The organism is Vibrio splendidus (assembly GCF_024347615.1).
GTDB classification, from domain to species: Bacteria; Pseudomonadota; Gammaproteobacteria; order Enterobacterales; family Vibrionaceae; genus Vibrio; species Vibrio splendidus.
Genome location: NZ_AP025508.1, coordinates 749,730 through 807,400 on the forward strand (window position 1 = coordinate 749,730; position 57,671 = coordinate 807,400).

Here is a 57,671-nt window from a genome sequence, read left to right on the forward strand (position 1 = left end):
ATTTCGAGATAGATAAATAGTGCATGTCTTAGTACCAAAATGTAGTACAAACAGCCTAATATCGAAGTTATAAATATAAAAAGGGCGGTAAATCAGTGACTTACCGCCCTTTCCAAACGTTTGGTGGAGCTGGCGGGAGTTGAACCCGCGTCCAAAAATCATTCATCATTGGTACTACATGCTTAGTCGATCTTTAATTTCACCAGCAACCTGCGAACCGACACGCTAGTTAAAGGCTAACCTGAATTGTTATTCGCGCTTTTCCTCTCAGGTGGGAGAATCCGCGCTAGCTAGTTTGGGTTTGATCTCTTATTGGTCCCCGTCTTACGAGCGGAAGCTAGGGTAAGAGAGCTCTGAGCAGGTTATTAAGCTGCTAGTGCGTAGTTTTCGTCGTTTGCGACTATTTTTTTGCGGCTTTTAACGTGGCCAACCGCCCCACGGCATGCACCTCAGACTTCAAAATTCCTGTCGAATCCTAAATCAGCCCCAAGTGTTATTTGCATAGTACCAGAAAAGCATTGCCTGTCTAGCACTGTGCGTTTAAGTGCTTAAAATTAACGCAAATTACTCTTCATAATTCGTGCTTTATCTCTCGCCCAATCTTTTTCTTTCATATCAGTACGTTTATCGTGCAGCTTTTTACCTTTCGCTACGCCAACTTTAATCTTCGCCCAAGAGCGAGACCAGTAAAGTGCGGTTGCGACAAGTGTCATGCCTTCACGGTTAATACGACCGATAAGGTTGTCGAGCTCTTTTCTCGACATAAGTAGTTTACGGATACGTGTTGGGTTCGCCACGATATGAGTACTCGCCTGAGTGAGCGGAGTGATCGTCATACCACTGATGAATGCTTCGCCGTCTCGGATGTAGACGTAGCTTTCTGCGATATTGGTTTTGCCTTCACGTAGGGATTTTACTTCCCAGCCTTGTAGCTCAAGCCCCGCTTCTATCTCATCATCGATGAAATATTCGTGGCGAGCTTTCTTATTAAGCGCAATGGTATTACTACCGGCTTTTGATTTTGATTTATTCTTTGCCATAATGGCCTCATTATACGGATTGCACCCTAGTTGGGGAATCCTTTTTATTTGCGCTCTGGCCCAATACAATTAAAATTGCAGTTTGTGTTAATGTAACGCTGTCTTTAACAGGAGTCTATATGCCAAAGGTTACTCGTTCAGCATTAGTGTCGTTTAGTGCCGACCAGATGTTCAGCTTGGTCAATGATGTTGCTCGTTATCACGAGTTTTTGCCAGGGTGTTCTGGTTCACGTGTGATCGAATCTTCAGATTCAACTATGGTGGCTTCGGTTGATGTCTCTAAAGCTGGTATCAGTAAAACATTTACCACATCGAACCGCTTAGCGGATGGCGCTGAGATCTTGATGGAGCTGGTGGATGGCCCGTTCAAAAAACTGCAGGGTGGTTGGTATTTTACTCCGCTCGATGAGCAAGCGTGTAAGGTTGAGCTTAAGTTGGAGTTTGAATTTTCTAGCCGAATGATTGAAATGGCATTTGGTAAGGTTTTCAATGAGCTGACGAGCAATATGGTCAGTGCTTTTACTCAACGCGCGAAACAGGTTTATTAAGCCATGACTATTGAATCGGATATGATCCACGTAGAGGTTGTGTTTGCGCTTCCGCACGAGCAGCGTGTGTTTACCTTGGTAGTGAACAAGAACGCGACCGTTGAAGAGATCATCGCACAGTCTGGTGTTTTGGAACTGTATCCAGAAATCGACTTAGCGAAAAACAAGGTTGGCGTATTCAGCCGTAACGTTAAGCTAGATGCGACGGTTCGTGATAAGGATCGTATCGAAATCTACCGTGCACTGTTAGCCGATCCAAAAGAGATTCGCCGTAAGCGTGCTGAGCAAGCAAAAGCGGCCGCTGCTAAATCGTAATGCCAAACAAATTTAACTTAGAAGAGAGCTCGCTGTATTGGCGAGCTTTTTTGTGCCTGTTGGTTAGACAACGCACTTAATTTGTTAGCGGATATTAAAAAGCCTGCTCGTGAGCAGGCTTTTGCGATTCATACTTTGTCGACTGATAGTTTTGTCGACTGATAGCTTTGTCGACTGATAGCTTTATCGGCTAAGAGCTTTGTTGACTGGAAAGCTTTGTTGGTTGAAAGCTAGCGAAGGCTTTCGAAGAACTCATCACTGGCTTCAAAATCACCGTTGATCGTTACTAGAGTCCCTGTGGCATCAAAGTTAACGACTAGGTTTTTCTGAATAGGGTCTTCATGGCCTTTTTGGTGGTGGTAAATGTAATACCACGTATCTGGGTAGCCGTTTTCGATAAGCATCGGTGAGCCCATAACGTAACGAACTTGTGTTTTTGTCATGCCAAACTTGAGCTGATCGACAGCTTCTTGTTCAACATAGTTACCCTGATTGATGTCAATTCGATAAACCAACTTCTCTAGTAGAGAGCAACCGGTCAACATTGTTAGTGCAAGTGGAACTGCAACTAACCACTTTTTAATTCGCATAGTTTGAGATCTTTCTTCGCTAAAATACTGCCTGATAATAAACAAGCTCCAGCAAGAAGTAAAAAGCTCCTTGCGCTTTGAGCTTGTTATGACTGGCAATTTTGAATTAAGTTGCAAAATTGCCAAGATTTTTCGGTAAATTATCAGAAAGTTGCTGAATATGTAACCTAAGCTGCGATTAATAACTCTTTTGCGTTGGCAAGCGTCGATTCGGTAATCTGGCTACCACCAAGCAGTCGAGCAAGCTCTGAAACGCGTTGTTGTTCATCAAGCGTGTGCATTTGGGTCTCTGTTTTTCCCGATTTCGTGTTCTTCGCAACAAATAGCTGTTGGTGACCGCAACCGGCAACTTGAGGTAAGTGAGTCACACACATCACCTGCGTAGATTCGCCCAGCTTACGTAGCATTTTTCCGACAACCGCAGCCGTTGGTCCACTGATACCCACATCGACTTCATCGAAAATAAGGCTTGGTGTATCCACTTTTTGAGCTGTTATCACCTGAATCGCTAGTGAGATTCGTGATAACTCACCACCAGAAGCTACTTTGGCAATTGGCTGCATTGGTTGGCCAGGGTTGGTCGAAACAATGAAGGTCACGTTATCCATACCCAATGGGGAAGGGTGCGTGTTGGTGTTGTTCACTTCAATGGCAAATTGCGCTTTTTCCATGCTCAGTTCGTGCATGCTTTGCGTGATTAGCTTGTTGAGCTCTTTTGCATAACGAGTTCGAGATTTATGAAGCTTCTCTGATTTAGCAACGAACGATTGGTATTGGTTTTCTACCTCATTTGCTAATTCTTCCAACTTTTCATCAGAGCAATCCAGCGCTTCAACTTGTTGTAATAAGTCTTGATGGTGCTTATAAAGCTCTTCTGGTAATACGTGGTGCTTACGAGACATCGACATCACTTTAGAGAAACGCTCTTCAACGTAAGCCATACGACCCGGATCGACATCAATGCTGTCTAGGTAGGTTCTTAATTCGTTATTGGTCTCTTCAATCTGAATAATGGCTTCAGACAGTAAGCTCGGCAATTCAGCCAATCTTTCATCAAGCTCAGCTAACTGAATCAGGGAGTTATTGGCCGATTGCAGAATACCAAGCGCATTAACTTCTTCGCCTTCATAAATAAGCTCGATAGCTTGCTGACAGGTTGTGGCCAATTCTCCGCTATTGGAGAGGCGCTTATGCTCTTGTTCGAGGTCTTCATATTCTTCCTCCCCAATAGACAGCTCATTTAACTCTTTGATTTGGTATTCAAGAAGTTGTTTTTGAGCTTGATTTTGCTGGCTATTTTCACGTAACTCTTTCAAGTGGTTATCGGCTTGTCGCCAGGCTTGATAAGCATTACGTGTCGATTTCAACAGGTTCAAGTGGCCTGCGTATTGATCAAGCATGGCCATTTGGTAATCGCTTTTCATCAACTGATGGTGCGCATGTTGACCGTGAATGTTGATCAACAGCTGCCCAAGCGATTTCAATTGTGAAAGAGGGACAGGACTGCCGTTAATGAATGCGCGAGAACGACCTTCTTTAGAGATGGTTCTACGTAATATGCATTCACCGCCATCAAGCAGCTCGTTGTCTTCTAACCAGCGGGTAGCGTGTAGATTGTTCTCAAGTAAAAAAGCAGCACTGACTTCGGTTTTTTCTTCACCTTGTCGAACCATTCCTGCATCGGATCTTCCCCCAAGACATAAGCCTAAAGCATCGATAGCGATAGATTTACCCGCACCCGTTTCACCGGTGATTGTTGTCATGCCTTTAGAGAGTTCTAGCTGTAAAGACTTAACAATAGCGAAATTATTAACACTTAGATGAGCCAGCATTTTTATTTACCTGTATAACTGAACAATACTGTATATAAGCTCAGTATATACTGTTTCTTTATACAGTAAAGTCGGTGGGTGAAATTTTTTTGCGATAGCTCTCAGAAAATGAGTGCGTCCGTAGATCACTGAAACCGCAATAGATTCCTAACTCAGTCGTTCCTCCCTGTCGGGAGTGGAGGTATAAGGAATTGAAGAGAAGCGAGAGCCGAAGGGTTTTTTACTGGCAATAAAAAAGGCTGACGAATGTCGTCAGCCTTTCAAATTTTCGGTTACCACTGGAGCGTTTATTCTCTTAGAACAGCTTACTCGACCAGCCTAGTTTGTTACGTAGAACATGGTAGTAGTTGTAGTCTTTAGGGTGGATCAGCTTGAGCACATTCGGGCTTTGGTAAATGTGGATCTCATCGCCAGGAGAAACCGGTAGCGAGATTTGGCCATCGCAGCTGACTTCCTGTGTACCGCGGTTATCAGGCGATACGATCAGCTTGATACGACGCTTTCCATCCACCACAAGTGGGCGGCTTGAAAGGGTGTGCGGGAACATTGGCACTAGTGAGATAGCATTTAGGCTTGATGACAGGATAGGGCCGCCGCCAGAAAGCGAGTAGGCGGTAGAACCTGTCGGTGTTGAGACGATCAAGCCATCAGAGCGCTGTGAGAAGGCGAAGCTGTCATCGATATACACTTCGAACTCGATCATGTGCGCGACTTGGCCGGGGTGCAGTACAGCCTCATTAAGGGCTGCATTGTGGCTTTTTATCTGGCCATGACGATGAATTTCAGTTTCAAGTAAGAAGCGCTCTTCTTCCATGAACTCCCCCTTAAGCACATCAGTCAGCGCGCTCTGGAAGTTTTCAGGGTTGAGATCGGTTAGGAAACCAAGATTACCTCGGTTAACACCTATCACTGAAATGTCGAAACGTGACAAGATTCTAGCGGCACCGAGCATATTTCCATCACCACCCACAACAATTGCGAGATCGGCACGTTTACCCAATTCAATCAGGCTAGAAAAATGTTCTTGTGGGATATCGTCCAAAATGCTGGAGAGCCTATCATCAACAAACACTTGATAACCCTCAGTACTTAACCACTGATAGAGCTCTCTATGAGTCTGAATTGCTTGCTGATCTCGAGGTTTACCAATAATTGCGATGACTTCAAATGGCTTTTTCATAACGTTTCCAAACGAATTAGGCTTGAATCAAAATTCTTCATCCCCATAATAAAGGCAAGTTGAACGTCTATGCGAGTGTTTTATATCAATTTGAGGCGCAAACACGCCTGTCACTGGCATTGAAAACGAATTCTGGAGATATCATGAGCAACGAAGAAAACAAAGTAACCGAAGAAGAGCTAGATCAGATCATTGCTGAAGCTGAGAAAGTTGAAGAAGCTGAACTGAATGAAGACGCGGCTGATGAGCAGGAATCAAAAATTGCTCAACTAGAAGCCGCACTGCTTTCTAGTGAGTCTAAAGTGAAAGAGCAGCAAGATTCTGTTCTTCGCGCAAAGGCTGAAGTTGAGAATATGCGTCGTCGTACTGAGCAAGAAGTGGATAAAGCACGTAAATACGCGCTAAACAAATTCGCTGAAGGCCTACTACCTGTTATCGATAACCTAGAGCGTGCAGTACAAGCTGCAGATGCTGAGAACGAAGCGGTTAAGCCGATTCTTGAAGGTGTTGAGCTAACTCACAAAACGTTCGTAGATACAGTGGCTAAATTTGGTCTTACAGAGATCAACCCTGAAGGTGAAGCATTCAACCCTGAATTCCACCAAGCCATGTCTATTCAAGAAAGCCCAGACCACGAGTCAAACACTGTGATGTTTGTTATGCAGAAAGGCTACGAGCTTAACGGCCGTGTTATTCGCCCTGCAATGGTAATGGTTGCTAAGTAATTGAGTAGCCGCTTGCTAAGCAGTTGATTATTGCAGTTGTGAAGTAAGACAATAGCGGCGACAAAACAATTCACTGGTTAACGTGAAATGAAAAGAGAGGCATATGCCTCTCTTTTTTTATGCCTGTAACTTGAGAGTCCACGTGAATAGTCACCAAAATCGCATTAAGAATGTCGTTCTTTTTATTTCATCTAGAACAGTGATTTAGAGTTTTATATTATGAAACTGGTTGTTAATGAAGAAATGTTTTGACGTCACACTTGTAATGTTTTTGTAAATAAATGCTTTTAATTGTTACCTTTGTATGTAAAATCCACTGCAATATAGCGATTTGGGTCGCATATATAACTATAAAAGTACAATTTTTAAACACAACAAACTGGAGAAGAACGATGGACAAATCGCTCTCAAGTAAGATTTTTGTAGGCTTGTTTGCCGGCCTTATTATTGGTACTGCTATTCAGTACCTATTCAGCGGCATTGCTATTTTTGATACGTACCTACTCGGCGCTGCTGAAGGTGCTGGTGGTATGTTCGTATCACTTATCAAGTTGCTTGTAGTACCTCTTGTATACGTATCTATTGTTTGCGGTATCGTTGAGCTAAAAGATATTCGTTCATTCGGTCGTCTTGGTGGTAAAACCTTTGGTCTTTACATTATTAACACCATCATCGCGATTTCAGCTGCTCTAACGATTGGTCTTATTTTCCAACCGGGTGCTGGTGCGAATCTAGCGGGTACAGTTTCTGAGACAATTGCGCTTACAACAACTGAAACGCCAGATATCTTCTCTCTTGTTGTAAACATCGTTCCTAGCAACCCTGTAGAAGCATTTGCAAGTGGCGACATGCTGCAAATCATCTTCATGGCTATTCTGACTGGTCTTGCTATCCAAGCTCTTGATTCTCGTGGTGGCCCAGCTATCAAGACATTCAAGATGGCTAACGAAATCATGATGAAGCTTATCGGCCTAGTAATGAGCCTTGCGCCATACGGTGTATTTGCTCTGATGATTCAATTAGGTGCAACACTTGATGCAAACACGCTAATGTCAGTTGCTGGCTATGTCGCGCTTGTTGTAGCAATGCTTGTGTTCTGGATCTTCTTCTTCTACCCAATGATGGTTGGTTCATTCACTGGTATTTCTCCAAAGCAGTTCCTACGTGCAACTCGTGAGCAAATCCTTTTCTCACTATCGACTGCAAGTTCGAACGCGACGATTCCAGTAACAATGCGTACTCTGACGGACAAACTGAACGTATCTAAGTCAGTGGCAGGTTTCGGTGTACCACTAGGTGCAACAATGAACATGTCTGGTGTATCTATCTACATCGCACTAGCAACTATGTTCGTAGCAAACGCATTCGGTCAGCCAATCAACACTGCTGACATCTTCACTCTAGGTCTAACTATCTTGCTACTGTCTATCGGTGCTGGTGGTGTTCCGGGCGGTGGTGTTGTAATGGTCGGTGTTCTATTGCACCAACTAGGTTTGCCACCAGAAGGTCTAGCGATTGTTGCTGCTGTTGACCGTATCTGTGACATGTTCTGTACTTCTTCTAACGTTGTTGGTGATACTGCGGTTAACACTATCGTAGCGAAATCTGAAAACGAAATCGGCGTTGAAGCTAACGAAGAAGCTGAGCTAAAGAAAGCAGAAGCATAATCAGAGACTTTTCATCTATAGATGAAATCTAAGTGGAAAGCCTGAATAGATAAACGGAGCCTAAGTGGCTCCGTTTTTTATTGGGTGATCAACCCAGTTATGGGGCTCACATTAAGGTAATGAGATGTATTCGTGTCTAATCATTCCTTTTATTAAAATAAATGTGAAAAAATCCAGTATCCCCCTTGAAAAGGCTTCGTGAGCCCTTATCTATGGTGCATACGAAAGCAAAATACATTTGCATTTAAATTTTGTGTATTAGGGTTGAATCCCTGATTACTACCCCCCACATAGTGGGTATAGCAAAAAACTAAATAGAATTTATTCGGAGAAAGCCTGATGGGTCGAATCATTGGTATTGATTTAGGTACTACTAACTCTTGTGTTGCTGTTCTTGACGGTGACAAACCACGCGTATTAGAAAATGCTGAAGGCGAACGCACAACAGCATCGGTAATCGCATACACTGAAGGCGAGACGCTAGTTGGTCAACCTGCGAAACGTCAAGCAGTTACTAACCCTCAAAACACGCTATACGCGATTAAGCGTCTAATCGGTCGTCGTTTTGAAGATGAAGAAGTTCAACGCGATATCGAAATCATGCCTTTTAACATTGTTAAAGCTGATAACGGTGATGCATGGGTTGAAGCGCAAGGCCAAAAAATGGCTGCTCCTCAAGTATCTGCTGAAGTTCTTAAGAAAATGAAGAAAACAGCTGAAGACTTCCTAGGCGAAGAAGTAACTGGCGCAGTAGTAACTGTTCCTGCTTACTTCAACGATGCTCAACGTCAAGCAACGAAAGATGCTGGCCGTATCGCTGGTCTAGATGTTAAACGTATCATCAACGAACCTACTGCTGCTGCTCTGGCTTACGGCCTAGACAAGCAAGGTGGTGATCGCACTATCGCTGTATACGACCTTGGTGGTGGTACATTCGATATCTCTATCATCGAAATCGATGAAGTAGAAGGCGAGAAGACTTTCGAAGTTCTTTCAACTAACGGTGACACTCACCTTGGTGGTGAAGATTTCGATAACCGCATGATCAACTACCTAGTAGATGAGTTCAAGAAAGAGCAAGGTATCGACCTTAAAGCTGATCCACTAGCAATGCAGCGTGTTAAAGAAGCAGCAGAAAAAGCGAAAATCGAGCTTTCTTCTACTACTCAAACTGACGTAAACCTACCTTACGTTACTGCTGATGCGACTGGTCCTAAGCACATGAACATCAAAGTGACTCGTGCGAAGCTTGAGTCTCTAGTTGAAGACCTAGTTCAACGTTCTCTTGAGCCACTAAAAGTTGCTCTAGCAGATGCTGACCTATCTGTAGGCGAAATCACTGACGTTATCCTAGTGGGTGGTCAGACTCGTATGCCTATGGTTCAAGCTAAAGTAACTGAATTCTTCGGTAAAGAGCCACGTAAAGACGTGAACCCTGACGAAGCTGTTGCAATGGGTGCTGCTGTTCAAGGTGGTGTACTAGCTGGTGAAGTTAAAGACGTTCTTCTTCTAGACGTTACTCCTCTATCTTTCGGTATCGAAACGATGGGCGGCGTAATGACTAAGCTTATCGAGAAAAACACAACTATCCCTACTAAAGCGGATCAAGTGTTCTCTACAGCTGAAGACAACCAAAGCGCAGTAACTATCCACGTTCTTCAAGGTGAGCGTAAGCAAGCGACTTACAACAAGTCTCTTGGTCAGTTCAACCTAGAAGGTATCCAACCAGCACCACGTGGCATGCCACAAGTTGAAGTGACATTCGACCTAGATGCTGATGGTATCCTGAACGTATCTGCTAAAGATAAAGCGACGGGTAAAGAGCAGAAGATCACTATCCAAGCATCAGGCGGTTTGTCTGAGGAAGAGATCGAAGCAATGGTTCAAGAAGCAGAAGCGAACAAAGAAGCTGACAAGAAGTTCGAAGAGCTAGTAACTTCACGTAACCAAGCTGACCAAATGATTCACGGCACTAAGAAGCAAGTAGAAGAAGCTGGTGAAGCTCTACCTGCAGACGAGAAAGCTAAAATCGAAGCAGCTATCGAAGCTCTAGAATCAGTTAAGTCTGGTGACGACAAAGAAGCTATCGACGCTAAAGTTCAAGAACTTATGCAAGCAGCTCAAAAGCTAATGGAAATTGCTCAACAGAAAGCTCAAGCTGAACAAGCTGGTGCTGACGCTGGTGAACAACCTAAGCAAGACGACGATGTTGTAGACGCAGAGTTTGAAGAAGTTAAAGAAGACAAAAAATAATTTCGTCGCAGAGTAGCCTGATTTCGTTGTCGGAAGTGCTCACCTACTAACGTAGGCTCCGCGCTTCCTTCTAGAACTCAAGCTACTTGCTTAGAAATTCATTGTCTCAAAGACTTATTATTGCGGGCGTCAGAGGTAACTCTCACGCCCGTAAATTTGTATTTAGACTTGTCGATCTAGATAATAGCTTTATTCGGCGTTTCAGCCGGCAGAACTTTTATCTAGATTGATACATAGACTACTGAAGTGATCATTCGGTAGTAGCAATTATTTGGTGACCTAGAACATGTCAAAACGTGATTTTTACGAAGTATTAGGCGTAAGCCGCGATGCATCAGAGCGCGATATTAAAAAAGCGTACAAACGCTTAGCGATGAAATTCCACCCGGACCGTAATCAGGGTGATGACAGCGCAGCAGACAAATTTAAAGAAGTAAAAGTAGCGTACGAGATCTTAACCGATTCTCAAAAGAAAGCAGCTTACGACCAATACGGCCACGCAGCTTTTGAACAAGGTGGCATGGGTGGCGGCGGCGGTTACGGCGGCGGTGGCCAAGGTGACTTCGGCGATATCTTCGGTGATGTGTTTGGCGATATCTTTGGCGGCGGTCGTCGCGGTGGTGGTCAAGCGCGCGCACAACGTGGTTCTGATTTGCGTTACAACATGGAGCTTTCTCTAGAAGAAGCCGTTCGTGGTGTATCTAAAGAAATCGAAGTACCAACTCTTGTAGAGTGTGATATTTGTGACGGTAGCGGCGCGAAAGCGGGTTCTTCTGCACAAACGTGTGGTACTTGTCATGGCCACGGCCAGGTACAAATGCGCCAAGGTTTCTTTGCGGTTCAACAGACTTGTCCTACTTGTAACGGTAAAGGCAAGATCATCAAAGACCCATGTAACTCATGTCATGGCCAAGGTCGCAAACAGAAAACGAAAACGCTTAACGTTAAGATCCCAGCAGGTGTTGATACTGGTGATCGCATTCGTCTATCTGGCGAAGGCGAAGCAGGGGAGCATGGCGCTCCAGCTGGCGACTTGTACGTACAAGTACACGTAAAAGAGCACAACATCTTTGAGCGTGACGGCAACAACCTTTACTGTGAAGTGCCAGTAAGCTTCTCTATGGCTGCTTTAGGCGGTGAAGTTGAAGTTCCAACACTAGATGGTCGTGTAAACCTTAAAGTGCCAGAAGAAACACAAACGGGCCGTATGTTCCGTATGCGTGGCAAAGGCGTGAAAGGCGTTCGTGGCGGCGGTGTGGGTGACCTAATCGTTAAACTAGTGGTTGAAACACCGGTTAAGCTAAGCTCTCGTCAAAAAGAACTACTGCGTGAATTCGAAGAAACATGTTGTGGTGAAGCGGCAAGCAAGCACAAGCCAAAGTCTGAAGGTTTCTTCAGCGGCGTGAAAAACTTCTTCGATGACCTAACTAAGTAATTGATAGTGATTTGAAACTTTTAAAGCCTGCCAGTGTGCAGGCTTTTTTGTATCTGTAGATCAAAGAAAGAAGATCAGAGAAGAAAGAGTCTAGATTTCTCAGATAGATTATCGAGCCCTTTGGTGGTTGCTCTTGTTACTTCCAACACGCTTCTGGCTCTGAAACACCCGAGTGGTGTAATTCCAATATATCGGTAATTGAATCTAAACATCCATCATTCACTTGCTGTGAAAGTGGTTCTGCTTGAATGGCATAGGTTGTACTACTCGCCGAAATCGCTAACGTGTATCGGCTGGTGTCGGTATCGCAAAACAAACATGTCCCTCCGGAAATAATATTCTCCGCTGCGGATGCATAGTTCCCCGTGTACAGCGTCTCCATTTCCAATTGTATCTTTGTCATATCAGCTATCGCTGTGACTCGATGCGCTTTGATTACATGGTTTGTATAACTTGGATAGGCAATGGCGCCAAGTATCCCCACGATGGCGACTGCGATCAATAATTCGATCAATGTCATCCCTCTAATGCTTAAGTTGTTGTTGTTGCATATATTTCTTCGAATCATCGCGAGTAGTTTCCTTTAATATCTCAGCCTATTTTTCTCCGGTGGTAGCATCGGCGCAAGGTTAAATACGGTTACGAGCGGTATTACATAGGAAATTGGGAAATGACTCGCGGGTTTACTTTATTAGAGCTTTTAATCACGGTGTCGGTGTTATCGATACTGATAGCGACGGCTGCCCCGAGTTTTAGTTCAGTAACGCAAACTGTGAAGATGCAGCGATTGGCTAGCGAGTTGAATGGTTTCCTTATTCAGGCCAAGTCAGAGTCAGTAAAAAGGAATCAAGATCTTTGGGTTCATTTCTCTATGGATAAAAATGAAGAGCAATCTACAGGGGAGTGGAGTCTGTTGTTGAAGCCGACCGAAGATCTCTCCGGCGAAACGCTGGTGATGCTATCGGGTCAACCGTTTCGAGATGTCTCATTTTCTCATAACTACACAGGCGCAAGAATTAGCTTTGAGAGTGTGAGAGGAAGGCCAGCAAGAGGGACGATTTACCTTTCTCCTAATACAGCTTCAACCGATCGGATGTTGATCAAATTATCCAGTCCACCGGGGCGAATTAAGGTGTGCGGTGAATCGAGTGCACAGTATGGCTATGATGCCTGTTAAATCGACAGCGGTAGCTCCTAGCAAGCAGCAAGGCACATCATTAATTGAGTTAATGGTGGCGTCTGTGATTGGTGTGTTCGCGATTTCGATTATCGGTAGTGTCTTTATAACAGGGCAGAGAATTGCTAAAGATAAAGGCATTGAGTTATTACTGCTGCAAAATCTAACCAGTACGATGCAGGTGATGAAGGAGGATATCCAACGGGCGGGCTACGATGGCTCTAATGGTTACTCAATCAAGCTGTCTGGAGCGAGTAACACCATCCAAGTGAGTGGCGGTGTTGCCGTTGGGTTTGTCTATTTCAGAGAGGGCTCGAACGGAAACAAAGATAATCGAAATATCGTTTATCGGAAAGATGGAACCAAGCTGCAAATATGTGAGAAGGGCACCACTGTATCTGAGGCGATTCCTACTTTTAATCAGGTTACTGGATGTTACTCACTTTTCGATGACAGCCTGATCGAGGTAGACGCATTCAGCGTTGATGCTCAGTTATTAGAGCAGAACTCTATTAAAACCACGCTTACCGATATCAGCATTACGGCTTCAATTCCAACCGCAGGTGTTACCAAATCGGTTTCGGTTTCCGTTAAACAAAGGAACTGGCAATGATGGTGTTTAGAAAGCAACGCGGCGTGGTGACCTTGTTGATCACATCGGTGCTTTTAGTTGGTGCTTTAGTGGTGACGTTAGGAACGTATCGCAGTGTGTTTCATCAAATTAAAGTGGCTCAAAATGAGGTGCAAGGAAGGCAAAATCACTGGCGTTCAGAAGGTGGTTTAGAGTGTACTTATTCCTATCTACGTGAGCTCGATAAAACCGTTTTAGATATCAAAGATGCCAGTGCACGCCATGCCGACTTTTCTGATTGGTGTTCTCCATATGACAACGCCCCCCAAATTGAGGTTTCGGATAGTGCGAGTTCCATTGCTTATATTGTTGCATCTACAACCGATACACAGCTGCTATCTAAAACCATTCGTGAGAGCTCTCAGTTAGGAAGTGGGGCGATTCAATCAACAGGGCCGATTGAGATCATCGGTACATTGAGCCTGAAGCCTACAGTTAAAGAAGAACCGATCAATGGTAATGAATATGAATGCGTGAGTGTTACTTTTGCCGACCTTTTTACTTACCAATACGATTCAACACATGGTGATTCAGGACAAACGTTAGGCTTAGAAGTGCTCGACCCAAGTGCGGATGGTCCGTTTTCTGGTTTTGATGGCGTGTGTGATAGCGACTATAAGACGGAGATCCCTAAAGGCAGTTCGGGAAGTAGTTATTCAATCTATGCGCCTGATTCCTATCAAGGAACGAATCCGCTTCCCTTCAAAAAAGATTTTAATCCTGATCCTAATATGAACCCGTTTTATACCTTTTTTGGTATCGCTAAAACGGATCAAAATATTGTCGACTTATCTCAAGACACTGACCTTTTTAAGCACGTACAGATACTGAATGCGACAGAGTGTGGCACCGAAATCATGGACCATTTTACTCCTGGGCAAACCAAGGGATTGTGGGTTGAGGGAAATTGCCATATCAATTCAGCGGTTGCCGCCGCCAACAATCAATCTCAACTTCTAGTGATTCAAAATGGTGTGCTCGCGTTAAATGGTGCCATGACTTACAACGGTGTGATTTATCATTTGGTCGATTATCAAAAGAGTCATGTTAAAACTCGTATAGATGACTTCTGGGAAGCGCTTGTTACTCCTAATGTATTTGCACCTTTTATCAAAGACATCGATGACGCTACCGTCCTGAAAAAAAGTGTCGGGATTCAATTTGCTTCTGGTTTACCTTCAGGTGGCCTTATCTTCGATTCGCCACTTGGGGTGACAACGATTGTGGGTGATATGGATTTGGATTTTCGTTCAGAATCTAATCCGAGTGATCCGCCTTCTATTTATCAATGGAAGCGAGGATCATGGAATGACTTCTAAACAACGTGGTTTCAGTTTGATAGAGGTGCTTATCTCTTTTTTGCTCATCGGTGTTGCTTCGTTAGGGTTGGTTAAGCTGCAAGTTTATGCGGAGCAAAAGTCGGACTTTGCGCTTCACAGTGTAGAGGCACTTCACTTTGCTGAAAGGCAAATGGAATATTATCGAACGCGAGTCTCGGATGTGAGTGGGGCAGTAGGGCTTATTCCTTTTTCGCAACTCAATCAAGCGAACTATTGTCTCAACACGACAAGCTCAGATCCTTTATCCGGTTTGTCGGACTCTGGGTATGCGATGACTTGTGAGGTGGAGAATGCTGCTGGCGCTTTGTCGGGAGCGTTAAAAAGCATTACTGTTTCCGTTGCATGGCAAGATCGTATGAACCGTTCGCAAAGCATTTACCTCGAGACTATGCTCTCCAAATACAGTGAGTTTGATTGATCTATTAAGCAAACGTTTACTGCATGCCAAGGCCTACGCATCCCCTTTACTGATAGTTTTCACTCCTCGGACATTGTTTACGTGCCAGTTAAAACTCTGTATATGGAATGGTGTTTTTTGTGTTTTTATATTGTTGCTGTTGTACAGTATTTTTGCAAAATATGTCTCCATTTATGGAAAATGATGTGGAACCTTGTGCTTTTTAACAGCGACTTTAATAGAATATGTGCTGTACCAATAGGCCATGGTCAAAACTTTTATTAGGCCTAAACAAACAACATCACATATGGAGTTACAATGAGTAACCAAGCTGTAAAAAAAGCACCATCGACTGAGAAGATCAGTGGGATGGACCGCTTTCTAAACTTCATTGAACGCGCCGGCAACAAAATTCCAGACCCTGCAATTCTGTTCTTCTGGGCTCTAGTTATCGTATGGGTAGCATCTGCACTTTTATCGAATCTTTCATTCGACCTAATCAACCCTCAAACGGGTGCTGCTCTAGAAGTAAACAACCTATTAACTGGTGAAGCGCTTGCTAGCTTCCTAGCGAATATGGTTACCACGTTCACAGGCTTCGCACCGCTAGGCATCGTACTTGTTGCTATGTTAGGTGTTGGCGTTGCTGACTCTTCAGGCTTCATTACGACTGGCCTTAAGAAGATGTTGAACTTCACGCCAGCTAAGCTATTAACGCCAATGCTAATCCTTGTTGCTATCGTGTCTCACACAGCAGCAGATGCAGGTTACGTTCTAGTAATCCCTCTTGGCGGTATCATCTTCCACGCAGCGGGTCGTCACCCTCTAGCGGGTATTGCAGCAGCGTTTGCTGGTGTATCAGGTGGTTTCTCAGCGAACTTCATTCCTTCAGGTATTGACCCGCTACTAGCAGGCTTCACTCAAACAGCGGCAAACGTTCTTGACCCTGCATACGTGGTTAACCCTCTAGCGAACATTTTCTTTACTGGTTTGTCTTCAGTTCTCATTGTTGGTATCGGTTGGTACGTGACAGAGAAGATCATTGAACCTCGTCTTGCAAAAACTCCAGTAGATGAAGATGCTGAACAAGCACCTGATCTAGGTACGTTCACAGCGATTGAATCTAAAGCATTCAAATTCGCTGGTTGGGCAATGGTTGCAGGTATTGGTCTGCTTATCGCAGCTTTGGTTCCTGAAAACTCAGCACTTCGTTCGCCTGAAGGTGAACTAACGGCGTTCTCAGCACCAGTAATGAAGTCTATCGTTCCTCTGATCTTCATTCTGTTTATTATTCCGGGTATCGTCTACGGCCGTGTAGCGGGTACATTCAAGAATAGTAACGATGTTATCAAAGCGATGTCTGAGACAATGGCAACGATGGGCGCATACATTGTAATGTCGTTCTTCTGTGCTCAGTTCTTATCTGCATTTGCTCAATCAAACATCGGTACTATGCTGGCGCTTTACGGTGCTGAAGGCCTGAAAGCGATGGATCTTCCTGGTGAAGCAACGGTTGTTGGTATGATTCTACTAACGGCTGCAGTTAACCTTCTTGTAGGTTCTGCTTCAGCTAAGTGGGCACTGATTGGTCCTATCCTAGTTCCTATGCTAATGGTTGTGGGTATCTCTCCAGAGCTATCTCAAGCGGCTTACCGTGTAGGTGACTCAGTGTCTAACATCATCTCTCCACTGATGGTGTTCTTCCCACTGGTTGTTGTTTACTGTCAACGCTACGTTAAGTCGACAGGTATTGGTACTCTAGCTTCTCTAATGATGCCATTCTCGATTGCTATGCTAATCGGTTGGTCTATCTTCTTGCTAGGTTACTGGGCTCTTGGTATCCCACTAGGTATCCAAGCTCCTTACACTTACACAATGTAAGCTAAGTAAGAAAAGCAAAACAAACCAACATAAAAATCATCGAAGCCCGCACCGAAATGTGCGGGCTTTTTTTCGCCATCTGTTTCCGTTTTTTTATCCAAGATGTTTATAGCCAAGATTTTTTATATCCCAAACTTTCTATATCCAAAACTTTTTTATATTCAAAATAAAGGCACTCAGCTTATACTCCGGATCACGGCTAATTGTTGGCCGGTAAAATTAGGAAATCCAAGCCACATGAAGATTCTGCTTTTAGTAGGGTTAATTGTTTTAAATGGTCTGTTTGCCATGTCAGAGATTGCACTGGTAGCAGCAAAGAATAGTCGGCTGAAACGCTTAGCCGAAAAACATCGCTCCGCTCAGATTGCTCTAGAGCTCAAAGAAAACCCAACCCGCTTCCTTTCAACCATTCAAATCGGTATTACGGTAATCGGCCTACTCAGCGGTATTGTGGGCGAGGCGACGCTCTCTGCGCCACTGGCCGTTCAACTTGAGCTGTGGGGATTCGACCCAACACAAGCGAATATCTTGTCTACTGCGGTCGTCGTTGTCGGTATTACTTACTTCGCGATTGTTGTGGGTGAGCTAGTGCCAAAGCGTTTTGCTCAATCCCAAGCTGAAAACATTGCTGTGTTAGTCGCGCTGCCAATCTTCTGGTTATCTAAAATCGCGACGCCGTTTGTATTTGCGTTGTCGGCTTCAACCGAAGGTATTCTCAAGTTAATGGGACGTGGCGGTGAAGAAGACAGTGTCACTGAAGACGATATCCATGCACTGGTGAAAGAGGGCTCAGAATCTGGAGTGATTGAGCGCGGCGAGCAAGAGATGATTCGTAATATCTTGCAGCTTGATGATCGCCTTGTAAGCTCGTTGATGACGCCACGTCGAGACGTCGACTTTCTAGATATTGAGCAACCTGTAGAGCAGATATTTAAGAAACTACGCTCTTCAAAGCACAGTGTATTTCCACTATGCCAAGACCATCTCAATAAAGTGGTCGGTACGGTGTCGTCCAAAGCCTTGCTGAATCAGGCGGGCAATTTAAGTATTCAAGTGATCATGGGACTGTCTAAGTCGCCGATCTATGTTCCAGAATCGATGAAGGCACTGCGGCTACTTGGCTATTTTAAAGAGTCGGGTACCGAGATGGCATTCATTGTTGACGAGTATGGCGATGTGCAAGGCCTTGTGACTCATTACGATATTCTCGAAGCGATTGCAGGTGAGTTATCCAATAACCCTAATGACCTTTGGACAGAGCAAGTGGAAGACGGATTGCTGGTGGATGGTTTGATCCCTATCAGTGAGCTCAAGAATCGCCTAGAGCTGTCAGAGTTAGAAGGGGAAAGCGAAGGCTTCCAAACATTGAATGGCCTTGTGACTTGGCTAATCGGGCGTTTACCCGATACGGGAGAAGTCGTTCAGTGCCAGCAATGGCAGTTTGAAATTATCTCGGTCGAGAACAACCGTATTGTGAGTGTGAAAGCGACAAAAATAGTCAATGAGCTAGGCGATGCTATTAGTTAGATAAGTCGCTAGATATTTAACGAACAAGCCCGCGCTTGTTGTTCGTTATCTCTTTATTGTTCATAATCACTAAGATTAGGTATGCTTCTACGCATACCTTTTTTTGTTCTTATCCTTTGTTTTCTGGAGTTCCCTTTGTCAGACCATCAATTCACCCCTCAAGATGAAATCTTCATGCGACGCGCCATTGAGGTTGCTAAGCAAGCTGAGAAAGAGGGAGAGGTTCCCGTTGGTGCCGTGTTGGTAAAAGAGGGTGAGATTATTTCTGAAGGTTGGAACCGTTCTATTGGAAGCCACGATGCCACGGCACACGCAGAAATCGAAACTTTGCGTAAAGCTGGACAAGCTTTAGAAAACTATCGCTTACTCGATACCACGTTATACGTCACGCTTGAGCCTTGCCCAATGTGTGCAGGTGCCTTGTTACACAGCCGAGTAAAGCGCATTGTGTTTGGGGCTCCTGACTTAAAAGCGGGTGCAGCAGGTACGGTGTTAAATCTCTTTGAAAGCCAAGCCTCATACCACTATGCAGACGTGGAAAATGGTTTGTTAGAACAAGAGTGCCGTGAGCAACTGCAGGCGTTTTTTAAACGTCGTAGAAAAGAAATAAAAGAAAAGCGAAAGCTTGAGCGTCTGTTGGAAGAGCAGTGTTTAGAATCTGACAAGGCAAGTAATAAGAATAAGGTCAGCAACAAGAACAAGGTCTGTAACAAAAACAAGGTCTGTAACAAAAAATAACAGCAAGCTTTCGGCACTCTCGATAGCAAGAGTGCCGCAGAAAGCTTACTCGGTATATTTACTCAGAAAGTATCTGCATGAAAGTACGGTTGCGCCAAATGATTTTCTTCTTATTATTTGAAAGCATACGCTTACGACGGTTTGCAGCAACGGTCTTATCAAGGCGCTTCGATTTCAGTTTACTCTTCATCATTTCAACGATTTCCTATTTGTCGTCTGGCTTTGTAATTATGACTTCAGTTTTAATTATAGTGGTTATTTGTTTATGAGCTCTGTCGCGAACTTAGCGTTAGCTTTCTGAACCACTCTTGCAATGGTTAGTATCTGAATCCAACCGAGCATGATGTCGCTTATGGTGTGACGTTATAAAGTTCGATTGTTACTGCAATATGACACCTCAAATTTAACGGTCACTTTGCTGGTTTAGTTTCTCAATACGAACCAGTGGCTCATGTATAAAAAAAAGAGCAACGCTATATAGCATTGCTCTTTTTTTATTTGGAAGACTCAGCTTCATCGACAGCGGATTCAGCCGCACTGATTGTCGATTCAGCGCCCGAGATATCTAAAGGTGGGATAACAACTAAATCTTCAAGGCTCGCTTCTTCCTCTTTATTACGCTTATTCACATGGCCGATAATGCTTTGGTAATAACGGCGAATGTTCTCAACGTAATTCCTTGCTTCATCACCACGCGCATAACCGTAACGAGTTTTGCTGTAGTACTTCTTCTGTCTTAGTAGAGGAAGCCTGTCTTTCACATCACCCCAAGCGTCAGGATCACCGCCTTGTGCTTTGGTTAAGCGACGAGCATCCATCATGTGCCCGTAACCTACGTTATATGAGGCAAGCGCAAACCAGATCTTTTCGTGTTGAGTGATTGAGTCGGGCACTCGGTTAACGATACGACGCAGGTATTCAACCCCGCCTTGTACCGACTGTTTAGGGTCAAGACGATTGGTCACACCAACGCTCTTCGCAGTTGGTAGCGTTAACATCATCATGCCTCGAACACCGGTTGGAGAGCGTGCGACAGGATTCCAGTGTGACTCTTGGTATGCCAAAGCAGCAATCAAGCGCCAATCAAATTCTTGCGAATATTTCTGAAACAGTGGAGACCATTTTGGCAGCTTGCTATCCAAGGCGCGGATAAAGGCACGAGTATCGACATAATCGAAGGTGCCGATATGGCCAATATATTTCTCTTCCAGTGAAGCGAGCTCACCAGACTGCTTTAGGTTACCGAAAAACTCAATCAGCAGCGCATAAAGGCTCTCATCTTCAGACTTCTGTAAATACCAAGAGATCGGTTGGTCTTCTGTAAGTTCAAAAGCCAAAGCGACGTCTGGGTATAAACGTTGTGCGAGTGACAGCTCAATCGAATCCGCCACAGTAAACAAGCGTTCCCCTGTAGAGACTTCTTTTAGCAAGTCGTTGATATCAGCATTGCCGATCGCATCGTAGATAAAGTCATCGTGTGTGTTTTGCAGCTGTTTTAATGTTGGCTCAAAGTGTGAGTCTTTCACTACAACCAAAGATGGCGTCAATGTGTCAGTAGTCGCTACCTCTTCTGATTCAGTTTGTGCTTTTACGAAATCAGCCTGACGTTCATTCTCGAACTTGATCAGTTGCTCAAGGTTTCTTGGTCGCCACTGGCCTTTTTTGTACACGACCTGCTGGCTTACATAGTAATAAGCGGGCGCGGCGCGATAGGCACGTGTCAGGTTGCTGTTTTGTGTTAACCCCGTTGCGATAAGATCGATCTCGCCTTTCTTTAAGGCAGGAAATAGGCCGGATAGACGGTAAGCAGGTTTAACCTCAAGCTTTACACCAAGCTCTTCTGCAAACTCGCGAGCTAACTCGTAGTCCAAGCCAGCAGGACCATCTGGACCGATGTAATAAGAGAGTTGGTTATTCAGGGTGCCGACACGAAGAACGCCACGCTCTCGTATCTGCTCAAGGACACTTTTAGGTTCAGATTCAATCTGGCATCCAGCCAACCCAAATAGGGCAATAGCGAGCAGAAGGAACTTAGACGAAAAGATGAGCGTAAATTTAGGCATCAAAATGAAATCTCGAAAAGTGGAAGCCCCTTTATACCAAACCCCGCAAGGCTGGCAAAGCAGGTTTATTTAAACAGTTGTAAAAGTGCTGATAAATGCAGCAAAAGTACCATTTACACAGAAAGATAAAAAAAATAACGCAAACGGTTGCTTTTGGTGTTACGTCACAAAAAGAAATGCTTTATAATGCGCTCGCATTGAAGAGGTGGAATCGGCATAGGTTTGGCAACCTTCGGGAATAGCTTCGAAGAAAACAGTTAGGTTGTTCCTATAACCCACTGAATTTATTCCAATACTACCTTAATCAACTGCATAAGAGACGTAAGCACATGAGAATTTTGCGTGGCTCCCCAGCTCTATCTGAGTTTCGTGTTAACAAGCTTTTAGAGCTTTGTCGTGAATTAAGCTTACCTGTAACAGGTATTTACGCTGAGTTTGCCCACTTTGCTGATCTAACGGCAGACCTAGATGAGTCTGAAGTTGAGAAGCTAGAAAAGCTACTGACTTACGGTCCAACGATTGAAGAGCATGAACCTGAAGGTTTACTGCTGCTTGCAACGCCACGCCCGGGCACTATCTCGCCTTGGTCTTCAAAATCAACAGATATCGCACACAACTGCGGACTGGCTAAAGTGTCACGTCTAGAGCGCGGTACTGCTTTCTACATTGAAACCTCTTCTGAACTTTCTGAGCTTCAACTTGTTGAGCTGAAAGCCATTCTGCACGACCGTATGATGGAAGTGGTTTTCACTGACTTCGAATCAGCGGCGGCACTGTTCACTGTTGCTGAGCCTGCTCCTTATGCGGAAGTTGACCTACTAACTGGTGGACGTAAAGCGCTTGAAAAAGCAAACGTTACCCTAGGTCTAGCACTTGCAGAAGACGAAATTGATTACCTTCTTGAAAGCTTCACTGAGAAGCTAGGTCGTAACCCGACTGACATCGAGCTAATGATGTTTGCACAAGCGAACTCAGAGCACTGTCGTCACAAGATCTTTAACGCTGATTGGACTATCGATGGCGTTAAGCAAGAAAAATCATTGTTCAAGATGATTAAGAACACCTTTGAAACGACACCAGAACACGTTCTGTCTGCTTATAAAGATAATGCAGCGGTAATGACAGGTTCTGAAGTCGGTCGTTTCTTCCCAGATCCAGAAACTCGCCAATACAACTACCACCAAGAAAAAACACACATCTTGATGAAAGTTGAAACGCACAACCACCCAACGGCAATCTCTCCATGGCCGGGCGCATCGACAGGTTCAGGCGGTGAAATCCGTGATGAAGGCGCGACTGGTATTGGCGGTAAGCCAAAAGCAGGCCTTGTTGCTTTCTCTGTATCTAACCTGAAAATTCCGAACTTCGTTCAACCTTGGGAAACAGACTTTGGTAAGCCAAGCCGTATCGTTACTGCTTTGGATATCATGCTTGAAGGTCCTCTTGGTGGCGCAGCATTCAACAACGAATTTGGTCGTCCAAACCTATTAGGTTACTTCCGTACTTACGAAGAGAAAGTAAACTCTCACGCAGGTGAAGAAGTACGTGGTTACCACAAGCCAATCATGCTGGCTGGTGGTCTAGGTAACATTCGTGATGATCATGTTCAGAAGAAAGAGATCCCAGTAGGTGCAAGCCTAATTGTTCTTGGCGGTCCAGCAATGAACATCGGCCTTGGTGGCGGTGCTGCATCTTCAATGGATTCTGGTTCTTCTTCTGAAGACTTAGATTTTGCTTCTGTACAACGTGAAAACCCAGAGATGGAACGTCGTTGTCAGGAAGTTATCGACCGTTGTTGGCAGCTTGGTGATGCGAACCCAATCGCATTTATCCACGACGTGGGCGCGGGCGGAATCTCGAATGCACTTCCTGAGCTAGTCGACGATGGCGAGCGTGGCGGTATCTTTAACTTACGTGACGTGCCAAACGATGAGCCGGGCATGAGCCCACTTGAGATCTGGTGTAACGAATCTCAAGAGCGTTACGTAATGGCGGTTGCTGATAAAGACTTAGCGACATTTGAAGCGATTTGTAAGCGTGAACGCGCTCCATTCGCGATTGTTGGTAAAGCAACAGAAGAACGTGATCTTAAATTAGAAGATTCACACTTCGACAACACGCCAATCGACATGCCGATGGACATCCTATTAGGTAAAACGCCTAAGATGCACCGTGACGCGAAGACGCTAAAAGCAAACAACCCTGCGATTGACCGTTCTGGTATCGAACTAAACGAAGCGGTTGACCGTATTCTTCGCCTACCAACAGTGGCAGAGAAAACATTCCTTATTACTATCGGTGACCGCTCGGTAACAGGCCTTGTGGCTCGTGACCAAATGGTTGGCCCATGGCAGGTTCCTGTTGCTAACTGTGCAGTAACAGCAGCAAGTTACGACTCTTACCACGGTGAGGCAATGTCTCTTGGTGAGCGTACGCCAGTAGCACTACTAGATTTCGGCGCATCAGCTCGTCTAGCGGTTGGTGAAGCAATCACTAACATCGCAGCGACCAACATCGGCGATATTAAACACATTAAATTGTCAGCTAACTGGATGTCTCCAGCAGGTCACCCTGGTGAAGATGCAGGCCTTTACGAAGCGGTTAAAGCCGTAGGTGAAGAACTATGTCCAGCACTGGGTCTAACTATCCCTGTGGGTAAAGACTCAATGTCGATGAAGACTAAGTGGGAAGAGAATGGCGAGCAGAAAGAAGTCACATCTCCGCTATCTCTTGTTATCACTGCGTTTGCACGTGTTGAAGATGTTCGTAAGACGATTACTCCTCAGCTTCGTACCCCGAATAACCTTGAAGGCTTAGGCGCTACAAGCTTAGTACTTATCGACCTAGGTAACGGCAAAAACCGTATGGGTGCTACAGCACTAGCGCAGGTTTACAAGCAGCTTGGTGACAAGCCAGCAGACGTAGACAATGCAGCACAACTAAAAGGTTTCTACGAAGGCATTCAAGCACTTGTAGCGAACGACCAAGTTGTCGCTTACCACGATAAAGGCGATGGTGGTCTATTCGTAACGCTAGCTGAAATGGCGTTCGCAGGTCACTGTGGTGTTAATGCTGATATTGCAGCGCTTTTATCTGCATCAGAGAACAGCGAAGATACGCTTGCGGCACTCTTTAACGAAGAGCTAGGTGCAGTTATCCAAGTTCGTAACGACGACCTAGACGCAGTTCTTTCTACTCTTGCAGCAAATGGCCTAGAAGCATGTTCACATGTGATTGGCAGCGTTGTTGGTGAAGGGGAAGCATCAGATGAAGTAGTGATTAAGTCAGGCACAGACGTTGTAATCCAGCGTAACCGTACTGAACTACGTACTATCTGGGCTGAGACTACGCATAAAATGCAAGGTCTACGTGATAATCCAATCTGTGCAGACCAAGAACATGAAGCGAAAAAAGACAACTCAGACCCAGGTCTAAACGTTAGCCTAAGCTTTGACGTAAACGAAGACATTGCAGCGCCATTCATCAATGCTCCTATGATAAATACAGGCGCTAAGCCTAAGATGGCGATTCTCCGTGAGCAGGGTGTTAACTCTCACGTTGAAATGGCAGCAGCATTTGACCGCGCAGGCTTCGAAGCGACTGATATTCACATGAGCGACATCCTAACGGGTCAAGCGGTACTAGAAGAGTACAACGGCCTTGTGGCATGTGGTGGCTTCTCTTACGGTGATGTACTGGGCGCTGGTGAAGGTTGGGCTAAGTCGGTTCTATTTAACGACTCTACTCGTGACCAATTTGAAAACTTCTTCAAGCGTGAAGATACTTTCTCTCTAGGTGTGTGTAACGGTTGTCAGATGTTGTCTAACCTGCGTGAACTTATCCCGGGTGCTGAGTACTGGCCACGTTTCGTTCGTAACGAATCTGAGCGTTTTGAAGCTCGTTTCAGCCTAGTTGAAGTTCAGAAGTCTGACTCAGTATTCTTCAACGGCATGGAAGGTTCTCGTATGCCAATCGCTGTTTCTCACGGTGAAGGCCGCGTAGAAGTGCGTGATAACGACCACCTAAACGCGATTGAAAACTCAGGTACGGTTGCTCTACGTTACGTTGATAACAACGGTAACCAAACGCAGCAATACCCGAATAACCCGAACGGTTCGCCAAACGCTATCACTGGTCTAACAACGACCGATGGCCGCGTGACTATCATGATGCCGCACCCAGAGCGTGTATTCCGCACGGTTGCAAACTCTTGGTCTCCAGAAGGTTGGGGCGAGAACGGCGCTTGGATGCGCATGTTCCAAAACGCACGTAAGAATGTGGGTTAATCACTTTCTTACAGGCCGCATTAATCTAGGCTAGGTTAAGAAAAAATGAAAAGCGCAGATCGAAAGGTCTGCGCTTTTTTATTTTCAAAATTTAGGAACCAGAGCGAAAAAATTAACGTTTGCAGTTTGCTGTTCTAAAAATCTCCACTACGCTAAATGTTATGGAATCAATTTGTTAGGCCATCATTTCTTGTATTCATACAAGAACAATTCAATTTGGCCGTTCAAAAACTGAATCAATCATCGTGGCATAAGAGGGATCTATGAAAACAACAATCACAAAAGCAGTTGCAGTGGCAGCGATTGTCATGTCGTTAGCTGGGTGTGTCGGTAGTAACGCCGTTACTGGGAAATTAATGAAGTTCAACGTAGAGGTTGTAGATAACCGTTACGCTCGTGCCGGGGTTAACTTCTTGCTTGCGCCAGTTTACGCGCTAACAACCGCAGCCGATTACATTGTATTTAACTCAATAGAATTCTGGGCGGGTAAAAACCCACTGACTGGCGCGCCTCATATATTCGATAGTAAAGTCGATACTATGATTGATGTGAACGATAGCCTCGATGATTCACTGAAAGATGCACCACTTGGGTTCAATAATCGCCATATTGAATGGGGTGAGATGCAACAGATCGATGAGAACACCATTCAAATGGACATCACTTATAACGATGGTCAGAAGGCTGTTCTGACGGGGATTCGTGATGGTGACAAGGTCAGTTACTACATGGATGGAACATTGGTTTCAGAGACTTCGATTCAAGCTCTTGAACAGCTAGCAGCAGAAAAAGCATAACCTTCCCTGTTTTACCGCTATAAAAGAAAAGCCGCTGGATTTAACCCCAGCGGCTTCGTATTTTCTAGCATCTAGCGCGTAGATTAGTTGTTGCTGTGTAGCTCGCTGTTCAGTTCAACAGCAGACTTGTTCGCAAGACATTCAATTTGGCCAGTAATCGAGTTACGACGGAACAGAAGGTCAGAAACGCCAGCAAGGTCACGGGCTTTAATGATTTCTACTTCGTTGCCTTCTTTATCTAGCATGCGAACTTTAGTACCTGCAGTCACGTAAAGACCAGACTCAACCGTGCAACGGTCGCCCATTGGGAAGCCAAGACCCGCGTTTGCGCCTAGCAGGCAGTTTTCGCCGATAGAGATAACCATAGTACCGCCGCCAGACAGAGTACCCATGATAGAAGCGCCGCCGCCGATGTCTGAACCGTTACCCACAACAACACCCGCAGAGATACGACCTTCAACCATGCTCACGCCAGTAGTACCCGCATTGAAGTTGATGAAACCTTCGTGCATTACCGTTGTGCCTTCGCCTACGTGTGCGCCAAGACGAACACGAGAAGTATCAGCAATACGAATACCTGTTGGTACTACGTAATCCACCATTTTAGGGAACTTGTCTACGCAATCTACAGACAGAGCGCGACCCGCAAGGCGAGCTTCGATTTGACGCTCTGGTAGCTCAGGAAGGTCGATTGGGCCTTCGTTTGTCCATGCGATGTTGTGCAGTAGACCGAAGATGCCGTCTAGTACTGTACCGTGTGGTTGTACTAGGCGGTTAGAGATAAGTTGTAGCTTTAGGAAGCCTTCAGCAACTGATGCTGGCTTCTCGTCAGCCGCAAGAACAACAAGAACAAGTGGCTGCTCAGATGCTGCTGCTTTTTCTGCGAAAGATGCGTTTGCTGCATCGTCGTTTGCTGCGAATGCTTTCGCCAGTTCTGCGCTTTGTGCAGCAGAGATTTCGATAGCTTGGTTGCCTTCAGCGTAACCTGACACTTCAGCTACAGCAGCTACAAGAGCGTCGCTTGGGTTTAGAAGTGGGTTAGGGAAGAACGCTTCAATGATTTTATTGTCGCGGTTTTTGGTTGCCGTACCGAAGGCTAGTGAAAAGTAAGCCATGTTGAATCTCCATGTGTTGAGTCTTGATTTTGCTATTCCATAACAGCGACTCGAATAACAAGCGCTGCCGTTAGCAAAGTTAATTTAATTGCGTTCATCATAAAGAGAGCGCCCTCGTTATGAAAGGGCGTATCGGGATAAAGTCTGTAAAATGATATTGCTTGTCTTTTGAGAGATAGTTTTCATTATCCGGATATTATACCTCGCTCTTAAATATGGGCGTGCTTACTTAAGTAGCGCGGTGCCATTTCATTTCCACACCTGACACTTATCTTTAGTCCATCCTCTTGTTAGCCGTATCAATAGAGTGAGTCACACTTTCTTTATAAATTCATGTTTATTATCAGAATTATTCGACTTCTGTTGATTAATCGCTTGTGCCTACAGTTAGGGTAAATACTCAATTTTCCAGACATGTAATTAAGAGAACGATCACTAAAACCCTGCAAGATGTCAGTATATTGCCTGCCATAACGACATTAAAACGATTAATAAAGGATCTTCTATGAATTTTACTAAGTCTTTACTGGTGCTCTCTATCGGCGTAGCGATGGTTGGCTGTGGCTCGGATAATGATGACATCACGGTGACATGTGACACTGCGGACTCTTGTACCAAGTTTACGGTTTTACATACTAACGATAACCATGGTCGCTTCTGGGAAAATAGTAAGGGTGAGTATGGAATGGCGGCTCGTAAGACGTTGATTGATAGTATTCGTGCGGAAGTGACTCAAAACGGTGGTGAGACGATCCTACTGTCCGGTGGTGACATTAATACTGGTGTTCCAGAGTCTGATATGCAGGATGCGGTACCAGATTTTGTTGGCATGAACCTTCTTGGTTACGATGCGATGGCATTAGGTAACCATGAATTCGACAACACCTTGGATGTGCTTGAGATGCAATCTGAGCTAGCTGACTTCCCGATGCTTGCGGCGAATATTTATATCAAAGATGGAGACACAGTTACTGATGAACGCCTTTTCTCTCCATATAAAGTATTCACCATCAATGGCTTAAAAGTTGCGGTTATTGGCCTAACAACCAAAGATACGGCGAAATTAGTTAACCCTGACAATGTCGCGACGATTCACTTTGCCGACCCACAAGTCGAAATTAAAAAAGCCATAAAAGAGATCGAGGCCAATGAAACGGTTGATCTGATTTTTGCTACCACGCATATGGGGCATTATGCTAATGGTCAACACGGCAGTGAAGCGCCTGGTGATGTGCTACTAGCACGCTCTCTAGAGGAAGGTCAGCTAGATGCAATTATCGGCGGGCACTCTCAAAATCCGGTTTGCATGGAAGGCAACGAATATGCTGATTTCAACCCAGGAGATGATTGTAAGCCGGATCAACAAAATGGTACCTATATCATGCAAGCTCATGAGTGGGGCAAGTATGTCGGTAGAGCTGATTTTGAGTTTTATGACGGAAAGCTGCATTTAGCGAAGTACGACCTGATACCTGTGAACTTAAAAGAGAAAGATGAAAATGGTGATTACCAATTTATCCAATCTGAAATTGAACCTAATTCAACAGTAATTGCTACTCTTTCCGCCTATCAGCAACAAGGTCAAGAGTTGTTGGATGTGATCATATCGAAAACCGATGCGAAGCTTGAAGGTGACCGTGATGTTGTGCGCGCAGAGCAAACCAACCTTGGTCATTTATTAGGTCACGCTTACCGTACTTACGATTTAGTGGACGCTGACTTCGGTGTGATGAATTCCGGTGGTGTTCGTGACTCAATTGCGGTAGGTGACATTGCTTATCGTGATGTACTTACAGTCCAACCTTTTGGCAATTTTGTAACCAAAGCAACAATGACGGGTGCTGAAGTAAAAGCGTATTTAGACGTTGTTGCGACTAAGACGGCAGGATCTGGCGCTTATGCACAATTGGATAATATTAGCTTAACTGTCGACTGTGATTTGAGTGATGTGACCATTAGAGAAATTAACAATAAAACTTTTAGCTTAACCGATACTTATACGTTCTCTGTTATCAGTTTCAGTGCGGCTGGTGGTGATGACTACCCAGTAATTGATGTTGAGTCGACGCAGTTGACGGATGCCGCTGTGCTGCGCGAGTTCTTCGTTAAGAACCCAGATGTCACTGCTGCGAATTACGCACCAGTGGATGGTGAGCTAATCTATATGAGCAATGGTTTAGAAGTAAAAGGCTGCCCTGCGAACTAATTTATAACTCATAAACAAAAACGACAAAGAAAATAGCCAGCGAATTGCTGGCTATTTTTGTATAAAAATCAGTGGAATTAGATGCTAGATAAACAACGCCTTATAAGCTTGTTCAATCCCTTCAATCAACATTTGCATACCGATAACGGCGAGTATCAAGCCCATCATTCGAGTAATCACGTTCAGTGCACTTGGCCCTACGGCTTTAACGAAGCGTTCGCCGAACACAAACAATACGTAGGTTAGGGTGCAGAGGAGGCCAAATGCCACGATGGTAATGATGGTCTCGTAAATCCCCTCGGTACTAGCAAAGTTCATCGCAGTGGCAATGGTGCCCGGTCCAGCCAGTATGGGCATGGCCAAAGGTGATACTGCGATACTTAGCGCTGCGTCTCGCTGGGCATCTGAGTTTACTTTCTCTTTTGCTTTTGAATGTGTTGAATCACCTTGCAGCATGTGAAAGCCAATCAAAAAGACCAGAATGCCGCCTGTGATACGCAGTGCGTACAGCGTGATACCAAAGAGGTCAAAGATCAGTTTGCCAGAAATCGCAAAAGTACTGACGATAACGAAGGCGATAAGTACCGATCGGAATGCGATAGATTTAACCGTTTCCCTATCATTATCACCGGTTAATCCAAGAAAGATGGGCGTATTAGCGATAGGGTTCATAATGGCAAAAAAGCCCATGAACACGGTAATGGTATGAATGATGAGCTCTTTCATATTATTCCTTTGAAAAGATGCAGTTAAATACTAGGGCGTGTTGAGCTTTCGAGCTGATTTTTGCAGCGAGTTGCTGGGCATTTATACAAGGCAGAGGCTTTGACGTGTAGCTGGCCTACATGAGAAGCCGATAACGTAGTAGAAATGACCAGCAAACGCTGCCCGAAGGGTTCGGCTAAAAGCGTTTTAATCTTTGTTGAGGGAGATTTGCTTAGAATGACTAGGCTACTTCTCCCTCGCCGCGATTAAAACGCTTTTATCTCGAACAAAATTTAACCACGAAAGGTCAACACGCCCTAATAGTTTGTGTATTTAATCTTAGATACAAATAATTATTAGAAATAGATAGTAGAGCAAGTGTGAATAAAAAACAGCCAGCATAAGGCTGGCTGTTTGGTTTTAGTGATAGGTGTAGAGTTTTGGTCGTCCGTTATTGCTTGATTCTCAATTAACGGAATCAAGCAATGGATAGATTGCGGCGCTCAATTTTGTCGTTATGCGTTCAAAGATTCGCTCACCGCCACAGCCAATGCAACTGTCGCACCGACCATTGGGTTGTTACCCATACCGATGAAGCCCATCATTGCCACGTGAGCCGGAACAGAAGAGCTACCTGCAAACTGAGCGTCAGCGTGCATTCTGCCCATGGTATCTGTCATGCCGTAAGACGCTGGGCCAGCTGCCACGTTATCTGGGTGCAATGTTCTACCTGTACCGCCGCCTGAAGCAACTGAGAAGTAAGGTAAACCTTGGCGAGTACGTTCTGCTTTGTAGATACCTGCAACAGGGTGTTGGAAGCGCGTTGGGTTAGTTGAGTTACCCGTAATACTTACATCCACTTCTTCTCTGTGCATGATTGCTACGCCTTCACGTACATCATCAGCGCCGTAACACAAGATCTCTCCGCGAGGGCCTTGTGAGAAACGGCGACGTTCTGTTTCAACAAGTTCACCCGTTTGGTAATCGTATTGAGTGCGAACATAGGTAAAACCATTGATGCGAGAGATTAAGTAAGCCGCATCTTTACCTAGACCATTGAGTATTACCTTCAATGGGTTGTGACGTGATTTGTTGACGTTGAGTGCGATTTTAATCGCACCTTCTGCAGCAGCAAAAGATTCATGGCCCGCAAGGAAAGCAAAGCAGTGGCTTTCTTCATTTAGAAGACGTGCAGCCAATGCGCCGTGGCCTATACCCACTTGACGTTGCTCAGCAACACTGCCGGGTTTAGTGAATGCTTGAAGGCCTTCACCAATGATATTTGCAGCTTGTTCAGCGTTGGTTGCTTTGCGAAATAACGCCAGTGCTGAGCCAAGAATATAAGCATCGGCAGCGCTTTCAAAAGCAATAGGTTGGGTGTCCATCACCATGGCTTTTGGGTCGACATTGTGTGATTTACAGTATTGGTTCGCTTGCTCTAAAGAGTCGAAGTTCATTTCTGCCAATACGCGAGTTACTGATTCATTAAATTGAGTGTTCATCATATCTTTCCTCTAAATTGGCAAAAATTATTGTTGGCGTGGGTTAATGGTGGTTACGGCTTCATCGAAGCGACCGTAAGTTCCCATAGCAAGGTCTGCAGCTTCATTGGCTGACATACCTTGATTTATCGCCTTCATCATTTTGCCGAGGTTGAGATACTCGTAGCCAATCACTTCGCTGTGGTCATCAAGTGCAAGCTTGGTCACGTAACCCTCTGCAAGCTCTAGGTAACGTACGCCTTTCGCTGCGGTTGAGTAGCTAGTACCCACTTGGCTGCGTTGTGTTTGACCTAAGTCTTCTAATGCGGCGCCAATTTCTAGACCGCCTTCAGAGAAAGCAGACTGAGTTCGACCGTAAACAAATTGCAGAAAGATCTCGCGCATTGCTACGTTAATAGCGTCACACACTAAGTCGGTATTTAGGGCTTCAAGAATGGTTCTTCCGGTGAGGATTTCGGCTGCCATCGCGGCTGATTGAGTCATGCCTGAACAACCAATCGTTTCGATTAGTGCTTCTTCGATGATGCCGTTTTTTACGTTCAGCGTTAGTTTTGCTGCACCTTGTTGTGGTGCACAAGTGCCGACGCCATGGCTTAAGCCAGAAATAGCGATAACGTCTTTTGGACTAACCATAGCGCCTTCAACTGGAATTGGCGCTGAAGTGTGCAGATCACCCCTTTGAATAGGGCACATTGATTGAATTTCTGAAGAGTAGTGCATAATGTTTTCTCACAGTTAGAGTCATTGAAGACCTAGAGTGTTGAGAAAACAGGACGTGTTGGAAGAGGTGCGGCTAATTCACTACAGATCTTGAGTATCGATAATCCAAAGGTGTCATGAAGCTCGGTCTTAAGAGACTAAGCCCATTTCAAAATGGAGGAATAGCGATACATCCAACAGTATTACCTGTTTTCGATTCTGTAGGAGTCATTAGCACTGTTCGAAAGAACGGGCGGTTGAAGCAAAAGCTTAGGTGGAACCCCATCACCTGATGGCTATAGATTAGATCTTTATCACACTTTCATGCAAGCGAATGTTTAGAGCGATTTCGACTATAAACAGAGTTCATTATATTTCGATAAGTATAAAAAAACGCCAATAACGAGCTCTAATTAGAGGTGTCATTGACGTTTTCAACAGAGGTATCAGCTAGTTACGCTGCATCTTCTTCTGCGTCTTCAACAGCTTCAAGTTTCTTTTCTTTTTTCGGAGCTGGTTTGCGCTTAGCACCTAATGCATAAAGAACTTCTTCTTTATTCTTCGCTAGGTACATTGCAAGTTCTTCTTGCTTGCCTTCATCTTCAACTAAGTCGCTTTTGCTTAACAGTTCAAAAAGCTCATCAGCCATATCCAGCATTTTGTCGTATGCGTCAGCTTCGGCTTTAGAGGTAAAAGTCATTTTCTCTTCTCCGTTGCGTTCGACCACGTACTTGACGATAACAGCCATGGTTAATCCTCTAAGTTTGATAAATTTTACTGGCTTTTTATACAGTTTCTGATGTTAAAAGTCCAGTTGGAGCCCTAACAATGCGGCCTCAATCTTGATGTGTAGCCCAGTCTTCACAATAACTCATGAAAGATTTCAGCAGCGGGCTCTGGTATTTGTCTTTGTGTACCAGCATCCAGAAACGTCGTTTCATGTCGAGTGGGACATCGAGTGCTTTCACTCGGCCTGAGTCAATTGCTCGTTGCGCCGCCAGTCGTGATAAACACGCGAATCCAAGATTGGCAGAAACTGAATTGATGATCGCCTCGGTGGTGTTGAGTTCAAAGGATTCATACCAGTGTTCGATACGCGGTGCGACGGCACGAAGGAAAAACTCGCGAGTCCCTGAGCCTGATTCACGTAGAATCCAGTGACTATCTTCTAAATCGCTTAAAGTCACTTTTTCTTTTGAAACGAGAGGATGTTGATTACTAACAATAATACACATTTCATCGCTGCTAAACTGACTCGAAATGAGTTCAGGGTGTAATGTTTTTCCTTCAATTAGCGCGATATCAAGTTCATAATCCACCAACTTTTGGCAGATCAGCGCACTGTTTGAAATGAACAAGCTTTGATCCTGATGTTGAGTTCGTTCACGAAAGCCAGACAGAATAAACGGTGCGACCTGATTACCAATTGTGTCACTCGCACCGACCTTTAGATTGCCACTTAAAGGCTGGTCGTCACGGAACAAAACATCAATACCAGCAGCACGATGTAATATCTCATCCGCCAAAGGAAGAAGCTTTTGTCCTTCTTGATTGAGAATTAATCGGTTATTAACCCGGTCAAATAGAGAGTGACCGAGTTGTTTCTCCATTTCGCCTAGCGCCATGCTGACAGCAGCTTTAGAGAGAAACAGCGCCTCAGAGGCAGCGGTCAATGTTGAGTGCTGAGTAATAGTGACGAACACTTTAAGTTGTTTAATTGAAATATTAGCCATCAGATTCCTAGTTTTACTCTGCTGGTGAAAATGGATTATGTTCAGTATTGATGAACGCTTGTTACATATAATTGGATATTATTTAACGAATCGCAAGCATATTATGGCTTCAACAAGCGAATGAGTTCACAAGTTTAGTGAATCAAGTTTAAGAGAGGCTGACATGATTCAACGTATTAAATATAGACTAACAGGAGCTCCAACACCCATGGCAGGGTTGGCACTAGCAATAGCAAGCTTAGGCTGGTGCTGGGATGGTGTATTGGTATCACAAGATATCTTACATACACCGGGTTTGGTTCAATGGATAAGCGCAGCGATTGCTGGGTGCTTACTTCTTGTTTTAGCTGTGAAGTTTTTGATTCACGGCCACTTATTACGTGAAGACCTTGCACATCCTGTTGTTGGCAGTGTTGTACCCACATTCGCGATGGGTTGTATGGTAGTGTCTGCTTCGTTGGCTCCAATTTCGACCTTCCTCAGCGAAAGTGTTTGGCTAGCATCTGTTGCATTACATGTTGTGTTCTTGGTGAGCTTTTTATACCACAGAGCAAAACAGTTTGAGATTCACCATATGGTTCCTAGCTGGTTTGTACCACCAATCGGTATCGTTGTTGCGGATGTTTCTTTCTCTGGTAATCCAACTCTAGAGCCTGTTGCAAATGCTGTTTTGGTCTTTGGTTTGTTGATCTATGCGGTAATGTTGCCTGTGATGGTTTACCGTTTGATCTTCTCTCATGAAGTGCCTGACGCAGCAAAGCCAACCATTGCGATTATGGCGGCACCAGCAAGTCTATCTCTAGCTGGCTACCTAACGGTGACGGCAAATCCTTCGCCAGTTATCATCGGTCTATTGTTTGGTATTGCAGTGCTAATGACGTTCATCATTTACGCAGCGTTCTTCAAACTACTTCGTCTGCCATTCAGCCCAGGCTATGCGGCGTTTACTTTCCCAATCGTGATTGGTGCAACGGCGTTATTCAAATTGGCGGCTTGGATGCAAACTGTTGGTGTGGAAGCTCACTATGTGGATCAAGTGTTCAACCTAGCGTATCTAGAATTAATTGTGGCAACGTTTGTAGTGGGTTATGTGGCGGTTCGTTATTACATGAATTACAAACCTCACCGTGTTCTAAGCGCGGTAGGTAGTAGATTGTAAGAAGCAATAGTTCAAAAGATAAACGGACCTTAAGTTTTCAGTATTTCATAAGCTTATATTCCTAATCCAAACACGGCACTTATGCTAATCTGGCTTTATATTGTGGCAAGATTAGCGTGAGTGCACTTTGTTTACTGTTTACCATTCCAATAAAGTTGATACTTTAAAAATCCTTCTCGTTCACTTAATCAAAAGTGATCCTTTAGCCAATCCTTTCGAAAAAGAGCAGATCTTGGTTCAGAGCCCAGGTATGTCTCAATGGCTTAAGATGGAACTCGCCAAAGAGTTTGGCGTAGCAGCAAATATCGATTTCCCACTTCCAGCAACCTTCATTTGGGATATGTTTACCCAAGTACTTCCAGATGTTCCTAAACGCAGTGCTTTTAACAAAGAAGCGATGACGTGGAAGCTGATGAGTTTGCTACCCGCTAAGCTTGACCACCCTGATTTTTTACCTCTACAACGCTACCTTGAAAACGACGAAGATGATTCGAAGTTGTATCAATTGGCAGAAAAAATTGCCGATATCTTCGATGGTTACTTGGTGTATCGACCTGAATGGATGGCGATGTGGGAAGCGGGAGAGCCCGTTGCAGAACTTATCGATGATGAGGGACAACAAGAGCACCCTTGGCAACCGATTTTGTGGCAAGCACTCTATGAGAAAACCTTGTCTCAAGGCCAATCTAAATATCACCGTGGCAACTTGTATCACGACTTCATTGAAGCGCTAGCCAAGCAACAAGGTCAACTGCAACATCTGCCTAAACGCTTATTTGTGTTTGGTATTTCTTCGTTGCCTCCTCGCTACATGGATGCATTGAAAGCGCTTGGCGAGCAGATTGATGTGCACTTGATGTTTACCAATCCTTGCCAACATTACTGGGGCGATATTCGCGATCGTAAATACTTGGCAAGAGTCGAAGCACAGCGCCGCAAGCAGTTTGCTTTGATTGATGGTTTACCTCAGCTTGAAGGCGAAGCCTCACCATTGAAAGATGGCATTGAAGCCAACGTTGAAGACGAACTACACACCAGCCAAGCCGTCGGTAATAGTTTACTTGCGTCTATGGGTAAATTGGGTAGAGATAACCTGTTCTTGCTGTCTCAATCAGACAGCGAAGAACATGAATTCTTTATTGATGTTGAGAGGGATAACCTGCTTCATCAACTGCAAGCCGACATTCTCCAGCTAGAAGAGCATCAAGACGACCACATCTTAGATTCTAGCAACCATAAACAGGTGGTTGAGCTTGGTGATCGCTCTCTGACCGTACATGCGTGTCACAGCCCAATGCGTGAGGTTGAAGTTCTTCATGACCAGCTATTGGCGATGTTTGATGCCGACCCGACCCTGAAACCACGCGATATCATCGTGATGGTGTCTGACATTAATGCTTATAGCCCAGCGATTCAGGCGGTATTTGGTAATGCTCCTGGTGAGCGTTATATCCCTTACTCGATCTCTGATAGAACCGCCGACCAAGAAAGCCCAATATTGACTGCCTTCATGCAGCTGGTCGCGCTACCGAATACGCGTTGTTTAGCGTCTGAGTTACTAGAGCTATTAGAAATTCCTGCAATGATGGCGCGCTTTGGTATTGATGAGTTTCAATTCGAGCAAGCCAAGCAATGGGTTGAAGAAGCGGGTATCCGTTGGGGCGTCGACTCTTCTACCGCAACGGAATTTGATCTACCTGCAACCGAGCAAAATACTTGGTTATTTGGTATCCAGCGCATGTTGTTGGGCTATGCGATGTCGGACTCTGCGGGCTTGTTTGAAACTGAACACTCTCCGATTGCCGCTTATAACGAAGTTCAGGGTATTAACGCCGAACTTGCGGGTAAGTTAGCGCACTTTATTGACCGTATCGCTCATTACCGCCAGCGTCTGACTGAAACACAATCAATCGATATGTGGCGTGAAACCTTGCTGAAAATGATTGATGATTTCTTTGCGGTTGAGCTGGAAGGTGAGGTGGTGCTTAAGTCGATTCGTGATGCACTTTCTCAACTAAATGAACAGCTTGATGATGCCTTGTATGAGCAAGAGTTGTCGCCAAGCATTATCTACCAGTACCTCAATAATAAGTTATCTGGTGCGCGTATTAGCCAGCGTTTCTTAGCGGGTCAAGTTAACTTTTGTACCCTGATGCCGATGCGTTCTATTCCGTTCAAAACCGTTTGTCTATTAGGTATGAATGACGGGGTTTACCCTCGCTCAATGCCACCAGAAGGTTTTGACCTGATGAACGGACGCACACGTCCAGGTGATCGTTCTCGTCGTGATGATGACCGTTATCTATTCTTAGAAGCGATGTTGTCAGCACAAGAGTGCTTATACATCAGCTATGTCGGCCGCTCGATTCAAGATAATACCGAGCGAGTGCCATCGGTATTGGTTTCAGAGTTGATCGAGTACTGCCAACAGAACTACTGCTTAAGTGAAGACCGAGCACTACCAAGTGATGATTCAGGTATCAACCTGACTCAAGCGATCAGCTTTGAACACACCATGACACCGTTCAGCCCTGCTGCGTTTACTCAAGGTGACGCAAGCCATGTATTGAGCTATGCCAAAGAGTGGCTTCCAGCAGCTAACCGTTCCGGTGAGCGCAGTGGTGAATTCAATCGCGCCTTAGATGACTATTTGTTGGGTGCGACGTACCCGTTAGAACTCGATTTGGTTGAGTTACAGCGTTTTTGGCGTTTGCCAGTACAGTACTTCTTTAATCGCCGTCTAAAAGTGGTGTTTGAGCCGCCGCTTCCGGTAATGGAAGACGATGAGCCATTTGTACTTAATGGTTTAGAGAGTTTCCAACTTAAGGATGCTTTGCTGCAAGTGCTGCTAGACCACCCTGAAGGTGCAGACGAAGCGGTTCGATTGTTTGTCTCTGAGCAAAAAGCACAGGGCCGATTACCGGTCGGCGCCTTTGGTGATATCGAATTTGAAACCAACCGTGTTCAAGCGGAAGACTTAGCCAAAGAGATTCGATTTGTGAGCGGCTCACCGCAACAAGATCTCGAAGTGAATATCGAATTTGATGTGTTAGGCGAAGGCAAACCTGTTCGTTTGATGGGTTGGTTAACTCAAAACTATCAATCAGGTCTAGTGCGTTTCCGTAGCGGTAAAATACGCTCTCAAGATTATTTGGCAGCGTGGATTGATCATTTATGTTGTGCAGTGATGGGACACGGAAAAACGACTCATATTATTGGCTATGACAGAAAAGAGGGCGTGGTTCACCAAACGCTACAACCGATTGGCGATGTACAGCAGGCGAAGAGTTTGCTGGCTGAGTTAGTACGACTGTTTTATCAAGGCATGACAGCGCCATTGCCTTACTTCCCGAAAACCGCATTAGCTGGTGTTGAGGCTGGCTTTAGTCGTGGGAAATGGGTCGATGACGAAGAGAAGTCACTTAAGAAAATGGCCGATACCTTTAATGACAGCTTCGCCTTTACGGGCGAGGGTAGAGATACTTACATCTCTCGAATCTGGCCTAAGTGGGGTGATGAATTGGCTACTGAGTCGCGTATGTATTCAACGCTTGTGCTGCAGGCGGCAAGGTTGGCTGCTGCCGATCTGGAAGATCAGGAGTAATTGGTTGTGATCGACAAGATCGATAACGAGTGTGCTGAATTAATGAAAAACGAAAGAGAGTTGCTGGTCAGCATTTGGGATGCTTACTTTCCAGGTGAAGGGAATCAAGGTGAAGAGAAGCAAGGTACAGGAAATAAAGTGGCCGCCAGTAAATCATTATTAGTGTAGGGCGTTCGCTGTACGGCCACAGGTCAGAGGGACCATTATTCTGTGGTTCAAAGTAACGCCGAAAAGTACAAAACTCGTACGCTCTCCTGAACTCGTGGGCGCATAGTAGCGAGGCGATCTGAATTGATCCGTGAGAGAGATCGCACTAACTATTAACAAATTAGCGTAGGGCGTAAATTGAATGACGTTTTCCACGCTAGGTCACATTTATAGCAATAGTCACATTTTTAACAGACTCATCTATCAAAAGGCAGTAAGGCATGACGACCACAAGCAGTGTTCAGGTAATCACTCCACAGACACTCGATACCATGAAGTTTCCACTTCATGGCGCGCGTTTAATTGAAGCATCAGCGGGTACGGGTAAAACATTTACCATCGCTGGCTTGTACTTGCGCCTACTGCTCGGGCACGGCACGGCTGCACCGCAAGGTGATCTGACTGAAGCTACTCGGCACCATGAGCCACTGACCGTGGACCAAATCTTGGTTGTGACCTTTACTGAAGCGGCAACGGCTGAGCTACGTGATCGTATTCGTGCTCGAATCCATGATGCACGGATTGCGTTTGCACGTGGGCAAAGTGACGACCCAGTGATTGCTCCTTTGTTACAAGCCATCGATGATCATGCTGGCGCAGCTAAAACTCTGCTTAACGCTGAAAGACAAATGGATGAAGCAGCGGTCTACACCATTCACGGTTTCTGTCAGCGAATGTTGACTCAAAATGCCTTCGAGTCTGGAAGCCGCTTTGATAATGAATTTGTGACCGATGAAAGCCACCTAAAAGCACAAGTGGTTGCCGACTATTGGCGTAAACAGTTCTACCCATTGCCAATTCAATTAGCAGGTGAGGTTCGTAATATCTGGGGTTCTCCCGCTTCTCTATTGGCTGACGTAAATCGTTATCTGACGGGTTCTCCACTAAAGCTAACCGTCGAAGCAATGTCGGGCGACCTGCAAACTCTGCACAATCAAAACCTAGATAAAGTGAAGCAACTTAAGGCGTTGTGGTGCGAATCCGAAGCGGACTTTTTGGCTTTGATTTCAGGTTCAGATGTGAACAAGCGTAGCTACACCAAGAAGTCTTTACCGACTTGGTTAGAAGCGGTCACGGCATGGGCGCAGAGCGACACTCATGATTACCAGTTTCCAGATAAACTAGAGAAGTTCTCACAAGCCACTTTAATTGAAAAAACACCGAAAGGCACTGCACCTCAGCACGCCGTTTTCGAAGCGATTGAGGACTTCTTAAATTCTCCAGCAGATCTAAAAGCTCCATTGCTGGCGCATGCCATTACCCATTGCCGAACCATGTTAGCCAAAGCTAAACAGCAAAAGCAGTGGTTATCGTTTGATGATTTGTTGACTCAGTTATCCGCGTCGATTGATGTGGATGATCAGTCACTGCTTGTGGAGAGAATCCGCACCTTATACCCAGTGGCGATGATCGATGAATTCCAAGATACCGATCCGCTGCAATACAGTATTTTTAGCCGAATCTACCTCGATAACCCGCAGTGTGGTCTGTTTATGATCGGTGACCCGAAGCAGGCTATCTATGGCTTCCGCGGCGCAGATATCTTTACCTATATCAAAGCGAGAAACCAAGTTAGTGCTCACTACACGCTAGGGACTAACTGGCGTTCGAGTGCTGATATGGTCAGCGCGGTAAACCAAGTGTTTATGAATTCGGATAGCCCGTTTATCTACGATCAAGACATTCCATTCTTACCCGTTGCTGCTAGCCCATCGGCTGATAAACGCCAATGGGTGATGAACGGAGAAACCCAGCATGCACTGACCTTTTGGCTACAAGAAGCGGAAGATAAGCCATTGCCGAAAGGCGAATATCACAAAGCCATGGCCGAGGCGACAGCGAGTCAAATTCAAACCATTCTGACCGCTTCTCAAAATCAACAAGCCTATTTTGATAACGGCAAAAAACAACATGCCGTGAATGCGGGTGATATTGCTGTTTTGGTTCGAACCGGTAGTGAAGGTCGTCTGATCAAGAACGCGCTGTCTGAGCAAGGCATTGCGAGTGTCTACTTGTCGAACAGAGACAGTGTGTTCACCAGCTTGGTCGCACAAGATATTCAACGTTTGTTGCAGGCGGTGCTGACACCTGAAAACGACCGTGCATTGCGCGCCAGTTTAGCCTCAGAGTTGTTTGCTTTGGATGCCGCATCATTGGATGAACTCAACAATGATGAAGTGGTTTGGGAAAACGTCGTTAACGAATTTCGAGAATATCGTAAGTTATGGCTACAACGTGGCGTGTTGCCAATGCTTCGCAGCGTGATCAGTAAACGACATCTCGCGGAACGCTTACTGGAAGAAGAAAATGGTGAGCGCTCACTCACTGATTTAATGCACATTGGCGAATTGTTGCAACAAGCAAGGCAGGAACTCGACAGTGACTATGGCTTGTTGCGTTGGCTGGCTGAAGCAATCTCAGATGCACAAAATGGTTTAGGCGGTAGTGACGACGACATTCAACGCCTTGAATCAGAAAGAAACTTAGTTCAAATCGTCACTATTCATAAATCGAAAGGTTTGGAATATGATCTAGTATTCCTGCCGTTTGTGGCGAGTTACCGTGAAGCGAGTGAAGGTAAGTTCTACGACCACGATTCAGATACCACAGTGCTTGATATTACCGGTAGCGACAGTGCTTTAGCGCAAGCCGATAAGGAGCGATTGGCGGAAGACTTACGTTTGATTTACGTGGCGCTGACTCGTGCTGTTTATGGATGTTTCATTGGCATGGCACCGCTACGTAAAGGGCGTTCAACTAAAGAGCCAACTGGCGTTCACTTAAGTGCGATGGGCTACTTGGTTCAAAACGGACAAGAGCAAGGCATCGCCGAGTTACATCAAGCTCTGTCAGCGATTGAGGGTAAGAATTCAAGCGTATTGCTGTCTGAAACACCAACCGCTCACGAGCAAGTTTTTGTACAAGCAGAACAAGTGAGTGACGACTTACAGGCCAGTGAGCTCAAGGCTTCAATTGACCGAGCTTGGCGTATCACCAGTTACTCAGGACTAGTCAAACAGGGCAGCCACGGAGCAAGCCATGATGCGACCATTGAGGTGTCTGGCTTTGATATTGATTCGGCGGATGAACAAGACGAGTCTGAGTTGATAGAACCTGAACGTTCTATATTCACCTTCCCTCGTGGCGCTCGTCCAGGTACCTTCTTGCACACCTTGTTTGAGGATGTTGAATTTACCGAGCCAGCAACCAGCGCACATAACGCGCAAGTAATCACTCACTTATTAGAGTCAGAGCAATACGAACTCGAGTGGCTACCCGTGCTTCAACAACTTGTCGATACGGTGCTGAACACCGCGTTGGATGGTAAAAATCTAAAACTTAGCGAGAAAGACTCAACGCAACGATTGGTCGAGATGGAATTCTTATTGCCGATCGAAGTGTTGGCTGCATCTGAATTGAATCAAACCATTCAGTATCACGATCCGCTATCAGCAAAAGCGGGTGACCTTGGCTTTCAAACCGTGCAAGGCATGTTGAAAGGCTTCATCGATTTAGTGTTTGAGCACCAAGGTAAATACTATGTCCTCGACTGGAAATCGAATCATTTAGGTGATGACGTTGCCGTCTACCATGGTGAGGCATTGAAATCGGCGATGGCTGACCACTGTTACGATCTTCAATATCAAATCTATGCGTTGGCATTGCACCGCTTCTTACGCAGTCGCGTTGTAGATTACAGTTATGAACAACATTTCGGTGGGGTTTATTACTTGTTTCTAAGAGGAATGGACGGCCAATCTCAACAAGGTATTTTCTCGGCTAAACCAACACTGGCTTTGCTCGATGAAATGGATCAATTGATTGACGGTAAAGTGATAGACAGACGTTCAGCACAATTGAATGACAATGAAACTGGACAGATGGGGCTTTTATAATGACAACGACGACCACTAATACCAGCATAGAAACAGCGAACTCTGTTAAGCCAGTTTCACTTATCCCTGAGCAGTTAATGGATGTACTCAAGTTTCTTGTAGAAAAGGGTTCGATTCGTCAGTTGGATTATCAATTTGCCCGTTTTATTGCGCAGCAAGCGACGAGTCACTCTCAAGAGATCGGTTTTCTCGCTGGGGTGGTGAGCCATGAGTTGGGCAAGGGGCATATTTGTACTCAGCTTATACAGCAGTATACGGTAGGCCCTGAACAAACGGCGGATCTTGCTCAGTTACTTGGGTTGTACGGTGAAACTGCCCTGCAATTGAATCAAAAGTTATTAGGTATTGATTGGGTGGCGGTACTTCAATCGTCAAACCTAGTAGGTACAACGAATGACTGCGTTAAGCCGCTGATGTTTGATGGACAGCGTGTCTACTTACAGCGTTATTGGAACTACGAAGTTGTGTTGGCTGAGACCTTAAACCGTTTAAGTAAGCCAGTAGAGTTCAACTCTGAGCAGAAAAAAGCGCTAACCGAAACGTTGAATCAGTTATTCCCACGCAGTTACCATTTTCTGTTTAATGCCTTAGCCAAGGCTGAAGCAAACCAACAAACGTCTCAGGTATTACGCCAACAACTGGTGTGTGACCATCTAGATATTGTGAATGAGCAGGTTCTAGATTGGGGCGCGATAGACCAAGCGATTGTTCAAGCTAAACAAGTGACCGATTTAGATGTGCTGGATAGTCTAGTGCCGTTATCTGCTTGTTTGAATTGGCAAAAGGTCGCGGCAGCGGTAGCGTTGAGTCGTCGTTTTACGGTGATTTCTGGTGGGCCGGGTACCGGTAAAACGACCACAGTAACCAAATTACTGTCGGCGATGGTCGAGCAATCGCTCAGCCAAGGCAAAACACCGACGATCAAGCTAGTGGCACCGACAGGTAAAGCCGCGGCGCGTTTAACCGAGTCGATTGGCAAAGCGATTGAACAGCTGCCATTAGCGCCTGAAGTAAAAGCCAACATACCGACTGAATCCAGTACTTTACATAGGTTACTCGGCGCGATTCCTAACCGTGCTGAGTTTAGATATAACCGACGCAATCCACTCCACCTTGATATCTTGGTCGTGGATGAAGCTTCTATGGTTGATCTGTCGATGATGTATAAGCTGGTGGATGCACTTCCTGAGCACGCAAGGCTCATCTTATTGGGTGATAAAGACCAACTCGCTTCAGTAGAGGCAGGTGCTGTGCTCGGTGATATCTGTTCATTCAACTCTGCAGGGTACAGCACAGCGCAAGGCAATTTGATTGCAGAGATGACAGGTTTTGATGCGATAGCTAAACCAAGGCAAGACAAAGCTGGATCGGTGAATCCGCCTGCGATTGCTGATAGCTTGTGTATGCTGCAGAAGAGTTACCGTTTTGATGCGCGTTCCGGTATTGGGCAGCTGGCAAAAGCGATCAATAACGGCTCTGCTAATCAGGTTGATCAAGTGTTTGCGAAAGGGTTTGCGGATATCGAAAATCATCCCCTGTCGAGTGACAGCTATAATTTGATGCTACGTACCTTGGTTAACGAGTATGGTGCGTACCTCAACCGAATGAATGTGCCGTTAGAAGAATTAGAAACCCAAGAAGCGAGAGCGAAATCTGTGCTCGATTTGTTCAGCCAATGTCGATTGCTGTGTTCTATTCGTGAAGGGGACTTTGGTGTTAAAGGCCTCAACCACAGAATCGAAAGGGCGCTTGCCGCAAGACGTTTGGTGAGCCCTCATAATGATGAATTGTGGTATCACGGGCGACCAGTCATGGTGACGCGTAATGATCATGGTTTAGGTTTGTACAATGGTGATATTGGTATCTGTATGCTCGAAGCCGATTCAACGACTTTAGAGTCAAATAGTGCGAATTCCACACCTAGACTGAAGGTGTATTTTGAGTTGCCAGATGGCAGCGTGAAAGCTGTACTACCAAGCCGAGTCCCCGATCATGAGACCGCTTATGCGATGACGATACACAAATCTCAAGGCAGTGAATTTGATTTGACCTTAATGATCTTACCGCCAGACTTCAGCCCTATTTTAACGCGAGAGCTTATCTATACAGGGATTACGCGTGCTAAGAAACGACTGATGATGTTCAGCGACACAAATGTGTTGAAGCGTGGGATTAAGGTGAAAACAGAGCGAGTGAGTGGTTTAGGCAGTCGCTTAACGAATTAGTCGTTAATGGCCGCTAGAAAAGGGCTTGAACTTAGAGCTAGATAAACACAAAGCAACCATCCCTGGTTGCTTTGAACGTTATTAAGACTCTTTGCTTAAAAACGCTCGAGTAAACGATATATGGTTTATCTTGTACTTTGCTTGGCAATTCAAAATAAACTCTTTTAGATTCTCGCTAACAGGGAACACGCAGTGTACGTCTAGCCCTTCTAAGAATTGGTTATCAGCCATATCCCAAAAACTTTGCAGCGAGTTACAAACAATGGTTCTCATATCAATGTTGCTCTTTTTGCTGTTTATATTAACGAGCAGAGCTAATGGTTAGCATGCTGACCGTCAACGGGTATAGCAATCCGTGCAGTGACCATCTCAATGAGTTCGATATGACTATCGAGATGGCAATTCCAATAAAAACATTTGTTAATATTATAAAGCGCCTAAATTCTATACAATTATTCGTGTGAGTGAAAGTGCATATTTGATAAATCTCATATAGTAAACGATTACATTTGCAATTATTTTTCCATTAAATTGAGATTCCGCTCCAAAACTTTATTTATACGTTTAGCGCTAAGATTTTTGAGTTTCTCTGATAGTTGTATAGCCCTTGTTTTTCCATCGGTAACTCGTCCACGCCTATCTCGTAAAACCCCTGCTCACGGAACCAGTGAAGGCTGTGCGTAGTAAGGACAAAGATCTGGTCGATATCACGAGATTTTGATTGATGGCGCATGTAATCCAGCAGTAACTGGCCACGGTTTCCATCGCGATAGTCTGAGTGGATAGCAACACAGGCCATCTCTGCCATGTGGTCTTCTGGATACGCGTATAGCGCAGCGCAACCAATAATTAGGCCGTCTTTTTCGATAATGGTAAAGCGATAGATCTCTTGCTCTAACTGTTCTCTTGAACGGCGAACTAAGATGCCTTGTTCTTCCAGTGGACGAATGAGGTCAAAGATGCCACCGATATCATCAATCTGAGCTTGTCTTACTTGCTCGGCACTTGCCATGACCACTTGGGTGCCAATACCATCAAAAGAGAATAGCTCTTGAATTAATGCGCCATCCACTTTGTAGCTGATTAGATGACAACGAGGCACTCCAGCACGACAAGCAGAGATAGCACCTTTTAAGAAGCGTAACGTACCAGTGCTCATATCTTCTTTAGGGTTCTGAGATTCCGTTAAGCGTTCTAGAATTTGCTTGGCGTCTTTAGGGAAGAGTTCGGCGAGTACATTACCGCTTTCATCGGTTACCCCTTGCTCTGAACAAAAACCAATCAGCTTGTCGGCCTTTAAACGAATAGCAACTTGGGTTGCGACCTCTTCAGAAAGCAGATTAAAGCTTTCGCCAGTCACGGAGCTAGCAATAGGCCCAAGAAGGACGATAGAACCTTGGTCAAGTGTGCGATTAATCCCTTCGATGTCTATTCGACGAATACGCCCGCTGTGGCAATAATCCGTACCATCATCGACACCTAGCGGCTGAGCGGTAATGAAGTTACCACTCATTACATTGAGTTGAGTGCCTGCCATCGGGGTGTTGTTTAGACTCATTGAAAGTCGAGCTGTGATGGCAAGTTGTAGTTGGCCAGCAGCCTGCATCGCGACACCTAAAGAATATTCGTCAGTAACTCTAATATTCTTATGGTAAGGCGTGTGGCAATCTTGCCTTGCTAATAGTTGGTTGATCTGTGGTCTTGCTCCGTGAACGAGAACAATTTTTACCCCAAGGCTGTGGAGTAAGGCTATATCGCTAATTATGTTGCCAAAGTTTCTATCGGCAACGGCTTCGCCACCAAGCATAATAACCATGGTTTTGCCACGGTGAGCGTTCACGTAAGGGGTTGATTGTCTGAAACCTTTTACTAGCGCTGTACTTCTTAATTTCACAGAACAAGTCCATTTGTGTTTATTTATTCGCTAATTTAGCATTTAAATTCAAATGTAAACAACACCTTTTTTGGAATAAAGCGCAAACTATTCTCATCTAGGGTTCATTATATAAACTGTCTCAGTGTAGAATGCATATAGCATCTTTATGAGTCGTAACCGAATGCAACAAGCTCCAGCAACAAAGAACAAGATCGATGAGATTACCCAAAGCCTCTACAGTGAAGCTGAGCAACGCAATCAATCTAAGTTGAAGCGTAAGATTATTGAACGCTGTTTAATGGTTTTAGCTTTGGTGGGATCGTTTGCTGTGGTTTCCTTGTTCGGTGATGTGCTTTCCCGAGTACAAGATGCGGCAACGCCCGACAATCTGATATACGGTACGTGGGTAGAGCAGGACGTTGCACATTATGCGACGGACGAGTTTCGACTAAACGCTAATGGCGTGTCAGTGCGTGGATCTGTTGTTTCGACGAGTTTTGACTTTGATGGTAACTACTTCGAATATAAAGCGGGTGATAAAACCTATCGCTTCCGCATGACCAATTCTGACAACACAGAAATGGTGCTCGATTCTGATAATCACTACAATCCCGTCTTCCGCCTTAAAGGCCATATCGAGAACTCAGTCCGATAGGTTATCTTATTGTAAACTCTTACAATCTACGATTGTGTTATCTGACTGTTTTTGTCATCCTCGATGCATAGAATTTTTAGGATGACTCTTGTGATTAAAAAATGGCTTCCCCTTGTCGCTGCCTCTTTCTTATTTGGCTGTGCTCAACCGACTGATCTTGCTCAACAACACCTTGATGACGAATTTTCTCGCACCTTAAATAAGGTCGATCAGGTTGAATCCAATAAACCAAGAGACTACACCGCATTTGCAGAGCAAGCTGAAATGGTGGTTTCTAAATCCCCTTCGATGGCTAAAATCTATGAGCCGCTTTATCAGCAACTCAATGAGTGGGCGATGCAAAGTGGAGATCCAAGCGAGCTCGCTAACTTTGGCGTTCAAACTGCTCAATTGGGCGGTGGTGATAAGCAAGGCAACGTTTTGTTCACGGGGTACTTTTCTCCCGTAATGGAGCTACGCCACGAAGCGAGTGAAGAATACCGTTTCCCTGTTTATGGACTTCCAGAGTGCGATAAAGAGTGTCCAACCCGCGAAGAGATCTACAACGGTGCATTAGAAGGTCAGGGCCTTGAGTTAGGTTACTCGGCGAACCGTATCGATCCCTTTATGATGGAAGTGCAGGGCAGTGGATTCGTGCATTTCGGTGATGACGATACGTTGCAGTATTTCGCATACGCAGGTAAGAACAATAAAGCTTACGTGAGCATTGGCCGTGTTCTGATTGAACGAGGCTTAGTTCCACGCGAAAAAATGTCACTGAAAGCAATCAAAGAGTGGGTATTGGCAAACGATCCTGAAGTAGTCAAAGAGCTGCTTGAGCAAAACCCATCATTCGTTTTCTTTAGTGCTAGAGATGATTTGTCAGTAATGGGTAGCGCCGGGATTCCTTTATTACCTATGGCGGCAGTCGCGGGTGATCGCTCTATATTGCCTATGGGGACGCCAATTCTGGCTGAGGTTCCATTACTGAATGCCGATGGTACTTGGAGCGGTGCGCACCAACTCAGACTGTTACTGGTTTTGGATACCGGTGGCGCAGTTAAGCAGAACCATTTAGATCTCTACCACGGTATGGGGCCAAGAGCGGGAACTGAAGCGGGTCATTACAAGCATTTTGGTCGTGTATGGAAGCTTGGCTTAGATGGCAGTGCAACCGAAGCGCCTTGGGCTTTACCTCCTGAAAAGGTCGAGTAAACAACAATAAAATAGGGCATTGAAAGCGAATCGCTAATCCCCTAGACTTTTAATTCAAGAGTGCGTATAAAACGCACTCTTTTCTTTTTCTCAGAAATAAATTGGCGGCAACAATGCGTGAATTGACCACTCCAGCTTCAGAAAACTATGACCAACGATTTGGTGGCACTCGTCGCCTATATGGCAATAGTGAAGTAGACATACTTAGAGCAGCACACGTGTGTGTGATCGGTATTGGCGGTGTAGGTTCATGGGCGGTTGAAGCGCTTGCTCGTACCGGTTTAGGTGAGCTGACTTTGATCGATATGGATGATGTTTGCGTGACTAACATCAACCGTCAGATCCACGCGATGTCGGGCACGGTTGGTAAAAGCAAAATCGAAGTGATGGCAGAGCGCGTTAAGCTGATTAACCCTGAGTGTAAAGTGAACCTGATTGACGACTTCATCGGCCCTGATAATCAGGCTGAATACCTATCGAAAGAGTTCGACTTTGTATTAGATGCGATTGACAGCATGAAAGCTAAGGCTTCACTATTGGCATATTGTCGTAGCAACAAAATCAAGGTGATCACCACTGGTGGTGCGGGGGGGCAAGTCGACCCGACTCAAATCAAAGTGGCCGATCTGACTAAGACGATTCAAGATCCGCTAGCGAAGAAGCTAAAAGACACCCTTCGTCGTCATCATAATTTCCCTAAGAACCCTGCGCGTAAATTTGGTATCGATTGTGTGTTCTCGACTGAACAGCTGAAATACCCTCAAGCTGACGGCAGTGTATGTGCTGCGAAAGCAACAGCGGAAGGTCCAAAACGCATGGACTGTGCGACGGGTTTTGGCGCTGCGACAGTGGTCACCGCGACTTTTGGTTTTGTGGCTGTTTCACGTATCGTAGAAAAGCTGATTCAAAAGCACTCTAAGTAATGTCTTCTACTCAATTAACAATCGACTGGATATTAAAATGACCACATTCCCAAGCTCTCCATTCGGCACTGAAATTACCAGTGATGATATTGTCGCGAAGATGCAGACATTCAGCGGCTGGGAAGACCGTTATCGCCAAGTGATTCAATGGGGTAAGAAACTGCCAACGATGCCTGATGAACTGAAAAGTGAGCAGGTGATAGTCTCTGGCTGTGAAAGCCAAGTGTGGTTGGTTTCTCAAAATATCGACGGTGTTTGGCACTTTTGTGCTGATTCTGATGCTCGTATCGTGCGCGGTCTGATTGCATTAGTGATGGCTGCGTATGATGGAAAAACATCAGAGCAGGTTCAAGCGTTTGATATTGATGGTTACTTTGAAAACATCGGTTTAATTACCCACCTAAGCCCATCTCGCGGAAACGGATTAAAAGCGATTGTTGCTCAAATCCAAGAGTTAAGTGCTTAATATCACTCAGATACACAGAAACAAAAAGGGTTGACGCTAAACGCCAACCCTAAATAATTTGCTACTCGCCATCCCCTAAAGCATATCAACGGCTTTTTCTATCGCAGCTATAAGCTTATCAACGTCATCCATGTTGTTGTAAATACCAAATGAAATTCGAACCGTGCCTTTCACATTAAGCGCATCCATTAATGGGTGAGCACAATGATGCCCTGCACGTACCGCGATCCCTTGCTGATCCAACAGTGTCGCAATGTCTTGATGGTGAACACCATCCATCACAAAAGTAATCACGCTTGCGTTGGGCTGATACCCCAAAACCTGAATATCATCTAGTTTACTGAGTGCACGGTAGGTTTCGTGCTGAAGCTGGTGGATATGATTTTCGACATCTTGCTGTGCAAAACCACTCAACCATTCTATCGCGGTGCTTAATGCAATCGCGCCGGCCACATTTGGCGTACCCGCTTCAAACTTCCCAGGCAGCTGTGAAAAAGTAGTGCCAGAAAAAGAGACGCGCTCAACCATTTTTCCACCACCGTGCCAAGGTGGCATCGCTTCAAGCAATTCAAGTTTGCCGTAAAGCACACCAATACCGGCAGGGGCATAGAGCTTGTGCCCTGAGAATACGTAGAAATCCGCACCTAAAGCAGCAACATCAACTGGCTCATGAACGATGCCTTGTGCGCCATCGACCACAACAATCGCATTCATCTTGTGTGCTTTTTCTATGACAGCTTCAATTGGCTGACGAGAACCCGTCACGTTGGTTATCTGAGCCAATGCAACAATCTTGGTTCGTTCATTTAAAAGCGTATCAAACGCGACTAGGTCAAATTCGCAATCCGATGTCATCGGTACTTTAACGACTTTAGCCCCGGTTTGTTCTGCCACAATTTGCCAAGGCACAATGTTGGCGTGATGCTCCATTTCGCTAACCAAGATCTCATCGCCAGGCTGAAGGGTACTTCTTGCGTAGGTTTGAGCGATCAGGTTAAGTGCTTCGGTGGCACCGCGAGTCCAAATGATCTCTTTTGAAGATCTTGCACCAATAAACTGAGCGACCTTATCTCTTGCCGCTTCAAACTGACTGGTCGCGTTCGCTGTTAAGCTATGACTACCACGGTGAACATTGGCATTTTGTTTGGAGTAATATTGGCTAATGGCATCAATAACCACCTGAGGTTTTTGTGTCGTTGCCGCGCTGTCTAAGTAAATCAATGGTTGTTGATTGATGGTTTGTGATAGCGCAGGAAACTGCTCTCGGATGTGATTGATATCAAGCATCTATTCTTACCTAAAATCTTGGATATTGGAGCTAGCGTTGTGCTTAGCGGTATTGTTATTTTATCGCGACTTGTTGACCGTTGCTGACTAATCTTGATGATTCCAGCTATTTTCTTGCTCTTTGACTTGATCGAACAGCTTTTGGTTAACGGGAACTTCTATCTGATGCTTAAGCGCTGTTTTTATTAGGTGTCCAGTGATGAAGTCGATCTCTGTTTTGCGTTGGTAAAACATATCTTGTTTCATGGATGAGTTGTTCTGCGCCGTGGCTTGGATGACCTGCTTGACACTTGCTTCTAATCCGTCGAATGAACAAGCGATCTCTTCGGCCTGCATAACTTGTGTTAGCTCTTCAACGATAGAACTCAAAATATCCTCAAATCTTTTATCTGCAAGTTCGCCATTCTTGATCTGTTCAAGGCCCGTGAGTGGGTTGATCGCACAATTGATGGCGAGCTTAGTCCAAAGCGCGGTTTCTATTTGTGGGTTCCAACGCACAGCAGGGAGAGCATCATCTAAGACATCAACTAAAAACGTACACTGTTGGCCAGTTTGGTTGAAAGCACCCAATTGAGTTTGGCCCAATCCAGTATGAGACACATTGTTTCGGTTGGGTTTGAATGCAGCTTGAGTAGTCGTCGTCAATATTATGGGGTAAGCATCAATTTGAGTGGTTATCTCATCAACCGCGCCCATTCCGTTATGCATGAACATAAGAATGGTGTCGGGATCGAGATGTTGAAGTAACGGAGTCGTGGCTTCTGCTACTTGCCAAGCTTTGACCGTGAAAATAACCAAGTCACTCGCTGATAGCTTTTCGATATTGTTGTTACTGAAGGAAAGGGAAGCTTGTCCATCAAGTGATAAGTCAATTGAGTTATCAGTGGAACGACTCCACAAAGACACATTATGACCAGCTTGAAGTAGTTTTATTGCCCATAAAGAGCCGATAGCCCCTGGCCCAACAATAGTGATGTTCACAGCAATACCGAGATAAGAAAGTGATGCTGCAAGGATAGCGAGGCATTAAATGAAAGCAATAAAAAATGGCACCCGAGGGTGCCATTTTGGAAACTTTCTTAGAAGTTCGATTAGAACTTGTAAGTTACTGCAACGTAGTGACCTACGCCAGAAGAGTCAGCTTGTGAAGTTGCGTCCCACGGAAGGTTTGCGCCATCTTCAAAACCGTATACGTCGCTGTATAGTTTTAGACCGTAACCTACTGCAAAGCGATCTGAGTGCCAGTAGATACCGTTAAACATTGCGCCGCCATTGCTTACTTGAGCGTACTCATCTTTCATACCAAATTGGTAATCGATGTAACCTTGGTAAGAGATGAATGAACCGTTCTCGAAGAAGTAGAATGGTTTGAACCAGTTAGTCGAGATTTGGAAACCATTCCAATCTTTTTGGTTTGAGTCGTATGTACCGTAAAGGTTTAGGCCCATTTTACCAAACCATGGAACCATTACGTCAGAACCAAGACCAACTTTCTGAGTGTTAACACCACCATTGTTACCATCCCACTCGAAAAGAGTTGAAAGGTATAGTTCTTCAACTGGACCGAAAGATAGGTCTTTGCCAGTTAGGCCGTCAAGAGACATACGAGGAGCAAACTTCATAAAGATTTTGCCATCTTTGTCTGCTTTATCGCTACTTGAATCTGATGTTAGGTTAAATACATCAACATAGCCGTAAAGGTCGAAGATTCCTGAGCGACCGCCAAATTCCATTTCTAGGTAATCATGAGTAGATTCGTAAGGACCTTTCTCGTTGATTGCACCCATAATGTTGAACTGCATCCATTTGTAATCGTTCTTATGGATGTCGCCGTCAGAATAATCAGCCGCCATTACTGGAGCAGATGCTGCTGCAAGTAGGCCAAGAGTTAAAAGTGATTTACGCATAATGGAACTCTCTATGTTTGAAATAAGTAACCCGCTAATCCGTGCGTGTTTATGATGTCCGAATGCCGAGCATAATAGCGATTTTGTTCTCAAATAAAAGTGAGACGGAGTGAAAATTACAATTATTAAGGTGAAGTTGATCACACTAATGATCTAAATGATGGAACTTTAATGTGGTAATGCATCTTGATGCACCTCTAATTCTATTGATTTTGTGAAACTCGATTATTTTGTGGATAAATAGGTGAAATACTGTGCTAAGCAAACGATTCTACTAATTAGAGTGACATGCATATCAAAATCAACAGTATTCCTTTCTAAGCGTTTTCTCTTTAAAAATGACTCATTCAAACCTCCTTTCAATCTTGTCTTTGATCTATTTTTGACCAACTGCGTAATGATGTTGGAATCAATTGATGAACAACTCATGTGATGACTGACTAGGAATTTGAACCTAGCTACTTTTTGAATCACGGAGAATTAATGACAGTTCACTGCACTAGATTTTGAGACAATTTTTAAAGATTAGTTATTGGACTAATCATTTGTGTGACGAACTGGTCTAACTTTTTTGGAGAGAAGACCGATGAAATATTCACCAGTACTCGCGGTAGCGATGTCAGCCCTGTTCATTGTGGGGTGTGATGATGACGATGAGCCAACAACTCAACTACAAGCTGTACATGCATCGCCAGATGCTCCGTTGGCTAATGTCTTAGTAAATAGGCAGGCTCGTTGGAGCGGTGTCGATTATGCTCAAGCATCCGGATATACCTCATTAGATCAAGGACAGACAACCCTGCAAGTCGATGTTCAACTCCCAGGTGACGCAGTAGCGACTGTGATTCCGCCAAGCCAATTCGATTTGAGCGGTGACCTAGATTACACCGTAATGGTGGTCGGTGATGCTGATGGTTCTAATAACCCGGTTGAGGCTTTAGTTGTTACAAGGCCTGCTGAGGGAACGGCAACAAGTTCAAGTTTAGATGTGCAAGTTGTTCACGCGGCAACAGGGGTTGGAGATGTGAACTTATATGTAACGGCACCGAATGATCCATTGGGCGCTCCGCTTGGTACTCTCGGTTATAAGGACTTTACTGACGTACTCAATATCCCAGCAGGGCAATACCGAGTGAGATTAGAAACCGTGAGCGGTAGTGCTATTGCTTTTGACTCTGGAGAAATCACTCTTTCTGGCGGTAGCGAGCTAACGATTGCGGCGGTGCCAAGAGCTGATTCAAACAGTGCATCTCCGGTGAAGTTGATGGTGATGGATGGTAGCGGTTCATCTTTAATCTACGACATGGCAGAAACGGCAGAAGTAAGAGTGGGGCATTTGGTTGATGGTGCGCCGGATGTCGACCCATTTGTCAACGGTTCTGCATTTGCTCCACTTGCTGATTTAATGTTTAAAGAGATCCGTGGACTTTTAGATTTAGCAGCAGGGACTTACGATATTGACATCTTTGCCGATGGCACAACGACCAATGCATTGATTGATGCTGACGGGGTGGCTGTATTTGCCGGAATGGATTACAGCATTTATGCAGTGGGTACGTTAAGTCCACTCAATTTGGAACCACTAGTTGTCCCTGAAAACCGTCGCCCGGTTGCGACCAGTGCGGTGTTAAACATTACCCATGCGGCGGCAAACCCAGTTGCAGCATCGGTTGATATCTACCTGACTGAGAACGTGGGAATATCTGGTAGCACTCCGGCACTAAGTGATGTGAAGTTCAAAGATTACGCGAATGGTATTTATGTTGCAGCGGGATCTTACTACGTGACAATTACTGTCGCAGGAGACCCAACTACTGTTGCCATTGACTCTGCGCCTGCAACTTTGGCTGACGGTGTTGTTTATCAAGTCGTCGCGATTGATGACTCGACGGGAACTGGTTTTAACTTGATCGTAAGTGATACAACAGATTAGCGTTTAATTCTCTACTGGCAGAATGTAAAAGAGGGTAGCACTGGGCTACCCTCTTCTCTTTTGTTTTCTTTTACTCTTATTCGTGGTTGTTTTTGGCTTTTTCTAATAAATCAGTGAAAAAGTGGCGTAACGAGTAGAGCATGATCAAACTTGGAATCACCATTAATGACGTTAGTATAAAGAAGGTTGACCAGTCATTGAGGAAGTCGACCAATTCACCGCTGAAAGATGCCAACGTCGTTCGACCGAAATTTCCCAATGATGCTAGCAAGGCGTATTGCGTTGCCGAGAAAGCTTGCCCAGTTAGTAGCGTTAAGAAGGAAACGAATGCCACTGTCGAAAAGGCGGTTGTGAAGTTATCGACAATAATCGTTGCAAGGAATAAGTTTTCATTGGGTCCTACTTGAGCAATCCATGCAAACATTAGGTTGCTGGCTGCCATTGCTACGCCGCCAATCATTAGCCCACGTACAATACCAAATTTCACATTGAAGACACTGCCTAGCAAGGTGAAGAATATGGTTGCCCCCCAACCAATTAACTTGGAGTAGTGACCAATTTGTTCATTGCTAAAGCCGATCTCTTTATAGAAGGGAATCGACATTCTGCCCAAGAAGGCTTCACCTATCTTAAACAGGAATACGAACAACAGAAGCGTAATAGCGACTTGAACACCGTTTCGCTTAAAGAAATCGTAGAAAGGTTCCAACACTGTAACGCTTAGCCAGGCAACAACTTTAGAGCCCACAACTTTATTATGGCGCTGTTGTGCTTCTTTTTGTAATGCTTCACGTTGTGTTGTTGGTTCTCCGACAAACAGGGTGAATAGCATCAGAATGATAACGACACCGGCCATACCGTAATAAACACCATTCCAACCTATTGTATCGGCATTGATAAATGCGAGATAACCAGGAAGAGAGTAGCCTGTCCACCATCCCATCACTGCCATTGCGGATGCTTGCGGTAATTTGGTGGATTCAGATTTAGGAAATGAATCAATACGGAAGGCATCAATGGCTATATCTTGGGTTGCCGACGCAATCGCAATTCCGAGAGCCAGCATTGAGGTGAACATCAAGTCATTGGCAGGGTTAACCCCGGCAATGAACAGCGTGCAGATCAATACAAAGCTTTGGCATAGAAATATCCAACTGCGTCGTTGTCCCAATATCGCATGTAGAATCGGCAGTTTGACTCGGTCTACCAGTGGTGCCCAAAGAAAGTTAATCGCATAGACGGCGAACACACTACCGAAATAACCGATAGCAGCACGAGTTAATCCTGCATCTTTTAGCCAGCCTGACATGTTAGAGCCGATAAGAACCCAAGGAAAGCCACTCGAACAACCCAACATAAACACCCAAAGTAGACGTTTATCTAGGTAGCTACGGAAAGTCTGCATCCAAGAAAGAGAGGGAGTGCCAGATGACATGGGGCGTCCTTGTATAGAAAAACGCCCTTAAGAGGTTAAGGGCGCTGTATGAGATTACTTAAGAAGTGTTACTTTGTTGATGATGATAGGGTCGGCTGGAATATCGGACATGCGGCCCATTCGCTTAGTCGGAATAGTTGCCATCTTTTGTACGACATCAAACCCTTCAGTTACCGTGCCAAAAACAGCGTAGCCCGGGTTACCACCTTTTGCATTCAAGAAGTCGTTATCCGAAAAGTTGATAAAGAACTGACGAGTCGCAGAGTCTGGAGCGTTAGTGCGAGCCATTGCGATCGTTGCTGTATCATTCTTTAGACCGTTACTGCCTTCATTTTTGATTGGGGCATAAGTCGCTTGTTGATTCATGTCTTGATCGAAGCCGCCACCTTGCGCCATAAAGCCAGGAATAACACGGTGGAAGATAGTGCCTTCGTAGCTGCCGTCTGCCACGTATTTTAGGAAGTTTTCAGTACTAACCGGAGCTTGCTCTTGGTTTAGCTCAATCGTGAAGTCACCTAATGT

Annotated in this window: 47 protein-coding genes, 1 other RNA gene and 1 riboswitch (2 of these 49 cut by a window edge); of the genes, 26 read left to right on the forward strand and 22 right to left on the reverse strand. The window is 45.0% G+C overall.

The annotated features are described in order from the left end of the window. From OCU90_RS03295 to smpB, 3 genes are all read right to left on the reverse strand, one after another. Nucleotides 1–25 carry the beginning of a site-specific integrase gene (locus tag OCU90_RS03295; protein ID WP_061023980.1) on the reverse strand. 1,265 nt of this gene lie to the left of the window's left edge, so the window shows 25 of its 1,290 coding nt (coding positions 1–25); the start codon lies at nucleotides 23–25; its stop codon lies off the left edge, out of view. 96 nt (nucleotides 26–121) lie between these two features. Further along, nucleotides 122–488: a transfer-messenger RNA gene (gene ssrA, locus OCU90_RS03300) on the reverse strand. Nucleotides 489–554: 66 nt separating this feature from the next. Further along, on the reverse strand, nucleotides 555–1,040 hold the full coding sequence (gene smpB / locus OCU90_RS03305; RefSeq protein ID WP_004735156.1) for an SsrA-binding protein SmpB: 486 nt from the start codon (nucleotides 1,038–1,040) through the stop codon (nucleotides 555–557). A gap of 119 nt (nucleotides 1,041–1,159) precedes the next feature. On the opposite strand from smpB, the gene OCU90_RS03310 reads away from it, so the two are divergent. Both OCU90_RS03310 and OCU90_RS03315 read left to right on the forward strand, forming a co-directional pair. After that, the gene (locus OCU90_RS03310) at nucleotides 1,160–1,588 is read left to right on the forward strand and encodes an SRPBCC family protein (protein ID WP_004735157.1); all 429 of its coding nucleotides are present in this window, start codon (nucleotides 1,160–1,162) and stop codon (nucleotides 1,586–1,588) included. 3 nt (nucleotides 1,589–1,591) lie between these two features. Then, the gene (locus tag OCU90_RS03315) at nucleotides 1,592–1,903 is read left to right on the forward strand and encodes an RnfH family protein (protein ID WP_004735158.1); all 312 of its coding nucleotides are present in this window, start codon (nucleotides 1,592–1,594) and stop codon (nucleotides 1,901–1,903) included. Between the two features lie 230 nt (nucleotides 1,904–2,133). Here OCU90_RS03315 and bamE read toward each other — a convergent pair whose 3' ends face one another. The 3 genes from bamE to nadK form a co-directional block, all read right to left on the reverse strand. Then, nucleotides 2,134–2,493, reverse strand: coding sequence for an outer membrane protein assembly factor BamE (gene bamE / locus OCU90_RS03320; protein ID WP_004735159.1), 360 nt, complete (start codon nucleotides 2,491–2,493; stop codon nucleotides 2,134–2,136). 167 nt (nucleotides 2,494–2,660) lie between these two features. Beyond that, on the reverse strand, nucleotides 2,661–4,325 hold the full coding sequence (gene recN / locus OCU90_RS03325) for a DNA repair protein RecN (RefSeq protein WP_017088942.1): 1,665 nt from the start codon (nucleotides 4,323–4,325) through the stop codon (nucleotides 2,661–2,663). 295 nt (nucleotides 4,326–4,620) lie between these two features. Then, entirely contained in the window at nucleotides 4,621–5,505 is an 885-nt protein-coding gene (gene nadK, locus OCU90_RS03330) for an NAD(+) kinase (protein ID WP_004735161.1), read from the reverse strand. A gap of 143 nt (nucleotides 5,506–5,648) precedes the next feature. Here nadK and grpE point away from each other — a divergent pair, with 143 nt between their 5' ends. The 4 genes from grpE to dnaJ all read left to right on the forward strand — a co-directional run bounded on the left by grpE (nucleotide 5,649) and on the right by dnaJ (nucleotide 11,585). Beyond that, complete coding sequence (gene grpE, locus OCU90_RS03335; protein ID WP_017059864.1) at nucleotides 5,649–6,230, forward strand: nucleotide exchange factor GrpE; 582 nt, start codon at nucleotides 5,649–5,651, stop codon at nucleotides 6,228–6,230. Between the two features lie 392 nt (nucleotides 6,231–6,622). After that, entirely contained in the window at nucleotides 6,623–7,897 is a 1,275-nt protein-coding gene (locus OCU90_RS03340) for a dicarboxylate/amino acid:cation symporter (RefSeq protein ID WP_004735163.1), read from the forward strand. A 339-nt stretch (nucleotides 7,898–8,236) separates the two neighbouring features. Further along, a complete protein-coding gene (gene dnaK, locus OCU90_RS03345; RefSeq protein WP_061023982.1) occupies nucleotides 8,237–10,150 on the forward strand; it encodes a molecular chaperone DnaK in 1,914 nt (637 codons plus the stop codon). 286 nt (nucleotides 10,151–10,436) lie between these two features. Next, nucleotides 10,437–11,585: a molecular chaperone DnaJ gene (gene dnaJ, locus OCU90_RS03350; RefSeq protein WP_017079898.1), complete on the forward strand. Its 1,149-nt coding sequence runs from the start codon at nucleotides 10,437–10,439 to the stop codon at nucleotides 11,583–11,585. A 136-nt stretch (nucleotides 11,586–11,721) separates the two neighbouring features. Here the strand turns inward: dnaJ and OCU90_RS03355 are convergent, their stop codons facing one another. Continuing rightward, entirely contained in the window at nucleotides 11,722–12,153 is a 432-nt protein-coding gene (locus OCU90_RS03355) for a type IV pilin protein (protein ID WP_061023984.1), read from the reverse strand. A 102-nt stretch (nucleotides 12,154–12,255) separates the two neighbouring features. Here OCU90_RS03355 and OCU90_RS03360 point away from each other — a divergent pair, with 102 nt between their 5' ends. From OCU90_RS03360 to tadA, 7 genes are all read left to right on the forward strand, one after another. Then, on the forward strand, nucleotides 12,256–12,762 hold the full coding sequence (locus OCU90_RS03360; protein WP_016796756.1) for a GspH/FimT family pseudopilin: 507 nt from the start codon (nucleotides 12,256–12,258) through the stop codon (nucleotides 12,760–12,762). Beyond that, nucleotides 12,743–13,375, forward strand: coding sequence for a PilW family protein (locus tag OCU90_RS03365; RefSeq protein ID WP_004735169.1), 633 nt, complete (start codon nucleotides 12,743–12,745; stop codon nucleotides 13,373–13,375). The genes OCU90_RS03360 and OCU90_RS03365 overlap by 20 nt, the downstream gene beginning before the upstream one ends. Continuing rightward, nucleotides 13,372–14,712 carry a hypothetical protein gene (locus OCU90_RS03370; protein ID WP_061023988.1) on the forward strand — a complete coding sequence of 447 codons (1,341 nt, stop codon included), beginning with the start codon at nucleotides 13,372–13,374 and terminating at the stop codon, nucleotides 14,710–14,712. The genes OCU90_RS03365 and OCU90_RS03370 overlap by 4 nt, the downstream gene beginning before the upstream one ends. Continuing rightward, nucleotides 14,702–15,151 carry a prepilin-type N-terminal cleavage/methylation domain-containing protein gene (locus tag OCU90_RS03375; RefSeq protein ID WP_061023990.1) on the forward strand — a complete coding sequence of 150 codons (450 nt, stop codon included), beginning with the start codon at nucleotides 14,702–14,704 and terminating at the stop codon, nucleotides 15,149–15,151. The genes OCU90_RS03370 and OCU90_RS03375 overlap by 11 nt, the downstream gene beginning before the upstream one ends. 297 nt (nucleotides 15,152–15,448) lie before the next feature. Beyond that, complete coding sequence (locus tag OCU90_RS03380) at nucleotides 15,449–17,011, forward strand: AbgT family transporter (RefSeq protein ID WP_004735172.1); 1,563 nt, start codon at nucleotides 15,449–15,451, stop codon at nucleotides 17,009–17,011. 237 nt (nucleotides 17,012–17,248) lie between these two features. After that, complete coding sequence (locus OCU90_RS03385; RefSeq protein WP_061023992.1) at nucleotides 17,249–18,538, forward strand: hemolysin family protein; 1,290 nt, start codon at nucleotides 17,249–17,251, stop codon at nucleotides 18,536–18,538. An 81-nt stretch (nucleotides 18,539–18,619) separates the two neighbouring features. Further along, nucleotides 18,620–19,276 (forward strand): tRNA adenosine(34) deaminase TadA, encoded by a 657-nt coding sequence (gene tadA, locus OCU90_RS03390; RefSeq protein WP_061023994.1) that lies wholly within the window; start codon nucleotides 18,620–18,622, stop codon nucleotides 19,274–19,276. 58 nt (nucleotides 19,277–19,334) lie between these two features. Here tadA and OCU90_RS03395 read toward each other — a convergent pair whose 3' ends face one another. Next, entirely contained in the window at nucleotides 19,335–19,469 is a 135-nt protein-coding gene (locus OCU90_RS03395; RefSeq protein ID WP_261809212.1) for a hypothetical protein, read from the reverse strand. A 301-nt stretch (nucleotides 19,470–19,770) separates the two neighbouring features. After that, on the reverse strand, nucleotides 19,771–21,339 hold the full coding sequence (gene mltF, locus OCU90_RS03400) for a membrane-bound lytic murein transglycosylase MltF (protein WP_061023996.1): 1,569 nt from the start codon (nucleotides 21,337–21,339) through the stop codon (nucleotides 19,771–19,773). Between the two features lie 329 nt (nucleotides 21,340–21,668). Here mltF and purL point away from each other — a divergent pair, with 329 nt between their 5' ends. Next, nucleotides 21,669–25,625 carry a phosphoribosylformylglycinamidine synthase gene (purL, locus tag OCU90_RS03405; protein ID WP_061023998.1) on the forward strand — a complete coding sequence of 1,319 codons (3,957 nt, stop codon included), beginning with the start codon at nucleotides 21,669–21,671 and terminating at the stop codon, nucleotides 25,623–25,625. A 263-nt stretch (nucleotides 25,626–25,888) separates the two neighbouring features. Beyond that, nucleotides 25,889–26,422 (forward strand): DUF3332 domain-containing protein, encoded by a 534-nt coding sequence (locus OCU90_RS03410; RefSeq protein ID WP_061024000.1) that lies wholly within the window; start codon nucleotides 25,889–25,891, stop codon nucleotides 26,420–26,422. Nucleotides 26,423–26,505: 83 nt separating this feature from the next. Here OCU90_RS03410 and dapD read toward each other — a convergent pair whose 3' ends face one another. Then, complete coding sequence (gene dapD / locus OCU90_RS03415) at nucleotides 26,506–27,537, reverse strand: 2,3,4,5-tetrahydropyridine-2,6-dicarboxylate N-succinyltransferase (RefSeq protein WP_004735181.1); 1,032 nt, start codon at nucleotides 27,535–27,537, stop codon at nucleotides 26,506–26,508. A gap of 505 nt (nucleotides 27,538–28,042) precedes the next feature. Here dapD and ushA point away from each other — a divergent pair. Beyond that, nucleotides 28,043–29,743: a bifunctional UDP-sugar hydrolase/5'-nucleotidase UshA gene (gene ushA, locus OCU90_RS03420; protein ID WP_061024003.1), complete on the forward strand. Its 1,701-nt coding sequence runs from the start codon at nucleotides 28,043–28,045 to the stop codon at nucleotides 29,741–29,743. A gap of 84 nt (nucleotides 29,744–29,827) precedes the next feature. Here the strand turns inward: ushA and OCU90_RS03425 are convergent, their stop codons facing one another. The 5 genes from OCU90_RS03425 to OCU90_RS03445 form a co-directional block, all read right to left on the reverse strand. Then, nucleotides 29,828–30,469, reverse strand: coding sequence for a MarC family protein (locus tag OCU90_RS03425; RefSeq protein WP_017079911.1), 642 nt, complete (start codon nucleotides 30,467–30,469; stop codon nucleotides 29,828–29,830). Nucleotides 30,470–30,963: 494 nt separating this feature from the next. Continuing rightward, nucleotides 30,964–31,953: a GGGtGRT protein gene (locus OCU90_RS03430; RefSeq protein ID WP_061024005.1), complete on the reverse strand. Its 990-nt coding sequence runs from the start codon at nucleotides 31,951–31,953 to the stop codon at nucleotides 30,964–30,966. Nucleotides 31,954–31,977: 24 nt separating this feature from the next. Beyond that, nucleotides 31,978–32,670, reverse strand: coding sequence for an iron-sulfur cluster assembly scaffold protein (locus OCU90_RS03435; RefSeq protein ID WP_017084447.1), 693 nt, complete (start codon nucleotides 32,668–32,670; stop codon nucleotides 31,978–31,980). Between the two features lie 194 nt (nucleotides 32,671–32,864). Beyond that, a riboswitch (Fluoride riboswitch) is annotated at nucleotides 32,865–32,948 on the reverse strand. Nucleotides 32,949–33,103: 155 nt separating this feature from the next. Beyond that, nucleotides 33,104–33,397: a YebG family protein gene (locus OCU90_RS03440; protein WP_004735185.1), complete on the reverse strand. Its 294-nt coding sequence runs from the start codon at nucleotides 33,395–33,397 to the stop codon at nucleotides 33,104–33,106. An 88-nt stretch (nucleotides 33,398–33,485) separates the two neighbouring features. Next, entirely contained in the window at nucleotides 33,486–34,382 is an 897-nt protein-coding gene (locus tag OCU90_RS03445; protein WP_004735186.1) for a LysR family transcriptional regulator, read from the reverse strand. 163 nt (nucleotides 34,383–34,545) lie between these two features. Here OCU90_RS03445 and OCU90_RS03450 point away from each other — a divergent pair, with 163 nt between their 5' ends. The 5 genes from OCU90_RS03450 to recD all read left to right on the forward strand — a co-directional run bounded on the left by OCU90_RS03450 (nucleotide 34,546) and on the right by recD (nucleotide 45,473). Next, nucleotides 34,546–35,541, forward strand: coding sequence for a TDT family transporter (locus OCU90_RS03450; RefSeq protein ID WP_061024007.1), 996 nt, complete (start codon nucleotides 34,546–34,548; stop codon nucleotides 35,539–35,541). Nucleotides 35,542–35,668: 127 nt separating this feature from the next. Beyond that, a complete protein-coding gene (gene recC / locus OCU90_RS03455; RefSeq protein ID WP_061024011.1) occupies nucleotides 35,669–39,145 on the forward strand; it encodes an exodeoxyribonuclease V subunit gamma in 3,477 nt (1,158 codons plus the stop codon). Nucleotides 39,146–39,151: 6 nt separating this feature from the next. Beyond that, entirely contained in the window at nucleotides 39,152–39,313 is a 162-nt protein-coding gene (locus tag OCU90_RS03460) for a hypothetical protein (RefSeq protein WP_017084450.1), read from the forward strand. A 260-nt stretch (nucleotides 39,314–39,573) separates the two neighbouring features. Beyond that, nucleotides 39,574–43,248: an exodeoxyribonuclease V subunit beta gene (recB, locus tag OCU90_RS03465; RefSeq protein WP_061024013.1), complete on the forward strand. Its 3,675-nt coding sequence runs from the start codon at nucleotides 39,574–39,576 to the stop codon at nucleotides 43,246–43,248. Further along, nucleotides 43,248–45,473, forward strand: a complete 2,226-nt coding sequence (gene recD / locus OCU90_RS03470) for an exodeoxyribonuclease V subunit alpha (RefSeq protein WP_061024015.1) — start codon at nucleotides 43,248–43,250, stop codon at nucleotides 45,471–45,473. Before recB ends, recD begins: the two co-directional genes overlap by 1 nt. Before the next feature lie 81 nt (nucleotides 45,474–45,554). On the opposite strand, the gene OCU90_RS03475 is transcribed toward recD, so the two are convergent. Both OCU90_RS03475 and argA read right to left on the reverse strand, forming a co-directional pair. Then, nucleotides 45,555–45,746: a hypothetical protein gene (locus OCU90_RS03475; RefSeq protein ID WP_004735192.1), complete on the reverse strand. Its 192-nt coding sequence runs from the start codon at nucleotides 45,744–45,746 to the stop codon at nucleotides 45,555–45,557. A 283-nt stretch (nucleotides 45,747–46,029) separates the two neighbouring features. Continuing rightward, complete coding sequence (gene argA, locus OCU90_RS03480) at nucleotides 46,030–47,367, reverse strand: amino-acid N-acetyltransferase (protein WP_061024017.1); 1,338 nt, start codon at nucleotides 47,365–47,367, stop codon at nucleotides 46,030–46,032. A gap of 163 nt (nucleotides 47,368–47,530) precedes the next feature. Between argA and OCU90_RS03485 the strand changes: the two genes are divergently transcribed. The 4 genes from OCU90_RS03485 (at nucleotide 47,531) to csdE (ending at nucleotide 50,587) form a co-directional block, all read left to right on the forward strand. Then, nucleotides 47,531–48,004: a DUF2850 domain-containing protein gene (locus OCU90_RS03485; protein WP_061024019.1), complete on the forward strand. Its 474-nt coding sequence runs from the start codon at nucleotides 47,531–47,533 to the stop codon at nucleotides 48,002–48,004. Nucleotides 48,005–48,085: 81 nt separating this feature from the next. Then, nucleotides 48,086–49,198, forward strand: a complete 1,113-nt coding sequence (mltA, locus tag OCU90_RS03490; protein ID WP_061024021.1) for a murein transglycosylase A — start codon at nucleotides 48,086–48,088, stop codon at nucleotides 49,196–49,198. A 113-nt stretch (nucleotides 49,199–49,311) separates the two neighbouring features. Beyond that, a complete protein-coding gene (tcdA, locus tag OCU90_RS03495; RefSeq protein ID WP_017079921.1) occupies nucleotides 49,312–50,121 on the forward strand; it encodes a tRNA cyclic N6-threonylcarbamoyladenosine(37) synthase TcdA in 810 nt (269 codons plus the stop codon). A 37-nt stretch (nucleotides 50,122–50,158) separates the two neighbouring features. Beyond that, entirely contained in the window at nucleotides 50,159–50,587 is a 429-nt protein-coding gene (gene csdE / locus OCU90_RS03500; protein WP_061024023.1) for a cysteine desulfurase sulfur acceptor subunit CsdE, read from the forward strand. A 75-nt stretch (nucleotides 50,588–50,662) separates the two neighbouring features. On the opposite strand, the gene csdA is transcribed toward csdE, so the two are convergent. From csdA to OCU90_RS03515, 3 genes are all read right to left on the reverse strand, one after another. After that, on the reverse strand, nucleotides 50,663–51,874 hold the full coding sequence (gene csdA / locus OCU90_RS03505; protein WP_061024025.1) for a cysteine desulfurase CsdA: 1,212 nt from the start codon (nucleotides 51,872–51,874) through the stop codon (nucleotides 50,663–50,665). Between the two features lie 87 nt (nucleotides 51,875–51,961). Then, entirely contained in the window at nucleotides 51,962–52,855 is an 894-nt protein-coding gene (panE, locus tag OCU90_RS03510; RefSeq protein WP_061024027.1) for a 2-dehydropantoate 2-reductase, read from the reverse strand. 110 nt (nucleotides 52,856–52,965) lie between these two features. Beyond that, the gene (locus tag OCU90_RS03515; RefSeq protein ID WP_061024030.1) at nucleotides 52,966–53,781 is read right to left on the reverse strand and encodes a nucleoside-specific channel-forming Tsx family protein; all 816 of its coding nucleotides are present in this window, start codon (nucleotides 53,779–53,781) and stop codon (nucleotides 52,966–52,968) included. A 586-nt stretch (nucleotides 53,782–54,367) separates the two neighbouring features. Here OCU90_RS03515 and OCU90_RS03520 point away from each other — a divergent pair. Then, the gene (locus tag OCU90_RS03520) at nucleotides 54,368–55,714 is read left to right on the forward strand and encodes a DUF4397 domain-containing protein (RefSeq protein WP_061024032.1); all 1,347 of its coding nucleotides are present in this window, start codon (nucleotides 54,368–54,370) and stop codon (nucleotides 55,712–55,714) included. 76 nt (nucleotides 55,715–55,790) lie between these two features. Here the strand turns inward: OCU90_RS03520 and OCU90_RS03525 are convergent, their stop codons facing one another. Then, nucleotides 55,791–57,149, reverse strand: a complete 1,359-nt coding sequence (locus tag OCU90_RS03525) for an AmpG family muropeptide MFS transporter (protein ID WP_017079927.1) — start codon at nucleotides 57,147–57,149, stop codon at nucleotides 55,791–55,793. Between the two features lie 54 nt (nucleotides 57,150–57,203). Beyond that, nucleotides 57,204–57,671, reverse strand: the 3' portion of a protein-coding gene (locus tag OCU90_RS03530; RefSeq protein WP_017079928.1) for a peptidylprolyl isomerase. Its footprint extends 81 nt past the window's final position; only the last 468 of its 549 coding nucleotides appear in the window; its start codon lies beyond the right edge, outside the window; its stop codon occupies nucleotides 57,204–57,206.

Coding starts and splice junctions, on each gene's coding strand:
- smpB (WP_004735156.1), bottom strand. CDS start 1,040: ATGGCAAAGAATAAATCAAAATCAAAAGCCGGTAGTAATACCATTGCG.
- OCU90_RS03310 (WP_004735157.1), top strand. CDS start 1,160: ATGCCAAAGGTTACTCGTTCAGCATTAGTGTCGTTTAGTGCCGACCAG.
- OCU90_RS03315 (WP_004735158.1), top strand. CDS start 1,592: ATGACTATTGAATCGGATATGATCCACGTAGAGGTTGTGTTTGCGCTT.
- bamE (WP_004735159.1), bottom strand. CDS start 2,493: ATGCGAATTAAAAAGTGGTTAGTTGCAGTTCCACTTGCACTAACAATG.
- recN (WP_017088942.1), bottom strand. CDS start 4,325: ATGCTGGCTCATCTAAGTGTTAATAATTTCGCTATTGTTAAGTCTTTA.
- nadK (WP_004735161.1), bottom strand. CDS start 5,505: ATGAAAAAGCCATTTGAAGTCATCGCAATTATTGGTAAACCTCGAGAT.
- grpE (WP_017059864.1), top strand. CDS start 5,649: ATGAGCAACGAAGAAAACAAAGTAACCGAAGAAGAGCTAGATCAGATC.
- OCU90_RS03340 (WP_004735163.1), top strand. CDS start 6,623: ATGGACAAATCGCTCTCAAGTAAGATTTTTGTAGGCTTGTTTGCCGGC.
- dnaK (WP_061023982.1), top strand. CDS start 8,237: ATGGGTCGAATCATTGGTATTGATTTAGGTACTACTAACTCTTGTGTT.
- dnaJ (WP_017079898.1), top strand. CDS start 10,437: ATGTCAAAACGTGATTTTTACGAAGTATTAGGCGTAAGCCGCGATGCA.
- OCU90_RS03355 (WP_061023984.1), bottom strand. CDS start 12,153: ATGATTCGAAGAAATATATGCAACAACAACAACTTAAGCATTAGAGGG.
- OCU90_RS03360 (WP_016796756.1), top strand. CDS start 12,256: ATGACTCGCGGGTTTACTTTATTAGAGCTTTTAATCACGGTGTCGGTG.
- OCU90_RS03365 (WP_004735169.1), top strand. CDS start 12,743: ATGGCTATGATGCCTGTTAAATCGACAGCGGTAGCTCCTAGCAAGCAG.
- OCU90_RS03370 (WP_061023988.1), top strand. CDS start 13,372: ATGATGGTGTTTAGAAAGCAACGCGGCGTGGTGACCTTGTTGATCACA.
- OCU90_RS03375 (WP_061023990.1), top strand. CDS start 14,702: ATGACTTCTAAACAACGTGGTTTCAGTTTGATAGAGGTGCTTATCTCT.
- OCU90_RS03380 (WP_004735172.1), top strand. CDS start 15,449: ATGAGTAACCAAGCTGTAAAAAAAGCACCATCGACTGAGAAGATCAGT.
- OCU90_RS03385 (WP_061023992.1), top strand. CDS start 17,249: ATGAAGATTCTGCTTTTAGTAGGGTTAATTGTTTTAAATGGTCTGTTT.
- tadA (WP_061023994.1), top strand. CDS start 18,620: ATGCTTCTACGCATACCTTTTTTTGTTCTTATCCTTTGTTTTCTGGAG.
- OCU90_RS03395 (WP_261809212.1), bottom strand. CDS start 19,469: ATGATGAAGAGTAAACTGAAATCGAAGCGCCTTGATAAGACCGTTGCT.
- mltF (WP_061023996.1), bottom strand. CDS start 21,339: ATGCCTAAATTTACGCTCATCTTTTCGTCTAAGTTCCTTCTGCTCGCT.
- purL (WP_061023998.1), top strand. CDS start 21,669: ATGAGAATTTTGCGTGGCTCCCCAGCTCTATCTGAGTTTCGTGTTAAC.
- OCU90_RS03410 (WP_061024000.1), top strand. CDS start 25,889: ATGAAAACAACAATCACAAAAGCAGTTGCAGTGGCAGCGATTGTCATG.
- dapD (WP_004735181.1), bottom strand. CDS start 27,537: ATGGCTTACTTTTCACTAGCCTTCGGTACGGCAACCAAAAACCGCGAC.
- ushA (WP_061024003.1), top strand. CDS start 28,043: ATGAATTTTACTAAGTCTTTACTGGTGCTCTCTATCGGCGTAGCGATG.
- OCU90_RS03425 (WP_017079911.1), bottom strand. CDS start 30,469: ATGAAAGAGCTCATCATTCATACCATTACCGTGTTCATGGGCTTTTTT.
- OCU90_RS03430 (WP_061024005.1), bottom strand. CDS start 31,953: ATGATGAACACTCAATTTAATGAATCAGTAACTCGCGTATTGGCAGAA.
- OCU90_RS03435 (WP_017084447.1), bottom strand. CDS start 32,670: ATGCACTACTCTTCAGAAATTCAATCAATGTGCCCTATTCAAAGGGGT.
- OCU90_RS03440 (WP_004735185.1), bottom strand. CDS start 33,397: ATGGCTGTTATCGTCAAGTACGTGGTCGAACGCAACGGAGAAGAGAAA.
- OCU90_RS03445 (WP_004735186.1), bottom strand. CDS start 34,382: ATGGCTAATATTTCAATTAAACAACTTAAAGTGTTCGTCACTATTACT.
- OCU90_RS03450 (WP_061024007.1), top strand. CDS start 34,546: ATGATTCAACGTATTAAATATAGACTAACAGGAGCTCCAACACCCATG.
- recB (WP_061024013.1), top strand. CDS start 39,574: ATGACGACCACAAGCAGTGTTCAGGTAATCACTCCACAGACACTCGAT.
- recD (WP_061024015.1), top strand. CDS start 43,248: ATGACAACGACGACCACTAATACCAGCATAGAAACAGCGAACTCTGTT.
- OCU90_RS03475 (WP_004735192.1), bottom strand. CDS start 45,746: ATGAGAACCATTGTTTGTAACTCGCTGCAAAGTTTTTGGGATATGGCT.
- OCU90_RS03485 (WP_061024019.1), top strand. CDS start 47,531: ATGCAACAAGCTCCAGCAACAAAGAACAAGATCGATGAGATTACCCAA.
- mltA (WP_061024021.1), top strand. CDS start 48,086: ATGACTCTTGTGATTAAAAAATGGCTTCCCCTTGTCGCTGCCTCTTTC.
- tcdA (WP_017079921.1), top strand. CDS start 49,312: ATGCGTGAATTGACCACTCCAGCTTCAGAAAACTATGACCAACGATTT.
- csdE (WP_061024023.1), top strand. CDS start 50,159: ATGACCACATTCCCAAGCTCTCCATTCGGCACTGAAATTACCAGTGAT.
- csdA (WP_061024025.1), bottom strand. CDS start 51,874: ATGCTTGATATCAATCACATCCGAGAGCAGTTTCCTGCGCTATCACAA.
- OCU90_RS03515 (WP_061024030.1), bottom strand. CDS start 53,781: ATGCGTAAATCACTTTTAACTCTTGGCCTACTTGCAGCAGCATCTGCT.
- OCU90_RS03520 (WP_061024032.1), top strand. CDS start 54,368: ATGAAATATTCACCAGTACTCGCGGTAGCGATGTCAGCCCTGTTCATT.
- OCU90_RS03525 (WP_017079927.1), bottom strand. CDS start 57,149: ATGTCATCTGGCACTCCCTCTCTTTCTTGGATGCAGACTTTCCGTAGC.